Consider the following 57,671-nt stretch of genomic DNA (forward strand, 5'->3'; position numbering starts at 1 on the left):
TAATAAACCTAAGAATGCTTTACCATGTCTTGCTTCATCTTTACACATTTCATGTACTGTATCATGTATAGCATCAAGTCCTAATTCTTTAGCTCTCTTAGCTATTTTTAATTTTCCTTCTGTTGCTCCGTACTCTGCATCTACTCTTGCTTTTAAGTTAGCTTTTGTATCAGCTACAACAACTTCTCCTAATAATTCTGCAAATTTAGCAGCATGTTCTGCTTCTTCAAATGCTATTCTCTTATAAGCTTCTGCAACTTCTGGATATCCTTCTCTATCAGCTTGTCTACTCATTGCTAAATACATTCCTACTTCTGTACATTCTCCAACAAAGTTTGCTCTAAGTCCTTCTAATATTTCTTCGTCTATACCTTTAGCAACCCCTATTCTATGCTCGTCAGCCCAAACCATTTCACCTTTCATTTCTTCAAACTTATCAGCTCCAACTCCACATACTGGACATTTCTCTGGTGCAGTTTCTCCTTCATGTATATATCCACATACTGTACAAACAAATTTTTTCATAATTTTATTCCTCCAAATTTATATAAATTTTATTTACTTTCTTTTAACATACTATATATATACCTCATATACATTGTTTTAAACATTTATTTGCATATTTTTTTATTTTTTAATCTATATTTTATAAATCCATATACTATAGTTATTATTAATAATAAAATAACCATTATATATGAGTATTTAGTAACTAAAGACATTACAAATTTTAAGTTATCTCCTAAAACATAACCTATACTTATTAATGAAGTATTCCAAATCCCTATTCCTATAGCAGAACACATCATAAATGTAAATATATTCATTTTTATAGACCCTGCTATTATTGACACAAATGTCCTAGCATAAGGTATTACTCTAGTTAAAATTACTGATAATTTATCATGCTTTTTTAACCAAATATAAGATGAGTTTATAATTGATTTGGTCTTTGGATACTTTTCACCTATAGTATCTATTAAAGGCTTTCCAAATTTAAATCCTAGAAAATAATTTAGCAAGGAACCTATAACCCCACCTAAAGTAGATACTACTATTACATTTACAAATCCAAAGTTATATTTATATGCAAACATACCTGCAATTGGAAGTACTACTTCACTAGGAAGAGGTACATTAGCATACTCTAGTGCTACTATTATAAATATACTTATAAGTCCATAATTCATCATAAAATGTTCTATTATATTTTTTAATTCCAATAATTTCACCTCTTTATATTTATATAGTAACAGTGATTAATATATAAAAAGACTACCTGTATAAGGCAGCCTTTATATTCTATATATTACTTAGCATCAAAATGTCTTTCTAATAAACCTAAGAATGCTTTACCATGTCTTGCTTCATCTTTACACATTTCATGTACTGTATCATGTATAGCATCAAGTCCTAATTCTTTAGCTCTCTTAGCTATTTTTAATTTTCCTTCTGTTGCTCCATACTCTGCATCTACTCTTGCTTTTAAGTTAGCTTTTGTATCAGCTACAACAACTTCTCCTAATAATTCTGCAAATTTAGCAGCATGTTCTGCTTCTTCAAATGCTATTCTCTTATAAGCTTCTGCAACTTCTGGATATCCTTCTCTATCAGCTTGTCTGCTCATTGCTAAATACATTCCTACTTCTGTGCATTCTCCAACAAAGTTTGCTCTAAGTCCTTCTAATATTTCTTCATCTATACCTTTAGCAACCCCTATTCTATGCTCGTCAGCCCAAACCATTTCACCTTTCATTTCTTCAAACTTATCAGCTCCAACTCCACATACTGGACATTTCTCTGGTGCAGTTTCTCCTTCATGTATATATCCACATACTGTACAAACAAATTTTTTCATAATTTTATTCCTCCAAATTTATATAAATTTTATTTAGTTTCTTTTTAACATACTATATATATACCTTTTGTTTTTTTATTTAAACATGTTATTTAAAATTTTTATGTTTTTTATACAATCTGTATATTTTATCTAAATAGTTTTAGTTATTTTTTACATTACTAAGAAAACATTTTTTTGATATTATTAAAATATAAAATGAAATTAAAATATAGTTGTTAAAAGGGGGAAATGGTAATGGCTAAGGTAATTTTAAAAAATATATGTAAATCATATTCAAATGGATTTAATGCAGTAAAAAATGTAAATATAGATATACAAGATAAGGAATTTGTAGTACTAGTTGGACCATCTGGCTGTGGTAAGTCTACTACGCTAAGAATGATAGCAGGCCTTGAAGAAATAAGTGATGGTGAACTTTATATAGGAGAAAATTTAGTAAATGATGTAGATCCTAAAGACAGAGATATAGCTATGGTTTTTCAAAACTATGCACTTTATCCTCACTTGACAGTATACGAAAATATGGCATTTGCTCTTAAACTTAGAAAATTGCCTAAGGATGAAATAGATAAAAAGGTTAGGGATGCAGCTAAAATATTAGACTTAGATCAATTATTAGATAGAAAACCAAAAGCACTTTCAGGTGGTCAAAGGCAAAGAGTTGCACTAGGGCGTGCTATAGTTCGAAACCCAAAAGTATTCTTAATGGATGAACCTTTGTCAAACTTAGATGCAAAACTTAGAACATCAATGAGAACAGAAATAACTAAACTTCATAAGTCTTTAGGTACTACATTTATATATGTGACACATGACCAAGTTGAAGCTATGACTATGGCAGATAGAATAGTTGTTATGAAAGATGGTATAGTTCAACAAATAGATACTCCACAAGAAATATACGATAAACCAAACAATATGTTCGTTGCGGGATTTATAGGCGCTCCACAAATGAACTTTATAAATGTTATTCTAACTGAAGTAAATGGAGAAATACATGCAAAAGCTGATGGTTTTGATATAGCATTAAATAAAGGTGAATCATCTAGTTTAATAGAAAAAGGATATATAGGTAAGGAAGTTGTTCTAGGTATAAGACCTGAAGATATACATATGGAAGATATATTTGTCGAAAATAGCTTAGATAGTACTTTTGAAGCTACTATTGAACTTGGGGAACTTATGGGTGCTGAAATATATGCTTACTTAAAAACAGGTAATCAAAGTATAACTGCAAGATTTGATGGTAGGTATAGAGTTAAAATGGGAGATAAATTAAAACTTGCTATGGATAAACATAAAATACATATATTTGATAAAGAAACACAAGAAGCTATAAATAAATCTCTAGTTTATATATAAATATTTCTAAATTAATGATATATTTAAAGTAGGATGATTAATCATCTTACTTTTTTAATTGAAAACTTCAGGGGTGGTCTTCATGCAAAATTTGATACAATTTATAGAGGGAAAGACAAATAAAAAAATTAATTTTTTCGAGTATAATAATCAAAGTATTAGCAAAAACCAAAATGTAGTAACATTTAATGATAAAGCTTATGTTATAGAATTTATAGAAGATATAACTATAGATAATATAAAAGGTTATTTTTATATATTCTATCAACAAGACTGTGAGCTAGATAATTTAAAGGGAATATTATATAACTTATATGATAATATAAAATTATTTTTATATGAAAATTTATTAATATTAAATTCAGATTATAAATTAGATATTAATTTTCATACACCAGAAATAATAGAATCAGAGACTTATAGAAATACTTATATTATTAATTTAGGTGAAATATATGATATAAATATATTTAAGTCTAGAGTATCTATTTTTAATGAAATACCTAAAGACTTCCTTATAAATAACACTTTTTTTAAAAACTACATAACTTTAAATGATTTAATAATATATAAATCTATATATTTTATAAAACACGACAGACCTTTTTACGATTTGATAGATTTTGAGTCTATAAAAACAATGGATATAAACTTGTTAAATACAGGAATATGCTTTATAGAAAATGATCAAAATATTTCTAAAACTTCATCATCATTATTTTTACATAGAAATACACTTATATATAGATTAGATAAAATTAAAGAAATACTAAATCTTGATTTGAAAAACTTTAAAGATGCTTTAATTTTTTATTTAACTATAAAATCTTATATAAATTTTAAATAATAATTTTTGCTTTAACTATTAACAGCTTAATATATTTAAGCTGTTTTTATTTTGCCTAATCTACTTATCACTAAATTACGAATATTTTTATCATATTTTTTATAAAATAAGATTAGCTATAACTTTAAACAAGGAGGATATTATGGGATTTTTAACTATATTTTTTACAGCATTTGCACTTTCAATGGATGCATTTGCCGTATCTCTTACAAAAGGTATGACTCTAAAGAATATAAATTTTTGGCTAGCTTCTAAAGTAGCTTTTTTCTTTGGATTATTTCAAGGCGGTATGCCTTTAATTGGTTATTTATTAGGTGTAAATTTTGAAAGCTATATAAAAGCATTTGATCACTGGATTGCTCTAATTTTACTAAGCTTTCTCGGTTTAAAAATGATTTTAGATGCAAAAGACAGACCTGAAGATACTACTTCATATTACATAAATAATAAAGATCTCATTATATTGTCAATTGCAACTAGCATAGATGCACTTGCTGTTGGAGTTAGTTTTTCCTTTTTAAGTGTAAATATAATTCCTATATCACTTACTATATCTTTAGTTACATTTATAGTATGTTTTTTAGGTGTTTTATTAGGAAAAAAAATTGGTAATTTATTCAAATCATCTGCTCAAATAATAGGAGGAGTATTACTTATTTTAATAGGTTTGAACATATTCAATAATCATACAGGTATTATAAATTTACTATTTTAATATATATTACAATTTTTTAACTTTACTTTTTATTGTATAAATAATATAATATAAAATAGTTCTAAATCTAACCTTATTTAGTCAACATGGAGGTGTAAAGACGTGAAAAATATTTTTAAAATATATAAAAAAGACATAAAGGATATTTTTACAAACAAAGTATTGTTAGTAATAATACTAGGACTAACTGTCTTACCATCATTATATGCCTGGTTTAATATAAAGGCATCTTGGGATCCTTATGGTAGTACTAAAAATATATCAGTTGCTATAGTTAATAATGATAAAGGTACTGAAATAAGGGGTAAGGACATAAATGTTGGTGATGAATTAGTAAAAAAACTTAAAGAAAATGATAATTTAGGTTGGAAATTTGTAGATAAAGCTGACGCAATAAATGGAGTTAAAAAAGGTACATATTATGCCTCAGTTGAAATTCCAGAAAGCTTTTCTAAAGATTTAACTTCATTAACTTCTGATGAAGTAAAAAAAGGTAAGATAATATACACAGTTAATGAAAAAATAAACGCGATAGCCCCTAAAATTACAGATAAAGGTGCTTCAACTATACAAAATGAAGTTAATCAAACAGTGGTAAAAACTGTTAGTCAAATTATATTTGAAGTATCTAATAATTTAGGTATAGAACTTGAAAATCAGCTTCCAAAGCTATCTAATTTAGAAAGTGAACTTATAGATGTTCAAAGTAAATTTAAAGATATATATAAAACTGTAAATCTTGCTTCAGATGCTACAGATAAAGTACAAGATCTTGCTAAGGAATTAAAAAAAGATGTTCCTTTAATAACTTCTACTATATCTAATACTAAAAAGTTAGCATCAGATGTAAAAGTATTTTTACAAGATAGCAAAGGTAGCTTAGATAAAGTTGCTCCTGTAATAAAAGAAGATTTGCAAATAGTATCTAAAGTTTCATCAAGTGCTTCATCAAATATATCATCTATAATAGATGCGATAAATAACGGTGCTGATAATGTACCTCAACTTATAGATAGCTTATCATCAAAGCTTTCTACTTTATCAAGTACAAGTAATACAGTACTAGACTTTTTAAATAAACTAAATGCTATTAAACCAGGTGGGCCTCTAGAAAATGCTATATCATCTTTACAGTCTATAAATAATAGCTTAAATAATGCTACTAACGCTTTAAATGCTATAAAAGGACAGATTGCAAATGGAGAAAAACCATCTTTAGATAAGTTAAATAGTGTATTAAAGGTTGTAAATGATGTAAACCAAATTTCTACATCAATTTTAAATAATTTTGATTCAAAAATAGTAAATCCTATAAATAACATATTTGAGGGAAGTTTCAATACTGCTAATGAAGTTATTAGTGTGTTAGATAAAGCTCAAGCAAAACTACCTCAAGTTGAGGATATACTAAATACTACGATATCATTATCAGATAGTGCGAAAGATAATATATCATTTATAAGAAAAAAACTACCTATAGCTAAATCAACAATTGATGAATTAGTTAATGCTATGAAAAAAATAAACTCAAGTGACGATGTTAATGAGTTAATATCTTTACTTAAAAGCGATGCTATAAAGCGTGCTGAGTTCTTAAAGCAACCAGTAGAGCTAGTTACAGATAAATTATATCCAGTAGCTAACTACGGAGCTGGTATGACTCCATTTTATACAGTATTATCTTTATGGGTTGGTGTACTTTTACTAATGTCATTACTGTCTGCTAATGTACATGGAGATTACAAACCATTTGAGATATACTTTGGTAGAGGACTTACTTTCTTAACTATAGCTATAATACAAGCTTTTATCGTAAGTGCTGGTGATTTATATATTCTAAATGTTAAAGTTATTGATCCTTTATCATTTGTATTATTATCAATGTTTACAAGTATTGTATTTACAGCTATTGTATACTCATTGGTCTCTATATTTGGAAATGTAGGAAAAGCAATAGGTGTAATACTATTAGTTATACAAGTTGCTGCATCAGGAGGTACTTTCCCTATACAAGTTACTCCTCCATTTTTCCAATACGTAAACCCATTTTTACCATTTACTTATGCTATATCTGCTCTTAGAGAGACTGTAGGTGGTATTTACAAACCAGTATTGATAAAGGATATATATGTATTAATAGTATTCTTAATAATACCTATAATATTAACTATACTATTTAAAGGTATTATTAATAAATATACAAAACCTATAAGTGATAAATTTAATGAAAGTGACTTAACTGGACATTAAAATTTAATATAAAACATTAATATAGTAAAAAGTCTTCCTAAAATCTTTAGGAAGACTTTTTACTATATTAATGTTTTATGTCGTCGTAATGTATACCAACTCCAGGTCTATGCTTATTCTCTTCTCGTTCTTCATGTTCTCTTTCTTCTATTGCTTTATTTACATATCCTTCTAACTCTTCTTTACTTACATTTGTACAATTTTCTTCTATTATTCTATTTGAATTAAATTCATCTACTTTGCATTTTAAATCATCGTCAAAACTATCCATGTCTTCATCACAACAATAAGCTCTGCTATCATAATCATCATAATAATATGATTCATTTTCATAATCATTACAACAATTGAAATTTTTATTCATTCTTTTATTCTTAATAGCCTTATATGCAAAATAGCCCCCTAATCCAACTAAAACTCCTCCTGTATATACTAAGGCTTTTTTACTTTTTATGTTGACTCCATTTTTCATTTTACGTTTAACTAAGTACTTTACCATAGAACTTTTTCCTCCTTAAATGTCATATACTATATTAATAGTATTTGTATTATCTAATAAAAAATTCTTCTATTAAAAATAAAAAAATAACCCTTAAATTAGGGTCATTTTTTTTTATATACATATATATAAGTTATAATTAAAGTTAATACTTCAGCAAACACAGCACTTAACCATACTCCATTTACACCTAAGAATACAGGAAGTATAGTTATACCTATTATAATTAGTATAATCCCTCTTGAAAGTGATATTGAATTAGATAATATTCTATGTTCCATGGATTGATAATATGCTCCATTAACTATATTTATTCCCATAAATATAAACGCTAGGAAATAATATCTTATGGCATTCACAGTTATATCTACAATCTGACCTTTTTCACTTGTAAACATTCCTACTATAAATTGTGGAAATAATATACCTATAATATAGAAACTTAATCCAACAATTATAGAAGTCTTCATACCTTTTTTTCTTACTCTCTTTACTCTATCTATCTTATTTGCACCATAATTTACACTTATTATAGGTTGCATAGCTTGTGATATCCCCGTAAATATAGCTGCAGCTACTAAAGATACATTTGCTATTATACTATATGCACTAACGCCTATATTACCTACTATATTTAGTAATTTCAAGTTAAATATAAATATTACTATTCCAGATGATATTTCAACAATAAAGCTTGGTAACCCATTAAATAGTATTCTTGATATATCTTTTACATTGATTTTAAATTTTATAAATCTTAAGCTACATTTTTTAGATATAAAGTGAGTTAAAAGTATTAATAGGTTTATAAGTGATGCTATTGATGTAGCTAAACCAGCACCTTTTATACCCATATTAAAGATAAATATTAGTAAATAATCCAAAATAACATTAGATAAACCACTAGTTACAGTCGCTATCATAGCAAGTCTTGGATTATGATCATTTCTTATAAAAGATGATGTAGTATGAGCTAAGATATAACTAAATGAAAATATTAAAACACAACTTAAATACTCTTTTACCATATATATATTACTTATATTAGCCCCTAGTATATATCCTATTTTCTCAGTAAATATTTTTCCTAAAGTAGATAGTGTAATTCCTACTAAAATAGCTATTATAATAGATTTTGTAAATATCCTTTGTGATTCAACTATTTCTCCTTTTCCTCTACTTATACTTAAAGCTGTAGCACCTCCCATACCAAACAAAAGCCCTAATCCATTAAATAGATTAAATATAGGTATACATATATTTAAAGCAGCTAATCCATCACTGCCTATACCTTGTCCTATAAACATAGTATCTGCTAATATACAAAATGATACTGCTAGCATACCCAAGACACTATTAATTAAATACTTATAAAATAACTTATTTATATCTGAATTTAAAAATACACTTTGTTTATCTTTCATTAACTTCTCCTCATACATATATTTATGTATAGTATTTGCTATAATGAAAGTATATTATTCATATTAGCAAGTATTCTATAAGCTTGTATTTAATATATAGATGTGTTTTTAATAAATATTCCCTTAGTAAGTAAAAAAATAATGACATAAAAATATGTCATTATTTTTTGTGTTTTATACTATTTTAAATGGATTTAAATCTATATTACTTTTTAAAACTTCTATATCATTTATATCATCTAAAAATCGCTTCATAACATCCTTAAATATGTCTTCAGTTTCAAAGTGGCCACAATCTATTATACACATCCCCATGTCTATTGCATCTTGTGCATCATGATATTTAACATCTCCAGTTATTATAACTTCACAACCACTTCTTTGAGCTTTCTTAACCATATCAGCACCAGAACCTGTAACTAAAGCTATTTTACTTATAGTAGTATCTAAACTACCTACTACTCTAATATGTTTCATATTTAGCTTTTCTTTTATAGAATTACTTAAATCTTTTAAACTAATCTTTTCTTTTAACTTAGTAACTCTACCTAAACCAACTGAATTTCCTTTATTCTCTAGTTTATATAAATCATAAGCTACTTCTTCATAAGGATGAGCATTTATCATAGAGCTTAAGACTCCGCCTAATATTTTTTGAGGTACAATAGTTTCTATTTTTACCTCTTTAACACATTCTATCTCTCCTTTTGTTCCTATAAATGGATTTGTGCCCTCTAAAGGCATAAAGTTACCTTCTCCTCTTGATGTAAAGCTACAGTGACTATAATTTCCTATATGACCTGCTCCTGCTTTTCCTAAAGCATTTTTAACCTTATCTATATGAGTCTCAGGAACATAAACTGCTAGCTTATATAATACTTCGTTATTTGTAACTTCTAATACCTTACAATTTTCAAATCCCATTAATTCCATGAAGTAATCATTTAAACCATCAAATGCTATATCAAAGTTTGTATGCATAGAATAAAGTGCTATATCATTTTTTATTAATTTATGTATAAGTCTTCCTTTTAAATCCGATGTATTTATTTTATTCATCTTTTTAAATATAAATGGATGATGAGTTATTATTAAGTCTATATTATTTTCTATAGCTTCATCTATAACTCTTTCATTTGCTTCTAGAACTACTAATACTTTTTTAATATCACTGTTAAAATCACCCACTAAAAGGCCTACATTGTCCCAGTCATAAGCTAAGTTTAATGGGTATTTAGCTTCTATATTTTTTATAAGACTTTTAAGTAACATAATATCATTCCCCTTATAAAGTTTTTAATTTTTCTAATTTAGATATATTAAGTCTACTATCTTCTATTTTCTCATCTATCCCTTTTCCACTTTTTCCTTCTAATTTATTAAGTATTGAAGTGTATGTATGTATTCTTTTATCTATAAACTCATTTAGTAATTCATCTTTATTTTCTATAAGTTTATTTCCTACTTCATAAAATATTTCATCTTCTACATTAGTATTTTTCCCAGTATATTTAGCCACTATTATTTCATATATTCTGAAATCTTCTCTAACTAAAACCTCATCTAATATCTCATATCCATTATTTAATAGATATTTTCTAAGTTCTTTTTGTGCTTGCATTGGTTGAAGTATAAATTTTTCAGTACTTTGTGCTACTTCTATATTAGCTTCTAACAATTCACTTATAAGTATTCCACCCATACCTGCTATTATAACTTCATCAACTTCACCTTTCTTTAATACTTCTATACCTGATCCTAATCTCAAATCAACTTTATCAATTAAATTATTATGTCTAACTTCTTTTCTTGCATTTTCAAGCGGTCCTTTATTAACATCTGCAAGTATTGCAAAATCTATGTTTCCTTCATTTAATAAATGTACTGGTATATATCCATGATCTGTTCCTATATCAGCAATTTTTTTGCCTTTAGTAACTAAAGATGCTATTTTTAATAATCTATCTGTTAACTTCATTTATATAGTCCTTTCCTTATTTCTTAGATGCAAAAAAACGCCTTATATAAAGGCGAGTTTTTGGTATAATCTAGTCTAAGTAGTCTTTTAATTTTTTAGATCTACTTGGGTGTCTTAATTTTCTTAAAGCCTTAGCTTCTATTTGTCTTATTCTTTCTCTTGTTACATCAAACTCTTTACCAACTTCTTCAAGAGTTCTTGCTCTTCCATCTTCAAGACCAAATCTTAACTTTAATACTTTTTGTTCTCTTTCATTTAAAGATCCTAAAACTTCTTCTATTTGTTCTTTAAGTAGTGAATATGCTGCAGCTTCTGCTGGTGCTGGTGCTGCATCATCTTCTATGAAATCTCCTAAATGACTATCTTCTTCTTCTCCTATTGGAGTCTCAAGAGATACTGGATCTTGAGCTATTTTCATTATTTCTCTTACTTTTTCTTCTGTCATATCCATTTCTTTAGCTATTTCTTCAGGCTTTGGATCTCTACCTAATTCTTGAAGAAGCTGTCTAGATACTCTTATTAATTTATTTATAGTCTCTACCATATGTACTGGTATTCTTATAGTTCTTGCTTGGTCAGCTATAGCACGAGTTATAGCTTGTCTTATCCACCATGTTGCATAGGTACTAAATTTAAATCCTTTTTCATAGTCAAATTTTTCAACAGCTTTTATAAGACCTAGGTTACCTTCTTGTATTAAATCAAGGAAAAGCATACCTCTTCCTACATATCTTTTAGCTATACTTACAACTAGTCTTAAATTTGCCTCAACTAGTCTTTGTTTAGCCATTTCGTCCCCTTCATTCATTCTTCTAGCTAATTCTACTTCTTCATGCGGCTTAAGTAAAGGTATCTTACCAATTTCTTTTAGATACATTCTAACAGGATCGTCTATACTTATACCTTTAGGTAATGATAAATCTATAGCTTCTAATTCCATAGGTGCATCATCTTTTGATAATTCTTCATCTACACCATCTTCTAGCACATCTATATCTAAATCATCATCTGATGAGAAATTAATATCAGCATTTTGAGGTTTGCTTTCTATAACCTCTATACCTAAGTTTCCTAAAGTTTCATATAAATTTTCTATTTGATCTTTATCAAGTTCAGTTTCAGAGAAAGCTTCCATTATTTCCCCTAAAGTAAGAGATCCTTGCTTTTTACCTTTTTCAATTAATCCCTTAGCTGTTATTCTTTTTGATTCTTTTTTATTTGTTTTATTTTCCACACTCAGACCTCCCTTCATTAAAGCTTTTGTAGCATTCTTCTTATTTCCACGATTTTTAAAGCAATTTCCATAATCTTACCATCTACCTCTTTCGTGTCACTATTATTTTTATTTTTTTCAATTTCTTTTTGTTCTTTTAATAATCTATTCATTTTTTCATTAAGAGTATTTTTCTTTACATTCTTAATAATATCATCTACACCCTTGACATTATTCAAGCTCATATTATTCAATGATATATTTTCTATATCTTTAATGTATTCTTCGGATATGTTTAAACTTTTAATTTTGTCAATAGTTATTTTGTCCAATTCTTGATTTTTAATTATCCAATTTAAAATTTCTTTACTTTCATCTAATAAAAAATCATTGTCATTTACTTTTAGTACGATTATATCTCTTAGTTTTTTATCTTCTATCATTAATTTTATAAGATTTTTCTCAACAAACTTTTCTCCATTTGTTATAATCTTAGGTTTTTCTATTACAACTTCGTCTTTTTTTATATATTTACTTTTTTGGTATTTATTATTTCCATTTTTATTATAACTTTTTCCATATATTTCCCTTTTTATGGAATCTATACTTATTTGTATTAAATCACTTAAGTATTTAGTATAATAGTCAATTTCAACAGGACTTTTTACTTTTTTTATTATTTTAGATGCCTCTTTTGCAAATTTAACCTTATCTTCATCTTTATTTAGATTAAATTGTTTTTTTAGATTATTTATTCTAAATATTATTTGATTTATTGACTCATCTATTGCCTCTTGGTATCCTTTAACTCCATATTTTCTTATAAATTCATCTGGATCTTTGCAATCCTTTAAATTTAATACTTTAACATTTATATCTATATCACTTAATATTTCTATAGCCCTTAATGTAGCTTTTATACCTGCTTCGTCCGAATCATATGATATAATAACATTATCAGCATATCTTTTAATTAACATACCTTGTTCTTTAGTAAGTGCCGTACCTAACGTAGCTACTACATTTTTTATACCATATTGATAAAGAGATATTAAATCCATATATCCTTCAACTAATATCAAAGTCTTATTTTTTATTTCTTTCCTTGAGAAATTAAGGCCATATAAATTATACCTTTTATTAAACGTTATTGTATCTGGGGAATTTAAGTATTTAGGTAATGAATCATCAAGTACCCTACCTCCAAACCCTATAACATTTCCTCTATAATCAAATATGGGAAACATAACTCTATTTCTAAATTTATCATAAATTTTGTTACTTTCTTTTTTATGTGCTAATAGCCCACATTCTATAAGATCTTTGTTACTATAACCTTTTGATGTTAAATAGTCCATAAGTGAATTCCAAGATGCTAGTGAATACCCAAGTCCAAATTTTTTTATGATTTTGTCATCTAATCCTCTACTTCTTAGGTATGCATATCCACTATTTTTCTTAGTGTGTAGGTTAGAAAAATAAAATCTAGCCGCTTCTGTGTGTATATCTTGAAACTTTTTTATCTTTTCTAATTTTTTCTTAGATTCTTCATCCATATTAGTATTAATTTCAATTCCATACTTCTGAGCTAAAACTTTTACTGCATCAATAAAATCTAGATTTTCCATCTTCATAACGAAGTTAATTACATCTCCACCCTCTCCGCATCCAAAGCATTTATAAATTTGCTTAGATTCATTTACATAAAATGATGGTGTTTTCTCGCCATGAAAAGGACAAAGTCCCTTATAGTTTATCCCAGATGATTTAAGCTCTATATACTGGGATATTGTGCTTACTATGTCACATCTACTTTTAACTTCTTCTATTATATCTTTTATATCATTCATATTATCACCTTCTGGTGTAATTTTTTCTAACATTACTATTTTACATTATATTTTAAATTTGTCAAATCCTCATTATACACAATTCGACTTTTTTTGTTAATATCCTTCTTATTTTTTTATTTTTTTATTATTTAATTCTATCTATATATTTATTATACGTTATTTATCTACAATTTTAAAATATCACATATTTTTTGAATTAAATATGTCTTTTGCAGATTAAATCTATTCTTATATAATTTTTCCTATTTTAATATAAATACCCTTATTTTTTAATATTAATTAAATTAATTTTAGCAAAATAAAAAAGAGGTAATTACCTCTTTTTTTATAAATTAATTGAATTCATTAAATCTTCAAATTCATTAAAGTGAAGTGACTGCATACCATCTGATAATGCATTTATAGGATCTGGGTGAACTTCTACCATTATACCATCAGCACCTGCTGCAAGAGATGCTATAGACATTGGTTTTACTAAATATCTTACTCCAGTTGCATGAGATGGATCAACTACAATAGGAAGACCTGTCTCCTTTTGTATTATAGGTACAGCTGCTAAATCTAATGTATTTCTAGTATAATCATTATATGTTCTAATTCCTCTTTCACACATGATTATTTTTTGATTTCCACCTATGGCAATATATTCTGCTGCTCCTATCCACTCACTTATAGTAGATGATAAACCTCTTTTTAACATAACAGGCTTATCTTGTTTACCTACTTCAGTAAGTAAACTAAAATTTTGCATGTTTCTAGATCCAATTTGAATTATATCAGCTACTTCATATAGTTTATCTAATTCTCTTGCATCCATAAGTTCAGTTATAACAGGCATTCCTGTTTCTTTCTTAACTGCTTTTAATATTTCTAATCCTTCTTCTTTTAATCCTTGGAATGAATTAGGAGATGTTCTAGGCTTATATGCTCCTCCTCTTAAAATATTTGCTCCTTTTAATTTAACAAATTTAGCTGTTTCTAAGAGTTGTTCATAACTTTCAATAGCACAAGGTCCTGCCATTACAAGCTTATTTTCCTTTACTATTAGCTTAGAGTTTTTATCCGTATTTATCTCAATCCTTATGTTGTCATCAAACAAATTTTTCTTCATCGCCTACGTACTCCTTTACTTGTTCTCTCTCCTCACAAGTTAGCGAATTTAAGTATTCCTCTATAGTTTTATTTTTAATTTTTAATTTTTTATTTAAATCCATAAGAGGGATAAGCACAAATGCTCTCTCACTTATTCTTGGATGAGGTATGTATAAATTTTCATCCTTCAATATTATATCATTGAAAAATAATATATCAATATCTATAGTTCTTGGTCCCCATCTTATAATTCTTTCTCTATTTAACTTTTGTTCTACCTCATGACAAAACTCAAGCAAGTCATATTCATTTAAACTTGTTTCTATTTCTAAGCACATATTTAAAAAATCTGCTTGGTCAGTATATCCCCAAGCCTTTGTTTCATATATCTTAGATTTTTTTAAAACTTTTATTTTACTGTTATTTTGTATTAATTCACAAGCAGAGTCTAAGTAATTAAGTCTATCCCCCATATTTGTTCCAAGACCCAGATATACTTTATTCATCTTTATTTCTCCTTATTTCAACGCCGAAATAGTCATATATTCCATTTACTGGAGCCTCTGGCTTTTTAACTCTAACCATTATGCCTTTAACTAAATCAAACTTCTCAAGTACTTCTTTAGCTATATTTTCTGCTACTGCTTCGATTAAATTAAATCTCTTATTTTCTACAATTTCTTTTACTACAACATATACATCAGCATAACTTACTGATTCATTCATATTATCACTTATTCCTGCTTTTTTTGTGTCTACATTTAATTCTATATCAATAAAAAACTTTTGACCTAATACACTTTCTTCCTTTAAAACACCATGATATCCATAAAAACCTAGGTTATTCATTAATATTTTATCCAATTTAATACCTACTTTCTATATATAGCATCAGCCATTTTTGCTGCCATTAAATTTTCCTTAACATCATGCACTCTTACTATAGAGATACCATCTCTAATACCTAAAACTGTAGTTGCTATAGTTCCTTCTAATCTTTCTTTTGGCTCTACATTTAATACATGTCCTATTACTGACTTTCTAGATGTTCCTAAAAGGATAGGATACCCTAATGAATTTAATTCATCAAGTCTTCTTAATACTTCTAAATTTTGTTCAACATTCTTTCCAAATCCAATACCTGGATCTAGTACTATTTTTTCTTTTTTTATGCCTGCATTAAGTCCTATTTCTATACTTTCTAATAAGGATTTTTTCATTTCTTCTATAATATCACCATCATAATTAGTACCATCTTGGTTATGCATTATACAAACGTGTGCATCATATTTTGCAATAGTACTTGCCATATCTTTATCCTTTTTTAGTCCCCATATATCATTTATCATTTCAACACCTAATTTTAAAGCTTCATCGGCAACCTTAGCTTTATATGTGTCTACTGATATGGGAACATTTACTTCTTTTTTTAATTCCTTTATAACTGGAATGATTCTTTTTATTTCTTCGTCAGCTTCAACATATTTATGACCTGGTCTTGTTGATTCTCCACCTAAGTCTATTATATCTACACCTTCTCTTACCATTTCTTTAGCACGATTTATAGCTTTATCTATATTATTAAAGTCACCGCCATCAGAAAAACTATCTGGTGTAACATTTAATATTCCCATTATATAAGTTCTCTTTGAGTAATCAAACATTTTTAATCTCCTATTACTTCATAGTTATTAAGCTCATAGCTTCTGCTCTAGCCGCTATGTCTTTTTCAAATATACCTCTTACTGCTGATGTTATAGTTTTTGAACCTGGTTTTTTAACACCTCTCATAGTCATACACATATGTTCAGCTTCAACAACAACTATAACTCCATAAGGTTCTAATTCTTGCATTATTATATCCGCTATTCCCTTAGTTATTCTTTCTTGTAATTGTGGTCTTTTAGCGAATGTTTCAACTACCCTTGCCAATTTTGAAAGACCTGTTAATTTACCGTCTTTAGGTATATATGCTATATGAGCCTTTCCAAAGAAAGGAACTATATGGTGTTCACAGCATGAATAAAAAGGTATATCTCTAACTAACACTAATTCTTCATGACTTTCATCTTGGAAAATTACTTTTAAATGCTCACTTGGGTCTTGATGAAGACCTGCAAATATTTCTTCATACATTCTAGCTACTCTATCTGGAGTTCCTATTAGCCCTTCTCTATTTGGATCTTCTCCTATAGCTTCTAATATGTCTCTTACAGCTTTTCTTATTTTATCTTTATCTACCTTGCTCATTGGTTTAGCCCCCTTGATTAGTAAGTTATTTTTATGTTTTTGCTTACTTTTATATTATTAAATGCGTAATTATACACATTTAGTAAGTCTTCATATTTTTTTGTTTTTAGCGTTTGTTCAACTAAATTATATAGATTTATATCTTCTTTTTTTAGTGTACTAAGTAGTTTTTTATCTTTAGGTACCCACTTATTGTTTATAGTAAAATACCCAACTATTATATCTTTTAAATATAAATTCGTCAAAAACTCAAATTCAAAAAAATCTATTTTACTATTATTATTTATTCTATCTAGATTACCTTTTATTTGAGATTTTAAAAACTCTTTTTCGCTTTGTGAAAGTTTTTTAGGCCCTTCGCTTAGCTTTTTTTTACATATGCTTATTAAGTCTTTTGCTTCATCATTTAAATCGTATAATATTTTTGGATTTGACATTTCTTTTAAGAAAAAATACTCTCTTGAATCTATTAACTTATAAATACCTTCTTTTGAAAAAATATTTATATCAAATTCTAAGTTATCTATAGTTTTTATAATTCTAGTTTGAGTATTCCCCTTACTAACTATTACAAATATATCAAAATCATTTATAATCATACTACTATTTTCTATATCTATACTCTTAGAAGAACCTACTAAAAATACACTTTCTGTATTTTCATAACTTATAATTTTTTCTATTTCTTTAGTATATATGTCATAAACCCTATTTCCCATTTATTTCTCCTAATTTCTATTTATATATTTTATCTTTATATGCTTTTGTTATTTTATCAAATAATTCATTTCTATTATTGAATTTGATACCTTCTATCTCAATAACTTTCATGATTTCCATTATGCTATTTGTTATAAATACAAAGTCAAATTCTTTAATTTCATCTATGTTTATATTAGTTTCTACTAGTTGTATATTCAATTCGCCACAAATTTCTATAATCCTTCTTTTTACAGTTCCACTAAGTATAGGAAATTTATCACTTATAGTAAATATCTGTTTATCTTTAATGAAAAATATATTGCTCATAGAACATTCTAGTATGTTATCTTCTGCATCTAAAAATATACCATCATCATATCCATTTTCAGTAGCATAATTTTTAGTATATATATTTTCAAAGTAATTAGTAGTTTTATGTCTATGTATTATACTATCTCCTCTTCTTATAGGGGATATATTTAATCTAAATCCAACTTCATACATTTCTTTGTTATATAGTATATTTCTAACCGATATATTATATCCTTCATCGAATACTGTTAATCTTAAGGCTTTATTTTCAATATTATTCTCTTTAATATATTTTAATATTTCTTCTTTGTAAAATTCTTTATCATTATTAATTAAAATGTTTAACTCACTAAGTGAGTTAAACATTCTATCTATATGTATATCTATATCTATTGGGCTTTTATCTACTTTTATAGTTTCAAAAACCCCTATTCCAAATTTAGCTAAACTGCTAGAAAAATTCACATTATTCTTCATAATAGCCTCTTAATGCTTTCATTATAGATTTTGCTTTATCTAATGTTTCTTGGTATTCATCTTCTGGATTTGAATCCCAAGTCATACCTCCTCCAACTTGGAAGTATACTTTCTTATCTTGTTTTATAATAGTTCTTATTGCTATATTTAAATCCATATCACCATTAAAACCTATATAACCTATAGAACCTGTATATATATTTCTTTGAGTAGGTTCTAATTCATCTATAATTTCCATAGCTCGAATTTTAGGTGCTCCTGTTATAGATCCTCCAGGGAATGTTGCTTTTATAACATCCACACAACTTCTGTTATCATCTAGCTCTCCAACTACTGTTGAAACTAAATGATTTACATTTGCATATGGTTCTATTATAAATAATTCAGGTACCTTTACCGTTCCTATTTTAGATATTCTTCCTATATCATTTCTTTCTAAATCTACTATCATAAGCAGCTCTGCTCTATCTTTTTCACTATTTCTAAGTTCTTCTTGTAATCTTAAATCTTCCTCTTTTGTTGTTCCTCTTGGTCTAGTTCCCTTTATAGGTCTAGTTTCAACTTTTTTATCTATACATTTTATAAATCTTTCTGGAGAGTTAGATAATACATTAGTATCTTCAAAGTTTAAAAAAGCTCCAAATGGTGCTGGACTTATATTTCTTAAATCTCTGTAAAGTTCATAACTAGAAAGTGTAGTTTCTCCTTCAAACCTTTGAGTAAGATTTGCTTGGTATATATCACCTTGTTTTATGTAATCTTGTACTTTTCTAACTGAATTCATAAATTCTTCTTTAGTAAAGTTTGATTTAAGTTTTATAGGATTAACTTCTATTTTTTCATAACATATAGTGTCTATTCCCTTTTTAGTAGCTTCACCAATTCTTTTTTCTATATCAAGGGCTATTTTTCCCTCTTCCTTTTCATTTAAATTTGGTGTGGCTATATATGTCTTTTCTTCTAAGTGATCTATGACTATAACCCAATTGTATAAGCCAAAATATAAATCATAAACATTTGTATCATCTTTTGCAGTCCTAGGCAATTTTTCCATATAATTTCCTAAATCATAAGATAAATATCCAACTGCTCCGCCAATAAAAGGAAGGTGTGTATTATTTTCAACTTTATATTTATTTAATTCTTCTTGTAGATTATCTAGTGGGTTATTCTCTGTATTTTTGTATTTAATAATCTTAAATGGGTTACTACTTATAAATGAATATCTACCTAGTTTATTAGGGTCCATTGCACTATCTAATATAAAACTATTACTATCATCTTTAAATATAGTAAATATTTCAAATGAGTTTAATTTAGTATCTATTAATTTTATCATTATGCTTGTCCCCCTAATCTAGCTTCGTTTATAAAGTTCTTAAGTATGTCATGCCCTTGTTCTGATAAAATAGCTTCTGGGTGAAACTGTACCCCTTCTATTAGATATTTTTTATGTCTAATTCCCATTATCTCATTTTCATTTGTGATTGCAGTTACTTCTAGTTCTTCTGGAAGATTTTTTGTATCAACTACTAAAGAATGATATCTAGTTACATTTAAAGGATTATTAAGACCTTTAAATACTCCTTTATTTGCGTGGTTTATGCTATGTACTTTTCCATGTACTGGCTTTATAGCTTTTATAACATTAGCACCAAATGCATATCCTATAGTTTGATGACCTAAACAAATACCTAGTATTGGCTTTTTACCTTTAAAATAATTTACAACATCAATACATACTCCTGCTTCATTTGGTGAACATGGTCCTGGTGATAAAACTATAATCTCTGGATTTATTCTTTCTATTTCTTCTATCGTTACTTCATCATTTCTTTTAATTATGATTTCTTCACCTAGTTCACCTATATATTGTACTAAGTTATATACAAAAGAATCATAATTATCAATCATAAGAATCATATCTATTGCCCTCCCCTAAATACTACTTTTTATTATGTTTATTCTCTTTAAGTATCTCCTATATACAATATTAATTATATATTTTTATAGAAATCTATGTCAATATAGTCATCTTTGGTCTAATTTTTTATATTTATTTATATAAAAAAAGAGAAGCTATAAACTTCTCTTTACTACTTTATATCCACTATTATAATATTTTTCTTTTTTACCTTTTTGTTTTCTAGCCTCTATTAATTCTTTAATATGATTTATATAATCATCGTCATCTGAAATTCTAACAAGACTAGATAAATAATATACATCTGTGCTTTTAGGTATTTTTTTATTTATAACCAAATCTATTGCCGTTTTTGCTGCTTCAAAATGTTTCAAATGTGTGTGACCTTCTTGAAAATCCTTTTTAGTATTATATACAACATATCCTTCTTTTACTTGAAATATTATAAAACCTTTTTTTTCATATATTTTATTATACATATATTAAATCAATCCTTTTCAAGATAGTCTTTAATATATGTATATTATCTCTTTAGTCAATTGTTTCGTTTTTTTATTATTTTTACATTATTTTTAAATTATTTTTTAGATATATCTTAATAGTAAAGTGTATATATTATAAATTATTGCTATATATTATTATTTCATATATATTAGCTATTTTCTATCATTTCTGATACAGTTACAAATTTATATCCTTTTTCTATCATCTTAGGTATTAGTATATCTAGAGCTTCTACAGTGTTATTAGTTGCGTAATCATGTAGTAATACTATATCTCCATTTTTTACATTGTTTATTATTGTATCTGCTATTTTATATGCTTTAGGATTTTGCCAATCTCTTGCGTCAACAGTTGTCCAAAGTACTATTTTATATTTATATTTACTTGCTATTTGACCTAAAGTTTTTTGATTATAACTTCCGTATGGTGGCCTAAATAAAGTAGGCTTTACCCCTACAACCTCTTTAATTATTTTTTCACATTTTACTATTTCATCTTCTAATTGTTGTTGACTTAAATTACTTATATCTGGATGATTAAATGTATGATTTCCAATCTCATGTCCTTCTTCTTTAGCTCTAATAATAGGCTTTGGATACCAATTAACATGTTTTCCTGCTACAAAGAATGTTGCTTTAACATTATATTTTTTTAATACATCTAACACTTCATTGGTTTCTTTTGGATGTGGACCGTCATCAAAAGTAAGCGCTATTAATTTTTTATCTCTTGAACCATTTTTTATAAATACTTTATCATTACAACTTACTGGATTTTTTAAACTAGCAATTAGCATTATACTTATTGCTATTGTCATAACTTTTATTATGCTATGCTTCATATTATGTCTTCCTTTCAGATTATATTATCTATAAAAGTTTTGAGTGTAATAAATATTATAATCTCCTCCAAATTCAACTCCTACTCCTATACTATTATAATTACCTAAAATATTTTTTCTATGTCCTTTAGAATTCATTAATGCTTCATGAGCATGTATTGCACTAGTTTGACCTGCTGCAATATTTTCTCCTGCACTTATATATTTAATACCTTCTTCATTCATCCTATCAAAAGGTGTTTCATTTTCTTTATTAATATGATCAAAGTAGTTTTTATCTACCATATCTAAGCTATGTTTTTTTGAACTTGTAGTAGCCATTTCACTGTATTTTAACTTATTTAATCCATTTTTTGCTCTCACGCTATTAGTTAAATCTATAACTTGCATTTCAAAACTCTTTTTTAATTTTTCGCTTGGGCTTGCATATATAGATTTCGTATCACTTTCATTTTTAGAATCTATAACTTGATATGAACATATTTTATATTCATCATGTATATCATAAAAGAATGTTATATATTTATTATTTATCTCTATTATGTCATATTGACCTTCTGAATTAATAATATATTTAATATTTCCTTTTTTCTTATATTCTATAGGTGTATACAACTTCCTTACATCATCTCTTTTATCACCTATATTTATATTTTCTGTTTCACATGAATTTAATGAATTACTATATATTCCTTTGACAACTTCATCTTCAATACCTACCATAAAAAAATTATTATAATCATTATTATATATATACCAATTAAATCCATATTCACTTTCATCTATTCTATCTGGTTGACCAAATAGCGATAATAATTTTTCTTTACGCTCTCCAATTTTTATATTATAAATGTCTTTTGTATTACTAATATTTATAGACTTATTATTAACATTATTATTTGCATCTATCTCTTTTTTGCTATTATCTATATTTAAATTAAAAAGTAATAAGCTGGTTATTACTCCTCCTATTAATAATATACTTTTCAATGTATCACTCTCCCATACAGTTTATATTAGGATGATAGACATCTTTAAAATTATCATACATAATATATACTATATGTGATAATTTTAATAAAAAAATAACCTAGCGTTAAATAACGCAGGTTATTTTATATAAGAAAATATTTCATCCAGTGTTCTATTACATATTGATGGTTTATCAAATTTCCAAGTGCCTTCATATACCAATTCATCATCTATATAAAATATTCCAACACCATGCTTTTTCCCATGTGCAAATTCACCTTCATATCTTTTTCCATTTGGCCATATATAGGTTCCTTTACCATGAGCTAAATTATTTTTCCATTCTCCTTTATATATAAGTTCTTTTTCATGATCATAGCACTCGCCAATACCCTCCATTTTATTGTATTTAAACTCTCCAAAATATATACATCCATCACTCCATGTATATACTCCTACACCATGTCTTTTCCCACTACACCACTCACCTATATATTCATTACCATTACTATATACCATTTTTCCTATTCCGCTCATTAAATCTTCTTTAAACTCACCTATATACATATTTCCATTTGTAAATATGCATTCTCCATTTCCATCTTTCATATTATCTTTAAACTCACCACTATATTCTATTCCTTCTAAAAATGTGTATATTCCTTTTCCACTCATCTTGCCATCTATAACTGTTCCTATATATACATCTCCATTTGAAAAATTGTATACTTTACTAGCTGGTCTTCTTTGTTTTATATCACTTTCAATTGTATTCTCTTCTTCTATTGCTTTAACTTCTTCTTCAGTAGCAACTTCTTTTTTCTTTGTCTTTAACTTTTGTATAAATTTAACTTCTCTTTTTATATTATTTATAAACTTTACATACTGATTATATATATCAAAATATTCATTAGATAAACTCATATTATGTTTCTCCTATCAAATCTAAATTTATTATAGTCTAAACTTATTATATATTATAAATTATATACTTTTCTATATATTTTTAAATATAATAGATTTACATGAAATAAGATATGTTAATAAATTTATGTCATTAAAAAAGGATATATCTATTTGATATACCCTTTTTTATAACTAATTTGTGCCATTCTAATTCACCAAATCCAAATACGTTTATATATTTAACTGTAGAGTTAAGTATATTTAATCAATCTCATCTATATTTTAGTTATATTTATTTTTAATTTTATAAGTACTTTTCTTTAAATCCTCTACCCTTAACCTCACTTACATCATTTACAGATATAAATGATTTTTTATCGTATTTTAAAGCAATTTCCTTTATTTTAGGTATCTCATTTGATGATACTATACAATATATAAGTTTTTTCTTCTCATGAGTATATGCACCTTCAGCTTCTAAGAAAGTTACACCTCTATGAAGTTCACTCATTATCTCTTTTGCTATACTATTGCTTTCTCTAGATACAACCATAACTGACTTTTGATAATTCATAGCATCTTTCACAAAATTCATACAGTATGCACTTATAAACATACCTATTAATGTGTATAATGCTAAATCCATTCCAAATAATACTCCACCTATAGATACTATTAGTATATTTATAGATAGTGTTGTATCTTTCATGGGAATATTTTTCTTAAATTTCAATATTGCAGCTAATATATCTGTACCACCTTGTGATGATTTTGTTCTAAATACAATACCACTTCCAATTCCTGATAATATCCCTCCATAAACACTTTGAAGTAATACATCATTTATAGGTATATATTGAGCTATATCTTGAGTTATACCTAGTAAAAAAGAAAATATCATCATGTTTATTAAACTAGATATACAAAATTCTTTTTCTAAGTATATAAACCCTAATATAAATATAGGTATATTTATTAAAAATGTTAAAAGACCTATGTTTATTCCAGTTAAGTAATTTATAGCTGTAGAGGCACCTGGTACTCCCCCACTTAATAGATGCGCTGGTCTTAAAAAACCATTGACACCTATACATGCTACAAGCATTCCACCTATTACCACTAAATATCTTAAAAAAGCATTATCTTCTAAAGTGGTGTTAACTTTGCTCATTTTGTTCTCCCTTCAATTCGACCTAAACAAATCACCTAATAAATCAATAGGTAATTTAAATTATGCTTCTCTTTATTCATTGCACATGATATATTATATTATTTTTTTTTAATATGTCTAGTTAATTTTTTTTACCTATTTTACTTTTTTTTAACTTTTGAATAATTATAAAATTATTTAGCAATAAAAGATTTAAACGAATAATTTCTTGCATAATATATAAATACTGAACAATTTAATTCACAATAAAAGGCAAGAAACATATTTTGTTCCTTGCCTTTTATTGTGTAATATATACTTTTAATTTGAAAATATTTTATTTTAACCTTCATTTTTTGATATTTTAGTATATATATTTTCATTTATAAGAAAAAACTTTTTATATCATATTGATTATTATAGGTATTAATATGACTGTAATTATCCCAGATATACCTATAGATAATCCACTCATAGCACCTTCTATTTCTCCTAATTCTAAAGCCTTTGATGTTCCAAGTGCATGTGCTGATGTTCCAAGTGCTATTCCTTTTGCTACAGGATGTTTTATTCTTCCAAGCTTAAATACAAGCTCTGCCATTATAGCACCAAGTATACCTGTAAATATTATTGCCACTACAGTTATAGACTCTATACCATTTATAGTATTAGTAAGAGATAATCCCATAGGTGTCGTTATAGATTTAGGTATTAAAGAATTTATTATACTAATATCTGCATCTGTAAAACCAGCTATTATCTTTATAGAAATAAATGATACTACTACACCTGTAGTTATACCTACTAATATTTCTAGTATATGTTTTTTAAATAAGTCAAATTGCTTATATAATGGTACTGCTAATATAACCGTTACAGGACCTAAAAAGTAATTTATACTATCTGCACCTTTTTTATAACTTTCATATGGTATCTTAGTTATATTTAAAAATAATATAATTCCAACTATTGCAATTAAAAGTGGATTCATTAAAGCACTTTTAGTTTTCCTTTGTATATAAAGTCCTATGTTAAAAAATATTATAGTTATTACTATCCCAAATATAGGTGTGTTTAAAACATTATACATGACTAATTCTCCTTAACTTTATTTTTAATCATCTTTTCTACTACTATTCCAGTTATGTACATAACTAAAATAGTACTAAAAAATATAGTTATTAGTAATACAAATACATTTTTTTCAATAAGACCTAACGATCTTATAAGTGAAACCCCTGCCGGTATGAAAAATAAAGCCATATTATCTAGCAATAGATTACCTATATCTTCAAGCTTGTCCACTTTTATTATATTGGCTTTTAAAAGTATAAATAGTAATATCATACCAACTATACTACCCGGTACAATTACTATATTTTGTATGAATGAGCTTATGTACTCACCTAAAGCCCATACACCTAGTATTAATACTAATTGATTAAATAATTTCATTTTTGCCTCCTTTAATTCTGACTAAATCTTTAATGAAATTGTAAAGGGAGTTACAATACTCCCCCCGTATAATACTTTATCATATTTTTAGATATTTTCAAATTTATAGTAGTAATTTTCCATACTTATCTATATAATTGTTATTTTTTCCATTTATTATTTCAGAGTATCCATCTTTAAAATCAGATAGAGATTCATATATTGGAAGTATCTCTATCTCACCACTTTTATTTATAAATCCCCATTTCCCACATTTATTATTATTTATTCCTCTTATAAGTGAGTTAGTATCTATATTAAACCTACCTAACCCTTCTTTAAAGCTACAAGCATAGTCAAATATAGCATCTATAACTACATCACCATTTTTGTTTATATATCCCCATTTTTCATTTATACATACAGCTGCTAATCCTTCGCTAAATGGCTTTGCTTTATCAAACTTAAAATCAATCTTTAATTTCCCATATTTATCTATATATCCCCATTTATTATTATTTCTAACAGCTGCTAATCCTTCACTAAAGTCTGTTGCTATTTCATATGTAGGTTTTATTATAAACTCCCCTTTTCTATTTATATAGCCATACTTATTTTTATATTCTACTAATGAAGTATTATCTTTAAATTGATTTGCATAAGTATATTTTGGAGCTATAATCACTTCTCCATTAGAGTTTATATACCCCCACCTCTTATTTATTTTTATATTAGCTAAACCTTCACTAAAATCACCCGCACATTCATATTTAAAATCTATGGCTAAATCTAAATTTTTATCTAAATATCCATATTTATTGTAGGCTTTGGCTCTAGATAATCCTTCATTAAAATCAGATATACTATCTATGTGTAAATAGACTTTAGTATTTCCTAATTTATCTATATACCCAAATATCCACCTATTGATTCCTCTTATTTTTTTTATATATGTAATGACACTATATCCATCTTTTAGTCGCTCTGATACATACTTGAATTTAGGCCTTACAATAACATTGCCTTCTTTATCTACAAATCCATATTTTCCATCCCTAAGTATCGGGAGAAAAAGCTCTTTATTATCCATACTTATCCTCCTCGCTAAAACTTAATATCCCCTTCTATAAGTTTATTTAAAGGTAGTATTATATATGATTGTGATTTGTAAGATAATAAAAAATAAAACTACCTATTGGTAGTTTTATTTTTCTTTTAATATATCATTAACTTTTGAATTGTTATACATACTATCTGGTACTTCATTTTTTAGCCCATAGAATGTGTTTTTTGCATCTTTTAAGTCACCCATTTTATAATAAAGCATTCCTAATTGGTAAAATGCATCATCATAATATTGATCATTCTTTGTATAAGTATTTATATATTTTTTATAATATTTTACAGCTTCATCATCATTACCTATCTTTTCATTTAATAATGCTAACTGGTATACAGCTTCTGATATATATTTCTTACTTTTTCCTTGAGATACAATATATTCGAAGTTTTTTATAGCCTCTTTATAATTTTTATCCTTAGACTCATCAACTGCTTTATTATATAAAGTTTCCTCATCAGAAACTATAACTTGTGTATCTTCTTTTTTATTTTCGCTTTTTGCATTATCTAATTCTTTTTCTTTCTCTTTTATTTCTTGTTCTTTTTCATTTAGTTTTTTATCAGCTTTATCTAGTTCTTGCTCGTGATTACTTAATTTCTCATTTAATTTATCAATTTTATTTTTGCTATACATATGATATGCACCTAATGCCAAAAGTAAACATACTCCAAATATTAAAAATGGCTTACTATTCTTAGACTTTTTCTTAGGCTTAATATCTTCTTTTTTCTCTTCTTTATCTTCCTTCTTATTTTCAAACAAAGGATTATCTTTATCTACTTCTCTTAATCTACTTAGATAATGTTCTCTCTTTTTAACGTTACCTATCTTATCATATATTAAAGAAAGTATTATATATGGCTCTATTAAATCTGGGTCATCATCTATCATATTTTCAAGTATATGTATTGATTCTTGATTCATCTCCTCATTAATAAATCTTATAGAGTGATTATATCTACCTAAGAATACTTTAAATTCATCAGATGATAACATATCTACATACTTTCTAGATAGTTCATTGTTACCATAACACATAGCAGTGTAAAAACTTTCAAAAGCCTTAGCAAAATCACATTTTAATAGAGTAAGTAATCCTTTTAAATTAAGTATATCTACATCTTTTGGATTTATCTCTATAGCTTTTTCTATTAATTCATAAGCACTAGTTAAATATCCCTTTAAAGATAAATCAAGTGCATTATTATACCTTTTATATGATTCTAACTTTAATTCTTTTGAAGTATCTTCTGAATTACTCTTTAGTGTATTTTGTAAGTTTAATATTGTTTCTTCTTTATAGTTATTAGTTACATAACTTTGCTTTAATGCCTTTAATGTCTCATTCGTTTCTTCTTCATCTATATTAAAAAATGTCAAATCACTTTTGTTATCTTCAACTAAAGATATATCTAAAATTTTTCTAGGCACTTGCTTTATATCTTTTTTGATAATTTTACCTAAAATCATATTCTCCTCCTAATTTAAATATATATTCTAAGATAACACATTTAACACTACAAGTCAAAGATATACATATTTTCATATTTTTAGGCAAATTATTATAAAAAAAGATAACCTACGTTATAGGCTATCTTTTTTTAACTAATATTATAATCTTTCTTAAGATACACTTGGTGTGTCTGGATTAGGATTTTGTTCTGGTGGTGGTGTTAAAGCTTCTGGTTGTACAGGTTTTTGTTCTTGTTGATTTGGTTTTTCTGGTCTTACAGGTTTTTGTTCTGGTGTTTTAACCTCCATAGTTCCAACAGCGATAACACCTTGCTTTTTAGGATAATATGATGTATATACTTTTTCTTTTTTTAGCACTTCTCCATTACTATTCTTATATACTCTGTAAGTTGATACTGTATATGCATTTCTTGCTTTTTCTAATTGTTTTTCTTTCCCTTTTGGAAGAGTTGGATCATCGACTCTTTTTATAGGAGCTTGAGATACTCCATCTATGTTAGTTAATATATCTACATTTTGCTTATCTGATTTACTACCATAGATTTGGCATATAACTCTATTTCCTGATACATAATTTTTTAAATATATAGGCTGCTTTAAGTTATTTTTAAATACAAAGTCTATTCCTCCATCAGTTACAGTTGCATCTCTCCCTTTTGCTACATATGTAGATGGTATAGAATGATTTTTAAGTTCTACAATTTCTAATCCTGAATATAACACCGTATTATATAGTGTAGATGATACCTGACAAACTCCACCTCCTACACCTTCTTGTACTACTCCTTGTACTATAACTGGTGCATTTTTATAACCATTTGATACAGTTCTCATTAAAGTATTTTCATTGTATGAAAATGTCTCACCAGGCATTAGCAATTTATCACTAGTTCTACTTGCTGCTAATCTTATATTAGTTGTTCTACCAGCTACTGATGAATCAAATTTGGTAGAATAGCTAGCTAATAATGTATCTATATGTTGTATATCCTCTTTTTTTACATTCTGATTAGTAACTTTTACTGCTAAATCTTCTTTTTTATTGCCTTTTTTAAGTTGACTAATTATATTTTCTACACTCTTATTTACATCAACTTCTTGTCCTTTATGTCCTGATAATACCTCTACTTTCGAGTTATTTATATCTAATTTTGCATCTTCCATATCAATATTTATATCCTTAGATATATCTTTAACGCATTTTATTAATTTCTCTTTATTATAGTCTATTTTAAGCTCAATGTTATTTTTTGCTCCGAAATTTGCTTTTATAGTTTTTTTAATATTATCTATCATAGAATCTTCTCTATTTATAGATAGTGCCTCATTAATAGTCTCGTCTAAACTATATTTTAAATCTATATCTTTACTATTTATTTTCCATAACTTATCTGAATATGAAATGTATATTTGTTTTATGTCATATTTTTTATTTAGTACATCTTTAGCTTCTTCTCTTGTCATATTTCCTATTGATATGCTGTTAACATATGTGTTTTTAAGTATTTTATTTCCGTTTATTTGAAAACTTATAAAACCTATAAAAACAATTATCCCCAATAATATTACACCCGCTGCAGCGTATACATATTTTTTTACATCTTTCATGTCTTACTCTCCTCAATCTCCCATTTTTCTCACATATTATTACTTAGCTATAAGGTTTATATATCCTCTTTTATATTTCAATATTTTAAAAAAAGTGTGTTAAAAAACACACTTTTAATATTCTTTAATCTCTTTTTGAGAAATTATATAAACTTTTTCACTATACATATTTATCATAAAAGCTTCTTTAGGTCTAAAGAATCCTTTATTTACAATTTCATAGTAATATAAGCCTTCATTTCCCTTTAATATATTTTCTAATCCTTTTTCATCTTCTACATATCTGTCAGCTTTATTTTTAGATACTTCATATATTTCTTTGTACTTTTCGTCATTTTTTTCTAATTTATTTTGAAGTATAAATTTAGCTTTTTCTTCACTTATTGCAAATTGTACTTTTCCTGAATTATCATATCTAAAATACCCATTACAGTAAGTGTTTTTGTAATCTTTATTACTATCCTTATATGAATATATTTCCTTTGTTTTCGCATTTACTAGTATTTCATCGGTTAACATTCCATACTCTAACACTTCAACACAATAATATTTTTCACCATCTATCATTTGGTAGTAAGAATTTATAGATAGGCTATTTTTAGATATGTTTCCTTTTTTAGATATTAAATTAATAATATCATCTGCTGATAATGTGTATATTGATAATTTTTCCTTATACTTTTTCTCTAAATTTAGTATATTTTCATCATCTGGATAATATTTTTTTACATACTCTATGTATCTTAATGCACTTTCATAGTCTCCATCTTTGTTACTTTCATCAGCTTTTTCTATATAATCATCATACATAAGGTCTATACATTCATCTTTTTCTTTTTGTGCTTTTTTATAATATTTATCATCTTTGTCTAGTACTTTATCATAATCTTGTATTGCTTCATAATACATGTGGTTTTCTTTGTTTTCATTTGCTTTTTCATACACCAATCTAGATTCATGTATTTGTTCTATATTACTTTTATATCCATCTAATTCATTTGAAATTCCATTTAGAGTAGATGCCATACTTATATAAGATAAAGCTGTATCATAATCTGTATTTTCTTCCTTATACATATCAGATACTCTTTGAGATTGTTCTATTATACGACCTACATCTACCTCAATATTTTCTATTGCATTTATGGTATTTATCATACCTACATATTGTTCCTTTGTAATTTCTTTATTTACGTATTTATCTCCACTTTCAAGAAGTAATTTATTTATCTTTTTAGATAATGTTTTATCAATTCTTTTCATTTTAGAATCAGAAAATTTCTTTTCGTAGTTAGAGTAATTGTCAATAGCTATATTGTATCTACGATTTTCTATATTTTCCAATAATGTATCAACCTCTTTTTGTACGCTTAATTCATCACTACTTATGAAAAATACTATAACTAATACTATTACACCTAATACTGATAATGAAATTGTGATTATATTTTTTTTATATATATCTATAAAATCTACACATTTATAAAATAATTCTTTAAAATTCATTATCGTTTCCTTTCCTATTTAGTTTTTATGTAAATATCATTATTTATTATATCATATATGTATATCTTTAACCATATTTTATATTATTAGTAAATATATGTATTTTAATTGTTTATAAATAAAAATAAGTCAATATAATGTCTATAAAACTTTTTAAATACATAATATTGACTTATTTTTTTATTTATATTAAAAACACAATGCTTATATCATCCTGACTTTTTTGCTTGCTTAACTTACTTAGTCGCTGTTTGTAAGTTCTTTTTAGAACTTCCCTAGAAAATACACTCTTATTGTACATATATATTGTATCATTAAGGCTTTTGTACAATTCATTTTTATTGTCAAAAGACTGCTCATATCCATCTGTAAATATAATAATATTTTCTTTGTATTTATTTATTTCATCATCTATATAATACATAATATTTTTATATGAATCTATTCTTCCTAAAGAATCAACTGTATCACTTTTTCTAGTTTCTAATACTTCTTTAAACTCAGTATCATCTTTTATTATAATATTTCCATCTCCTATTTTTAAATATAGCCTAAATCTATTAGTTACCAACACTGCTATTAATGTTGTAGAATATTTTATATATTCTGTTTTAAAAACTAATGGATGAAATCTTTCAAAATCTAACTTAACTAAATCCATCCATTTTGATTGAATTTCCATTTGTATTTTTTTTTCTTCTAGCATATTAACTAAATCTTTTGTATCTAAATCTGCCAAATCTTTAAGCATGCCTACTGCAATATTACAAGCTATTTTAGCTCCTCTATCACTATATTTGAAAAAATCATTACTATGGCCATCAGACACAGCAAAAACTATTCCTTTATCAAAAAAATCGAAATCTAAATAATCTTGAGATTTCGATTTTTTTAATATATTTTTATAACCAGTTACCATTTCTGAAAATATATTGTATTCCATAAGCAACCTCTCCTATAATTGTTCTTAATTATCTTTTATTATAGGTTTTATATATTTATAACTAAAATTTTATTTTCTTAAGTAAAACTTTAACTTTATTTAAGTGACTTTATCTATTACCGAAAAGTTCTTTTTTGCTACCGTGTAAAGTGGTATCATTACTTTTTAACCTATTACTATAAGTTCAATAATTATGCATAATTTATAAATAGATATAATAATTAATAAGCAAAAAAGACACCATAGTTTATTTTATTGTGCCTTTTTAAATCATTTTAATATTAAGATATTTTTCTTTTTGCTTTAACAACTTCTTTTGTATTTCCTCTTTTAATATTTTTACTCTTGCTAACTTTAGTCTTTTGTATATGTTTTTTATTTTTAAATATTCTATTGTAGTCTACAACTACTAACATAACTGTTAAACATAAAGTTAATCCTGTAAATAACATAAAGTAATATTCTAACCCTATAAACACTCCCATAATAGCATTTAACAGTATAAGTCCAAATGTTATAACAAAAGATATAATAGATGATAGAACTAAAACCTTAAATATACTTTCTATCTTTCTTAGGATAGATTTCAACATTCTCACCCCGTATAATAACAAATCTTTACATTTATCTATCTTTAAATATATCAAATATGCACATAAATAGCAATTCTTATTAGTTATTTTTCTAAAAGTATTTACAATTATATTTTCTTCGTAACAATATCACCCCTTAATTAATAAAATATAATTAGGTTATATTTTATTAATTAAGGGGTGATATATATGCCATGCCTTCCAAGTTTAGGATCGAAAGCTCCTGATTTTAAGGCTAACACAACATTTGGACCTATAAAATTATCTGATTATAATGGTAAATGGGTAGTTTTATTTTCTCATCCTGGAGATTTTACTCCAGTATGCACTACAGAATTTCTATGCTTTGCTAAGTACCATAATGAATTTAAAAAAAGAAACACAGAATTAATAGGCCTAAGTGTTGACAGTAATGCGTCTCATCTAGCTTGGATGTATAATATATTTACTATGACAGGTATTGATATTCCTTTTCCAGTTATAGATGATAATGATAAATATGTAGCTAAGCTATACGGTATGATTTCAGAACAAATGAGTAATACTTCTACAGTACGATCTGTTTTTATAATAGATGATAAACAAATACTCAGAACTATACTTTACTATCCTCTCACAACTGGTAGAAATATTCCTGAGATTTTAAGAATTATAGAAGCACTTCAAACTAGTGATAAAGATAAAGTAGTAACTCCTGCTAACTGGTTTCCTGGTATGCCAGTCATAACACCATCTCCTAAAACTTATAAAGAGTTAAAAAATAAAATTAAAAACTGTGAGAAAGAATATGCGTATATGGACTGGTATCTTTGCTTTATGCCTGATAAGGATAGACCAACTATTAATGTAAAACATAATAAAGATGTATTTATAAAATCTAAAAATACTAAAAAGTGCCAAAGACCTGAAATAACAGACCCAGATAAACAGCCTGCTATAAGTTGTCCTGATGTTAGTCCAATAGTTATGGAGTATGTATTTGGTAATCCTGGAAACGTAGATCCTAATTTACTTGATGCTGTAATCTATGCATTCGTAGAAATTAATGAAAATGGAACATTACGAGTTCCTACTCCTAATTATTTAAATCAACTTATAAGTCTTAAAAATATTAAGCCTACTTTAAAAGTTATTGCTGCCATTGGTGGATGGGGAGTTGAAGGTTTTTCTGATGCTGCTTTAACTCCTGCATCTAGATATGCATTTGCTAGAGAAGCAAATAAGCTTATAAAGCAATATAATTTAGATGGTATTGATATTGACTGGGAATATCCAGGAAGTAGTGGTGCGGGTATAAAATCTAGACCTGAAGATAAAGAAAATTTTACACTTTTACTAACCGCTCTAAGGGATGTTATAGGAGATAATAAGTGGTTAAGTGTTGCTGGTACTGGAGATATTGGTTATATAAATAGAAGTGCTGAAATATCTAAAATAGCTCCTTTAATAAACTATTTTAATCTAATGAGTTATGATTTTACAGCTGGAGAAACAGGTGAAAATGCTAAGAAACATCATGCTAATTTATATCCTTCTAATTTATCTTTAAGAGGATATAGTGTAGATTCTATGGTACAAAATTTAATAAATGCCGGTATGCCTCGTGAAAAAATACTACTTGGAGTTCCTTTTTATGGTAGACTTGGAGCTGCAATTACAAGATCATATGATCAACTTAGAAGGGATTATATAAATAAAAATGGTCATACAGTAATGTTTGATAGAGATGCTAAAGTACCTTATCTAGTAAAAGATGGAGAGTTCTCAATGTCTTATGAGGATACCCTTTCTATTTATATAAAAGCTCTATATGTATTAGATAATTGTCTTGGTGGCATTTTTTCTTGGACATCGACATATGACCAGGCAAATATTTTGGCAAAAGCTATGTATGATGGTATAAATAGACCTTCTTTTGTTTTAGCTGAATTAGAGGATTTTGGATTAAGTTAAAAATAAAGTCTTGCAAAATACTTTGCAAGACTTTTATATTCCTATAGCTTTCTTAGCTAATTTATCAGCTTCATCGTTATATTTATTGCCACTATGTGCTTTTACTTTTACAAACTCAACATTTAACTTATCTTTTATATTATCATAAAATTTCTTATATTTAGTAGTTCCTTCTTTATTAGTTTTCCATAATCCTAAGCACCATTTTTCTATTCCTTCATAATCAAAATATAAAATCAAATTATTTATGTTATTATCTATACAATAATTCATCGCAATCTTTGCAGCTTCTATTTCACCTGCGACATTTCTCATTCCAACTAAATCTTTATCATTTCCTTTTTTGCTATAAGTTTTTATAACTTCTTCATTTTTTATTATAACTACCCCTGAACCATATTCTCTTATTGAATGTTCATAACTACCATCAACATAAGCTTTTACAAGTTCTTTTCCCTCTTGTATTTTTACACCATTTTCACCATATATATATGATTTTGCTTCCTCTATCGTAGTAAAACTTTTATACTCAGCGCCTGAAAAACCATTTATTTGTTCCTTACATTCATTCCATGTATTATATATACCATTGTTTCTTCCTTTTCTTACTGCATAAAACTTAACCTTAGCCAAATTTTTCACTTCCTTTCGTATAACTATTTATATAAAATTTATATTTTTCTAAATCATACATTTAATAACTATTCTATAGTAAAATAAGTAGTTTTTAAAGACTTATTATTTTACATATTATTGTGAAAATTTTCTTAAATTTTTTATTCCTAAATATTTCATGCTTTATTTTTTTTTAATTTATGGTATAATCTTTATTATCAAATAAATCGAATATAACTATTGGTAGAGGTCGCATTGTTAAATAGTAGTTTTGTGGAGGTAAGCACGAAGAAGCAAAATAAAAGGTAACTATGCCGAAATATATAAGGGAAGCTTTAAACTTATATATTGGGGTTATGCAAAATATGTATAACACTGTCACATTTATATGTGGAGTGCTATCTTTAGATTAAGCGTATTTTTAATTGTACGGTTGAATGCTTAAGTCTAGGATAATATCTTTACACCTAGACTTTTTTTATTATCTCTTTTCTCCTTAACGTTATATTCGGTATAAATTTTAGGAGGACTTTTATGACAAAAAAGGTTAAAAAACAAGCAACTTTATTTGATGCATTACTATGTGTCTCTGTTTTAGTTGCAGTTTTAGTGACATGTTTAGTATTTTTAAGAAAGTATGAAATATCTGCTCATATACCACTTATAATAGGAGCTACATTTGCAAGTGGTGTTGCAGTTTTTAGATTAGGTTTTAATTGGAAGGAATTAGAAGAAGGTATACTATCTACTATAAATACGACAATGCAATCAATACTTATACTTTTAGTAGTTGGTATGATAATAGGTACTTGGATAGCTGGTGGTATAGTTCCTGCTATGATATATTGGGGTCTTAAAATATTATCACCTGGAATATTCTTAGTGGCAACTACTTTAATCTGCGCTATAGTATCTATTTCTACTGGTTCATCTTGGACAACAGCTGGTACTGTAGGTATAGCTCTTTTAGGTATTGGTAGTGCCTTAGGTATACCTGGTAAAATAGTTGCAGGTGCTATAATATCTGGTGCTTATTTTGGGGATAAGATGTCTCCTTTATCTGATACAACAAACTTAGCTCCTGCTATGGCTGGTTCTACTTTATTTGATCATATAAAACATATGGTATATACAGCTGGTCCTGCTCTTTTAATATCACTTGTATTATACGGTATAATAGGAATGAAATATGCAGGTTCTGAAATGGATATATCTCAAATAAATCAAATTCAAAATGCTTTATTAAGTAATTACAATACATTATCTCCATTTTTACTTTTAGTTCCTTGTGCTGTTATAGCAATGGTTATATTTAAAGTCCCTACAATACCAGCACTTATAGGTGGTGTTATATTAGGTGGCGTTTGTGCAGTAGTATTTCAAGGTGCATCTATAGCTGATATACTTGTAGTTGCTAAGTCTGGTTATGTTTCATCTACTGGAATGAAGTTTGTTGATGATCTTCTTACTAGAGGTGGACTTGACAGTATGTTAGGGACAGTATCATTAATACTTTGTGCTTTAACTGTAGGTGGGGTATTAGAAAAAACTGGTATGTTACAAGTTATAGCACAGTCTATACTAAAATTTGCAAAGGGTACTTTTGGACTTATAGCTGCTACAATATTTACTTGTATCGGTACTAACTTAGCAGTTGCAGACCAATATTTAGCCATAGTTATACCAGGAAGTATGTATAAGGATGCATTTATAAGACAAGGTTTATCTCCTAAGAATCTTTCTCGTGCTTTAGAAGATAGTGCCACTATAACGTCTCCACTTATTCCTTGGAATACTTGTGGAGCATATATGTCAGCAACACTTGGAATTGGATCTTTCGTATTTTTACCATATGCATTCTTTAACTTAATTTGTCCTTTAATATCATTATTCTATGGATTAACAGGATTAACAATAGAAAAACTTTCTGATGAAGATTTAATAGAAGAATTTGAAAACGGAATAGCTTAAAATAAAAAAGAGTCTTTAAAGACTCTTTTTTATTTTCTTATTATTATAAATGTCATATATAATATATACATTATAACTAATAATATACCTTCTTTTTTATTTATACGTTGCTTAGTTCCTGCAAATATATATGTTAATATTGTTATTATTATCATAATCATCATATCAACAAACACTATGCTATGAACTTGTATATTGCTTATAAATGAGGATATACCTAAAACAAATAATATATTAAACAGATTCGAACCAACTACATTACCTATAGCTATATCACTTTCACCTTTTCTAGCCGCAACTATACTTGTTACGAACTCTGGAAGAGATGTTCCTATAGATACTATAGTTAAGCCTACTAGATTTTCACTCATACCCCAAGCTAAAGCAATATTGCTTGCACTATCTACAACAAACTGACCACCTACTATTATTCCAATTATACCAAGGATACTCATTAGTATACTTTTACTCATAGGTATGCTCTCATCAGCTTGATCTATTTCCATTTCCTCTTTAGATGTTATGGCCATCTCTACTAAATAATACATAAATATACCAAATAAAGTTAGTAGCATCAGCCCATCTGCTCTTGTTAAAGCATTTTGAGTATACCCTTGAAACTTTATATCGTGAGATAATATAGATAGTACTATAGTTGCAAGTACTGCAAATGGGAATTCTTTAATTATAGTGCTCTTTTGTACCTTTATAGGATTTATTATTGCTACGACTCCCAAAACACATAAAAAGTTAAATATATTAGACCCTACTACATTGGCTATAGCCATATCATTACTTCCTTTTAAGGCTGCTGTTATACTTACTGCAGCTTCTGGTGCACTAGTACCAAAAGCAACTATTGTAAGCCCAATTATAAGTGTTGGGACCTTTAATGTTTTTGCTATAGATGATGAGCCAACTACAAATACATCTGCTCCTTTTATAAGAATTAAAAAACCTATTATAAGTAATATATAACTCATATTTACATCCTTTCTTTTAACTACTTTATAAGATTTATTTTTTCTTAAATATCTAATCTTATTCAATAATTAAAATATAGGTAAAGTCTTTTTATAATCTCATACCTTAGATTTTAATTTGATTTTTTCTTTTGGTATAGTGTATCTATGATTAAAGTACTTTATATTTAATTTATCATGATTATTTGAAGTAACTCTGCACTTTATATACCTTTGATTCATTTGCTCAACTACAAACTGTTCTATATCTTTTATGTCATCTATATCTGTAATTGTTAGTAAGTTCCTAACTTCTACTAATACCTCTCTCATAACCTGCTTTCTACATATATTTATATGATTATTAGTATAGTTTTGTATATTATTTTTGCTAACTATATTTATTTTACAACCATGAAGATCTCTCTCTAATTTTTTTAAAGTATGCCCATTAGTTCCTATGTCAAAGATTATAAAACATCCGTAATCATATTTGCTTCTTAAGATCCTTCCCATAGCTTGTTTTACCTTAATAGCCATCTGAGGGTAGTTTATAGATTGATAGGTCAAGCTATATTTTTTCATAATAGTTGAGTATAAAGGATCTTTCGGATTTAGATTAGGAATTTTATCTAAAGTCACACACACAAGTCCATCCCCTGGAACATCTACGCCTTCAAAGCATCCTTTCGATCCTAATACCACACAATTTTGATTCATATTCTTTAAATTTCTAATTCCTTTTTTGTTTTTGTATATATCTATGTTTTTTCCATTTAATATATGAATTAGATCTTCGTATGTTTTATCTAATCTATCTGTACTATTAAATAATGATAATAAGTGTCCATGTGTTACCTCACATATTTTGTATATAGTATTTGATATGTCTGTTGTAAAGTTTTTATTATTATAATTTGATAAATCGCTTAACCCTAATGTTAATACTTTGTTTTTATAATTATATAAAGGCTCTATCACTTTTTCGATATTTTCAACCTTATTTATACCGAGAGTATTTTTAAAATAATTCATATTGTTTTCTACACTCAAAGTAGCAGATATAAATATACCACTTTCCACTTGACTTAATATATTTTCTTCAAACAATTTAGCTAGTTTTAAAGGAACAACTTTAGCCTCGAAGTTAGTATAATTTTTATCTATTTCAATAATTCTTGCAAAATCGTCTTCTTCAGTAAATTCCATAAATAGCTCAAATGTAGTCCTTATATCTTCTAACTCTTTTATTCTTGCTTTACCAAATTTATATATATCAGATTCCTTATCTATACTATCATCATCTATATTTCTATCAATTATAACTAATATAGCTATTAAATTTCTTAGTATTTTATCAAAACTATCTCTAATCTTATTACTATAACTTAAATATGTTAATTCTATATATCCATCTTCTTTTTTTATCTTTCCTAGCACTTCATTTTGTTGTAGATTAAATTCCCACCTTAAGTTATATTTACTTAAATAATTATAATCTGATTCCATGCCAAATCTTAGAACAGAGTTAAGTTCCTCTAAAATTAAATTTATATTCCTACTTATTTTTTCTTTTATATCCCTTCCAAAGTGAACATGATGATAAAACTTATCAAAATACTTTATCTTTCTAGATGTTTTATATTTTTCATATATAAAAGGACTATTTCCTATATATTCATATGGATATATTTCTTTTAAGAAATATTTTAGTGCTTTGTATTCTATAGTACTTGAGAAAAAATCATATCCCTTTTCAGCTAAATTATGACCCTCATCCACTATAATATTTTCTAGTGGTTTCTCTTCTTTATAAGGCCACTTTGCCAATAAAGAGTGATTTATAACAGTTATATCTTCTTCTTTTAATTCTTCTACCCTATTTTTGTATAGACATTCTTTATTACACTTTTTAGGTCTACATAAATTGGGATCACAACTAACATGTTTTATATGATCCCCTATTACATTAAATTCATTTAATATAGAAGGGCTTATCTCCTCTATATCACCGTGTTTTCCTTCCTTAACTATTTGTTCTAGTAGTAATATCCCTAGTATTTCTTTTTTAGTTGGTTTTTTAGAGGTATATTCATGTTTATACTGTTCTAATTTTTCTACACATATATAGTTGTTTTTTCCTTTTATGTATCCATACTTTATCTTTCCCATAAGACCTAATGAGTTTAATACATTAGGTATATCTTTATTGATCAATTGTATTTGAAGCTCTTTAGTGTCTGTAGATATTATCATTCTCTTTTTGTTTAACCTTGCTTCTAATATAGCTGGAAGTAAATATCCTACACTTTTACCTATTCCTGTTGGTGCCTCTATACATGCTATTTTATAAGTAGTAGCACTACTTATAGTTTCTCTTATAGTTTTAGTTAATTCATACTGCCCTGGCCTGTATTCATATATAAATCCTTCTTTTTTAGCCCATATACTTTCATCTTTTAATAATTCTTCATAATTTCTTTCATTTTCATTTAGTTTTCTTATTACTAGTTTTTCTTTTTTATCATCTTTTAATTTTTCTTCTGCTTTTTTTTCTAAACTTTCTAATTTTTTAATATCATCTACACTATCTATTAACTCACTCCACTCCCAATTAGGTAGTGAAAATTTATTTAAGTAAGAATTTATCTTAAATGTTAAAGGCTCTAATGTTAATTTATCTTCTTTTTTTATACTTATTATTATATTGTTTACAATGTTTACAATACTTATTAAATCACTTATATACTTATCATTTGTTAATATATCATTTAAATCCTTAATATTATAATCACTATAATAAGGCTTAGTTACATGCACTAACTCTTTTACATCTAATATCTTCTCCTTTATATATCTCTCTATAAACTTTTTATTAGATGATAAATCAAACATTGCTATATAACTATCTCCTATAAAATCATTTAAACTATCTACATTATAATTTTTATCATCATTATTTATTATTTCCTCAAAAATGTATACTTGATTATTAAAAAACTTTACTCCTATTAACTTAATTTTATTTGAATTTTTGCTAACTTCTATATTTAAGTAAGTTATATTATCTAAAACACTATATAACTTACTAGTTAATTGATGTATAAATTTCTCCATTTCATTTACCTTCCATCAAATATGTCTGTGCTTAAACATATTTATTTCATTGTCTTGTATACATAATTATATGATAAGTTTATCCAAAAAGTAAAAATATAATTTCCATTTACTTTTATTAGTATATTTTTAACTTAATTATTAAAACTATATATAAATTTACTACACTACTAGAGGTGACTTTATGAATAAAAAAAATACAACAAACTATCTACTAATAGGATTTTTCTTACTTATATTTACATTAATATTTACTACAAATTTTAATATAGTAAATAAATCTAAAACTCAAATATTAAATCCTATAAATACAGAATATAACTGGTACTTCAATCCAAGAAACGATGGAAAACAACCAGAACCTATTAAAGAAGCTAATTTCTTTAAAAAGTATAATTCATATTATGTCGGTGATAAGGATAAAAAAATAATATACTTAACATTTGATGCAGGATATGAAAATGGAACAACTGAAAGTATACTAAATACATTGAAAAAACATAATGTAAAAGCCCACTTTTTCGTTGTAGAAAGTTATATAAGAAATAACCCAGAGCTTATAAAAAGGATGGAAAAAGAAGGTCATTTAGTTTGCAATCATTCTAAAAATCATCCTTCAATGGCTAAAATAACAGATTTTGAAAAATTCAAAGATGAAATAACAAGTGTAGAGGATGCTTATAAAGATGTCACTGGTAAAGATATGCCTAAGTTTTTCAGACCACCTATGGGAAAATTTAGTGAGCAATCATTAAAATACACACAAGACTTAGGATATAGTTCTATATTTTGGAGCTTTGCTTATGTAGATTGGTATAATGATAATCAACCTACGCCTGAATATGCAAAGGAAAAAATCTACTCAAGAACTCATCCTGGTGCTATAGTTTTACTTCATCCAAACTCTACTACTAATACTCAAATATTAGATGAAGTTATAACTCATTGGAAGGAAGAGGGATATAAGTTAGAAACACTTGATTATCTAGTTAAAAATAAATAGTTTATAAGGATACAGATATCTCTGTATCCTTTACTTTAAGCATCTATTAGTATATTTTTTCCCCTAAAATTTGCTACCCAATAAGGTTTATAAATACTCTTAACTTCTTTTATATTAATATCTTGAAGGTTAACTTTTTCTATTTCAAGTTTACTTTTTTTATTTTTTAAAAATCCCATTATCTCACATTTAACATTTTCAACCATATACTCTTCCGATATTTTTGATCTTTTTATATAACTCTTATCTACATACTTACTTATTGTACTTGGTATAATATTAACAGACTCTGAGTATCCATTATAGGTATTAACTAACATAGTTATTTTATATGTACTTATTTTGTTTCTAAATATGCCAATACTTCTTTCTTTACTTATTATTTCATAGCTAAGAACTTTAATTTCAACATATTCTAAATGTATATCTTTTATTAATATATTAAATTGTAAAACTCTGCTCATTAAAGGCATCTTTTTTAATATATATTTGAGTATATCTTTTTTATTTGTATTAACTTCCATTGCCTCTATTCTCATACTATCCTCCTATAGTATTTGATATTAATAAATTATATTAATACTACCTATATTTTCATGTATGTATATATAAAAAATACATATGATAAATAACACAATATAAGGTAAAGGAATTGATTATTTATGAGATTAAACCTTCTATTAACAATTTTAATTTTATTTATATCTTTTACATTTTCTATTTTAGGCTTTAATAGAAATATATTACATGTTAATTATTTAAATAATGATTCTGTACATGTTGGTTCTTTTGATAATACTCCTCCTACTATAAAATCTATATCTCCTGGTAAATGTTCTGAATATATAGTGTCAAAACCTACTATAAAAATTAAATACTTTGATGAAAGTAAAATAGATAAATCTTCAATTAGATTACTCGTCAATTATGAAGATGTAACTAATAAAGCCACTATTTCAGATTCTAGTATAACTTATATACCAGATAAAAAATTTAAAAGAGGAAACCAAGTAGTAAGTCTTGAAATAAAAGATTTATCTCCAAATAAAAATAAGTCTAATATTGAGTGGTATTTTACAGTTGGAACACCTGTTTATAAGCATTATAGAGGTCTTTTACATTCTCATACTAGTGCAAGCGATGGTCATGGTAGTTATAGTGATGCTTATTATCTAGCTCGTGATAAAGCTAATTTAGATTTTTTCTTCATAACGGAGCATTCTAATATGCTAGATAATAACTCAAAGTGCGATATAAATAATGCTTCTAAAAGTAATAAATGGTCTGAGCTTGTAAAAGTTAGTGATAAATTTACATGTGAAAAAAATTTTTTAGGTCTATATGGATTTGAAATGACCTATCCTTATAATGTAGATAATCCTATAGGACATATTAACATATTTAATTCTAAGGGATTTATAACTGAAAAACATGGTGATATGATGAATTTAGATAATTTTTATAATTATATATATAACCAAGAAAATTTAATAGGTCAATTTAATCATCCTGGTGAAAAATTTGGAGATTTCAATAATTTAGAGTATTCACCTAAAGGAGATGCTATTATCTCATTACTAGAAGTAAGAAATGGATATAATTCTGATGATAGTAAAAATATTAAGTCTTATGATATGTATCAGTTAGCATTAGATAAAGGATGGCATGTCGCGCCTACATGCAATCAAGATAATCATAGAGTTAATTTTGGTATAGCAAATGAATTTAGAACAGTAGTATTATGTAGCGAACTTACTAAAGATGCTTTATACGACGCTTTAAAAAATATGAGGGTATATGCATCTGAAGATAAAAATTTAAAAGTAGATTACACCATAAATAATCTTCCTATGGGAAGTAAAATAACTAAATGTTCAAGACTAAACTTCTATATAAGTGCTGTTGATAATGACAAAAATGATAAGATAAAAGAGATACAAGTTATAAGTAATAAAGGTAAAGTAGTAAAGAGTAAAAATTTCGATTCTAATATAGCTAGATTAGAATTTTCAATGAAGTCTAATAAAAATAGTTTTTATTATGTAAAAATTATTCAAGACAATGAAAAAACATCTGTAACATCACCTATTTGGATTAAGTAAATAACATATATAAAATTTATCCAAAGATGTAAATAAGTCATTAAAATATATCCTTTTTATTTGTAAATACTATAATTGAATAAATTTTTATGGAGGTATTTATGAATAATCAATCTTTCAATACAAACTATAAAATAGCAAATGTATCTAAGGATGAAGAAAAAGCAATAAAAAAAATAGAGGAAGAATTAAGAAATATAACTAAAAAAGATTTTGTTATTATAGCTTGGGAAAAAGAACAATAGATATATAATACCTTATTATTTTAAATAATAAATCTATCTAAAAATTAATAAAGCTATAAATATATAATTTTATATACTTATAGCTTTATTATTCTTAATTAAGTTTTTATTTTTAAATTTATATTTAGATTAACTTAATATAAAAAAAGTACCAATAACAAGAAGTATTGCTCCTATGTATTTATAAAGATGTATACTTTCTTTTAAAAGAGTAGAGTCTATAAAAAAACCTATTAGCATCTGGGATACTACTATAAGTGTTAATGTATTAGATACACCTAAACTTGGAACTGATTTTACTGTAAAATATATAATTAACCCACCAAGTATACCACCTATTAATAGTTTAGGATTTATACTATTTATATTAGCTAAATCCTTAAAATCTCCAGCTAATAATATACTTATTAAAAAAAATAATGCTCCTACTACTAAACTTATAAATGTAGCTATTAATGCAGTTGTATTTTTTCCAAGTTCTCCATTTACAAATGCTTCTATTGCTGTAGAAACTCCTGCTAATATAGCAAATAAAACTGCCCCTAAATTCCCCACTATATCCCTCCTTTAAATGTTCTCTATTTAATCTATGATATAGCTTGTCTATTGATGCTTACTTACAATTTATTTTTCACTATTTAATAAATATCTATTTTTTGTTATAATTACTTTAAATTTATATAAAATAATGTTAGAGGTGACAATCTATGTTTCAAATGTTTAATATAAACTTTAGTAACATGTATAAAAAAGAAAACTCGGCTAAGTTTATGATTATAGGAGTATTACTTATAGGCTTTGGTGTTTTATCTTTTATAAATAAAGGAATCGGAATTAAACTACTTTCTTTTGCTTTTTCTTTATTACTTTTATTTTTTGCATACTTAAATTTAAAGAATATAAATGAACTTAGAAGATATGCTCCTAAAGAGGAAATTAAACCTTTTATTGGTATACAATGTATACTTTTGATTTCTGCCATATTATTGATAGTATTCCCTACTAAAATTCAAATTTTTATCTCCTCAATATTTGGAATATATATAATATATTCTCAAATAATAAACTTAATTAGAAATAAAAATAACCCTTACTATAGATTCGGTACTTTTAATTTAATTAAAGTCATATTTGGATTTATATTAATATTTTCACCATTTTTCTTATCTAGATTTATAGTTTCTATATTATCATTAATATTGATACTTATAGGTTTTAGTATATTATCAGTAGGTAATAAATTAAAAAATATTGACATATTATAAAAATTTAATGTGATTATATTATAAATAAAGTTGATTAAATTTTATAATTAAAAAGAGGAGACATTCTCCTCTTTTTATCTATATACACTAGTATCTATATGTTTTTCATATACTTTTTTCCCTTTCTCATTATATCCATACAAATACGTATTAGCTACTTTTCCACTAGAATATCCTACAGCTTCATACTCTATTCCATCTAAAGCTTTTTCATTTGACCAAAATTCTATAGTTAATAAGTTATTACTTGTTTTAGTATTTATAACTATTGGATATTCTAAAGTATTTTTAAACTTATAATCTATACTCCCTGTAGCTAATGTAGCATCTAATCCTCTTGGCACATAGCTAACTGGCTTTGAATGGTTTCTTCTCTCTGTAGGTAGTATTCCAGACTTTAATTGAGTATTATATAACGTTGATGAAACTTGACATACACCACCACCAATTCCATCTTTTAAATCTCCATTTATTATTACAGGTGCATTTTTATATCCATTTTCTCTATCTATTGGTCCCAAAGCTTTTTCATATGAAAATTCTTCTCCTGGCATAAGTAATAAATCATCTATTTTTTTTGCTGCAACTTCTATATTATCTCCTCTTCCTCCACCTGATGCATATGAAGTTGAGTATGATGATATCTTATGATTAATATTCTTTAAACTATTTATTTTTATTGTAGGCAGTTCATTTATTTCTTTACAGTTTATAACCATGTCCTCTCTGTATATATTTTCATTATTAATGTTATATAAAATATTTTTTACAAGTCTATTTAAATCTAATCTTTTACCAGTTTTACCTTCTTTCAATTTTACAACTTCATTGTCTATAATTACTTTAGGTTCTAGTGGCTTTTTAGAATTTTCTTTATCTATAATATATCCACATCTTACTATCTTATCTTCATTTATATCTATGTTAAACTTATAATTTTTTTCTTTGTTTTTTATTATAGTCATAAATTTTTCTAATATATTTTTATTTTTATTTTCATTAACTATATCTTCATATAATTTATCTGTATTATAATTTGATACAATGTCATTCATACTAAGTACATATGTATTTTTTTTTATTTTTATTTTCACCTCTTTTTCATTTATTTCTTTTTTTAATACCTCTAACTTTTCTCTTAGTTCATTATAATTCATTCCAGATATGTCTTCTTGGTATATACTAACTCCTGGGTAAACTCTTTTGTCATACTTAGCTACAACTATATTTATGCACACACATAATGATATAACAAAAAAAACTATGATTATTATACATTGTTTTTTAGTTATACCATTTATTTTGCTTTTTATAGTATTTAAGCATTCTTTTATTATCTCTTTATATGATTTTTCTTCTTTATTACTACTCATTTTTGCCCCCCTAATACTTTGTTAATAAATATTATTAAACAGATGTTATTTGTATTCTAAATTTTATGTAACAGTATTGTAATTCTTATTTTTAGACTAGTTATTCTAGTTTGTACATATACTTTTTTTATGGTAATATAGATAGATATAAATTATATTGATTAGAAAAGGTGATAAATTTGACGAAGTTTAAATATGCTTTTGATAACAAAAGATACCATACATGGAATTATTATCTTAGAAATACATTTGGCGAGAAAGTTTTCAAAGTTTCTATAAATGCAGGTTTTACTTGTCCTAATATAGATGGTAAGGTTTCTTATGGTGGATGTACTTATTGTAGTAAAGAAGGTTCTGGAGATTTCGCTGGAAATCCAAAGGATAATCTTATAAAACAGTTTAATGATATAAAAGAAATGATGCATAAAAAATGGCCATCAGCTAAATATATAGGATACTTCCAAGCATATACTAATACTTATGCTCCTTTAGAGGTTTTAAAAGAAAAATATGAAACAATATTAGAACTTGATGATGTCATAGGTCTTTCTATATCTACGAGACCTGATTGTCTTCCTGATGATGTTGTTGATTATTTAGATGAGTTAAATCAAAAGACTAATCTTTGGGTTGAGTTAGGGCTTCAAACTATTCATGATAAAACATCTAAACTTATAAATAGAGGTCATGATTATGAAGAATTTTTAAAAGGTGTTGAAAAGTTAAAAGCTAGAAATATAAAAGTTGTCGTTCATATAATAAATGGACTTCCTGGAGAAGATTATGATATGATGATGGAAACTGCTAAAGCAGTTGCAAATATGGGTGTTGATGGTATAAAAATACACCTTCTTCATGTAATAAAAGATACTCCTATGGAAAAAATGCTTCAAAATGGCATGCTTAATCTAATGGATAAAGATGAATATATAAAACTTGTATGTGATCAACTAGAAATACTTCCTGATACTATGATAGTTCATAGATTAACAGGTGACGGTAAAAGAGATGAACTTGTCGGGCCTTTATGGAGTTTAAAAAAATGGGAAGTGCTAAATGATATAGATGCAGAACTAAAAAGACGTGACTCTTATCAAGGTATTAAATTTAATAATAAATAAAATTGTAGATATTTATTTACTAAAAAAAGGATATGTAAACTTGCTTTAGCAAGTTTACATATCCTTTTTTAAATATTTTTGTTAAGCATTTTTATTATAAAAATTAACTAACATTTCCTCTCTTATTTCTTTCGCTTTTTCTTCATACCCTAATGCTTTAAGTAGTTCTAAAGAAAACTCAATAGCTGTTGCTGGTCCTCTACTAGTTATTATATTTTCATCTCTTACTACTATTTCTTCTACATAAGATACACTAGATTTATCCTTTATAAATCCTGGATAAGATGTACACTTTCTGTTTTTTAATACTTCAAATTCTTCTAATGTTTCTGGTGCTGCACATATTGCTGCTACTATTTTACCTGATTTATGTAACTTTTGTACAAAATCTTTAACTCTTTCGTCTTTTAAATTTGTAGCACCTGGTAAACCACCTGGAAGCACTATGGCATCATACTCATTAACATTTATATCATCTATACTACAATCTGATTTTAAAACTATATCATGAGTTCCTCTTACGTATTCTTTTTTTATTGAGCACATATCACATACAACATTTGCTCTTCTTAATACATCTACCACTGATATTGCCTCTATTTCTTCAAATCCATCTGCTAACATAACTAATACCTTTTTCATTATTTAATCCTCCTTCTTATTTGCAATTTATGTCATTTATTATTTTTATAGCTTCAGCTACACTATCTACAATATAGTTTGCATGTTCTTTTACGCTATCTCTAGAATTTTTCATTGCAAAGCTATATTTTACTCCACTTAACATATTTATGTCATTAGGAGAATCACCTATAGTAGCTATTTCATCTTCTTTTATCCCTAAAGATTTACATATATACTCTATACCCTTTCTCTTAGATACGTTTTTAGGAGTAATATTTAACGTATTTTCTGATGAAAAATATATATCTAGTACTTCATTAAACTCTGCTTTTAAGTCTATTTCTATTTTGCTTAGCTCTTCTATATTTTCTGATACTACACCTATATTTCCTATTAGATTATCAAAACTTTTTCTATGGATAAATTCTTTATCAAGGATATAATTATTAGTATACTTACTAAATACATTACATTCTTCGCATAGTATTACAGTTTGATTATACTTAAAATATAATTTTGCATCATTTGACTCAAATCTAGCTATAACTTTTCTAACTATCTCATCATCTATAGTACCCTTAAATACTAATTCTTTATCTTTATTATAAATATAAGATCCATTTTCGCATATATAGTAACCTTTTATTTCAATCTGATTATCTATAATATTTAATGCATGTGGAAATATTCTACCTGTTGCTATGTTAAATACTACATCTTCCTTCTGAACTTTATTTATCTCATAAATATCTCTATCATCTATATGTCCATTATATAAAGTTCCATCTAAATCACAAAATATATACTTTATCATATGTCCTCCTAAGATAGCTCTAATAATTTTAGTCTTAATTCATTGAGTATAGTTTTAGTAGCCCTTAACCTTATCATTTGTCTATCACCATTAAAAATTTGACCTATAGCATATGTTTTACCATTTATATATATACCCATATATACAAGTCCTACCGGTTTTTTTTCACTTCCTCCATCAGGACCTGCAATACCTGTTGTTGATATTCCGATATTAGTATTAAATTTACTTGCTATGCCATAAGCCATCTCTTTTGCTGTCTCTTCACTTACTGCTCCATATTTATCTAAAGTTTCTTTTTTAACACCTAACCTTTCTCTCTTAGCTTCATTTGAGTATGTAACACATCCTTCAACGAAAACTTTAGATATTCCTGGGTAATTTATAAGAGTTGAACTTACCATACCACCAGTACAAGATTCTGCTACTGATATGGTCATATTTTTATCTATTAACATATTAGCTATAACATCTTCTAAATTTATGTCTCCTACTGCATATATGCAATTTCCAAGCCTTTCTTTGATTTTATCTACAAAAGGTTCTATTAAACTACTTGCTTCATTTTTAGTTTTAGCTTTTGCTGTTATTCTAAGACTAACTTCTCCTTCTTTTACATATGGCGCTATTGTTGGATTATTTTGTTCTTTTATGATATCTATTAAATTTTTTTCTACCAAAGACTCTCCCATACCAAGTATTTTTATATTCTTTGACATTAATACACTTTTAGTTTTATCTTGTAGATATGGCTTAACAAATTCCTCAAACATAGGCTTCATTTCCTTAGGCGGTCCTGGAAGTATTATTATAATTTTATTATTATTTTTTAGTATTGCACCTGGTGCTGTACCATTTTTATTCTCTAGTACCATAGCATTTTCTGGGAAATAAGCTTGTTTTTTATTACTATCACTTATCTCTATATTCATCTTTTTAAAATATTTTTCTATATTTTGAAGTGATGGCTTATGAAGTACTGGTGTTTGATTAAAAAATTTACAAGCCACCTCTTTAGTTATATCATCGCTAGTTGGACCAAGTCCTCCTGTAGTTATAACAATATCACTTCTACCTAAACTTTCCTCAAATGATTTTAAAAGTCTTTCTTCATTGTCTCCTACACTACTTTGGTAGTATACATCTACTCCTATACTTGCTAATTCTTTTGCTAAATATTGAGAATTAGTATTTATTATATCCCCAAGAAGTATTTCTGTTCCTACTGTTATTATTTCAGCTTTCATCTTCATCACCCTGACCAGTTTTGTTTTATTAATACTATAATAATCCATTTTTTTTAAGTATTTCTAAAGAATTTATTAGTTCATTTGTATCAACTATTTCTAAAGATATACTTGAATTTTTTAAATTTTTGTTTATGTATTTTATAAGTTCTATTATATTTATATTACCACTTTCTATACTACTGTGGCTATCTTTTGACCCATAATTATTGTGTATATGAAAGTGCTTAATTCTATCTCCCAATCCTTCTAACCATTCATTAACACTTATATTAGAAAATACATTTACATGACCTATATCTAAGCATACTGAAAAATTTTTATGATTTACATTATCAACTAACTCTTTTATAAAAAGATAATCTTCTTCCATAGTGTTTTCGATATGTATGTCTATATTGTCATCTTTATCTGCTAAAAAATCATTCCAAAAGGTTATTGCATTATTAAGCCATTCTTCCTTAGTGTATGTATTTGGTGTATATCCATTATGATATACTATTTTTTTAGCACCTAGCTCTTTAGCTATACTATACCCTTCATTTAATCTTTTTTTAGTTACTTTTACTATATCTCTATCTCTGCTTCCTACAGATAAATCTGCATAAGGTCCATGTATTGATATATTAGTTTTTCCATATATATCTTTTATTTCATCTTTATATGTTTGTAAATACATGTCTTTATCATCAAGTATATAAGGACTTGCAAATTGAACAACTTCTAATCCCACATTGTATTTTTTAATAATTTTAAGTATCTTTTGTGTTTCGTCTAATTGTGATATATATATATCCATCGCTTATCCCCCATTTTCTATTTAAAATACCTTAGTATATTTAACACTTATAAGATATAATATAATTATGTTTTTCTCAAATTATATTATATGCATTTTAAGTTTCACTTCTTTATATAGATTATACTCTATTATTTTTACATGTAAAATTAATTTAGTTAATAACTATTTACCTCATCATGTAATTTATATAGATTATTTTTGGTTTTAATGTCTATATTTAATAGTTTATTAAACATGCATAAATATAATCTCTTATATAGATTTATTTAAATAAAAAATCTATTATCAAAATTAATATGAATTTAGGTGATTTTATGAATTTAATGACTTTAGAAAATATATGTAAAAGTTATTCGGAAAAAACATTGCTAGAAAATATATCCTTTGGTATTAATGAAGGAGAAAAAATAGGTATTATAGGTGTTAATGGTACTGGTAAATCTACATTACTCAAAATAATAGCAGGAGTTGAAGTTCCAGATAGTGGTACTGTTACTAAAGCTAATAGAGTTAGAGTTGAATATCTACCTCAAAATCCTGACTACAATGAAGAGTTCACTGTATTGCAGCAAGTATTTAAAGGTACATCTAGCGAAATGAAACTTTTATTAGAATATCAAGAAACTCTTGATAAACTTAATAAAGCTTACAATGAAGATATAAACAATAAGCTAATATCTCTACAAGAAAAAATAGATACGCTTGGTCTTTGGGATTTAGAAAGTGAAGCTAAGATGATTTTAACAAAACTTGGCATAACTAATTTTAGTCAAAAGGTAAAAGAGCTATCTGGTGGTCAAAGAAAAAGAATATCACTAGCTTCAGCACTTATAACTCCTTGTGATTTATTAATACTTGATGAACCTACTAACCACTTAGATAATGAAACTATCGATTATTTAGAAGAATATCTAAATTCTAGACGTGGGTCACTAGTAATGATAACTCACGATAGATATTTCTTAGATAGAGTTTCTAATAGAATAATTGAATTAGATAAAGGTAGATTATTTAGTTATGATGGTAACTACTCTTTATTCTTAGAAAAAAAGATGGAAAGACTTGCACTTGAAGCTAGTATGGAAGAAAAGCGTCAAAATTTAATGAGAAAGGAACTTGCATGGGTTAGACGTGGTGCTAAAGCTCGTACTACTAAGCAAAAAGCTAGACTTCAACGTTTTGACGACTTAGTTAATCAAGACATTATAAAACCAGATGAGCAAATGGATATATCTGTTGGTTCTACTAGACTTGGTAATAAAATAATAGAAATACACAATATATCTAAGTCTTTTGATGGTAAATGCCTTATAAATAACTTAGACTATACTCTAGCTCGTACTGATAGAATAGGTATTGTTGGTAAAAATGGTATGGGTAAATCAACATTAATTAATATATTAAATGGTAAATTAAGACCCGATAGCGGTCATATAGAAGTTGGTGAAACTGTTAAAATTGGATGTTTCTCACAAGATGACTCTCACATGCATCCTGATATGAGAGCTATAGATTATGTTAAAGAAGGAAGTGATTATATAGAAACTTCTGATGGAAGTAAAATATCAGCCTCTCAAATGTGTGAAAGATTTTTATTTAACTCAACACTTCAGTATAGTTTAATAAATAAATTATCTGGTGGAGAAAGACGTAGACTTCATCTACTTAGAACCCTAATGACTGCACCTAACGTACTATTATTAGACGAACCTACGAACGATTTAGATATAGAAACACTAAATAGACTAGAAGATTATTTAGATGAATTTAGAGGTGTTGTTATAACAGTATCTCATGATAGATACTTCTTAGATAGAATATGTAATAAAATATTTGCATATGAAGGTATGGGAAATATTCATATATATACTGGTAACTATAGTGATTATCAGGTTTATAAGGAAGTACAAGGTATAGAATTTGAAGATGAAAAAATTATAAAAGAAAACTCTACTCCTAAGAAAGAAAAACCTAAATCAGCCAAAAAACTTAAGTTCTCATATAACGAACAAAGAGAGTTCGAAACTATAGATTCTGATATAGAAAAATTAGAACAAAAAATCGAACAATTAGAAAGTGATTCTACTAAATATGCCACTGATTTTGTTAAACTTCAAGAAGTTCTTGATGAAAAAGCTAATCTTGAAAAAGAACTAGAATTTAAATATGAGAGATGGGAATATTTAAATAATCTAGCCGAAGAAATAGAAAATAGCAAAAACTAATTATTAATAAAAATTTTCTAAATATTTTAATTTTACGAAATAAAATTGTTGACATTTAAAATTATTTATTTTAAGATTATAGAAAATAAATAATATAAATTCAATGAAAAAGAGAGTACATTAAATGAATTTTATAGAGAGCCGAGGATGGTGGAAGCTTGGCATTGAAGTTTAATCGAAGAGAGCTTTGGAGAAGATTATCTGAAACTAAGTATGGTAATCGGGATATCTCACCTTACGAGACTTAAGTGAGTAATATATGCGCATATATTATTAATAAGAGTGGTAACGCGGAATTTTCGTCTCTTGGTCTTTTGACCAAGGGACTTTTTTAATATTTAAATTTAATTTAGGAGGTTTGATTTATGCAAGGAAATTTAGTAGGTTCTACATCGAAAAGTAGTTTTTTTAAATTTTTAATACCGTCATTATTTGGTTTATTATTATTTGTTATTCCACTACCTTATGGTAGTATGATTCCTTTAGAAGGATTATCTTCTATAAATATTGGGATAGGATTTATTGCTGAGCTTATAAAAATAGTTTTTGCTGATTATATGTTAAACATAGCCTTAGTTGTTATTATTACTTCTGCTATTTTATCTATATTGAGTAAATTTATAAATATAAAAAATGAGTTTTTAAATAGTGTTTTAAATGTCTCTCCATTTTGGCTATTATGTAGAATACTTGGTGCTATATTTATAACTATGACTTTATTTAATGTAGGTCCTAAAGTTATAATATCTGATGTTACTGGTCAAACAATAATAGGACTTTTACCAAGTCTTCTTGCAATATTTTTAGTATCAGGTTTCTTCTTACCTTTAGTGGTTGACTTTGGTCTTATGGATTTACTTGGAACTTTAATATCTAAATTTATGTATAAATTATTTAAAGTTCCTGGTCGTGCTGCTGTAGATGCTGTTTCTTCTTGGCTAGGAGATGGTACTTTAGGAGTTATGATTACTAGCACTCAGTATAAACAAGGTTATTACACTACTAAAGAAGCTGTTATAATATCTGTTTGTTTCTCTTTAGTGTCACTGCCATTTTCTACAGTTATAGCAGATCAACTTGGGCTTATGTCAATGTTTGTACCATTTTATGGAACAGTTTGTATTGCATCACTAGCTTGTGCACTTATAATGCCTCGTATATATCCATTAAATAAGTTTAGTGATTCTACTTATAACGGAGTGGCTCATTTAAAGGAAGAATTAGTTCCTAGTGGTAAAAATATTTTTGAATTTGCTTTTGAAAAAGCTTTATATAGAGCAGAAAATGCACCTTCTTTTAATACTATTATAATACAAGGAATAAAAACTGTTGTAGATATGTACTTAGGATTACTGCCTTTAGTTATGGCTTGGGGAACATTAGCACTTATAACTGCAGAGTTTACACCAGTATTTAATATAATATCTTTACCTATAGTTTATGTCTTAAACTTATTACAAATACCTGATGCTCATATAGCAGCTCCTGCTGTATTAGTCGGATTTACAGATATGTTTTTACCATCTATTATGGTATCTGGAGATGGAGTTAGCCAAATAACTCAATTTATAATAGGTGCTTTATCTATAAGTCAATTAATATTTTTAACTGAAACTGGAGCTGTAATATTAAAATCAGATATACCATTAAACCTAAAAGATTTATTTATTATCTTCTTAATACGTACAGCTATAGCACTACCAATTATAACTTTAATAGCTAATCTATTATTCTAAATTAGTATCAATTTATATATAAAGTGCATAATATATATTAAGAGGAATGTATTTGACCTTTTAGCAGATAACTAATTCCTCTAAAGAGCTATCTTCAACTTTGAAGATAGCTCTTTTATGTCTTGACACCTGTATTATATATATGTAAAATAACTATAATTAGTTTATATATAAGGGGTGTATTATGGAAAATCTATTAAATGAATTAAAATCTATTAAAAACAATATTGATAACATTAAATCTAAAAATATTAATGATTTAAATCTAAATGAAACTGAGTTATTTATAGTTGACATGAATAATGGATTTGCAAAAGGTGGTTCCCTTTATTCACCTAGGATAAATGCTTTGATAAATCCTATTTATAATTTTACAAAATATTTATCTAATAAAGTGTCTAATATAACTGCCTTTACAGATTGTCATACTACTGATTCTATAGAACTTTTAAGTTATCCTCCTCACTGTATGGTAGATAGTTTTGAAAGTGATATAATAGATGAACTTAAGTCTATAGAAAACATCAAAGTTATTCCGAAAAACTCTACTAATGCCTTTTTCACATTAAAAGATATAAATTTTTCAAATACTAAAAATATAATAGTTGTAGGGGATTGTACAGATATATGTGTATATCAATTTGCAATAACGTTAAAGTCATACTTTAATCAAAATAATATAAG

55 protein-coding genes, 1 riboswitch and 1 other annotated feature (1 of these 57 running past the window's edge) are annotated in these 57,671 nt (G+C 26.4%); of the genes, 14 read left to right on the forward strand and 41 right to left on the reverse strand.

All coding sequences use genetic code 11. The features are described from left to right. The 3 genes from I2H23_RS05360 to I2H23_RS05370 all read right to left on the reverse strand — a co-directional run. On the reverse strand, nucleotides 1-525 hold a 525-nt coding region (locus tag I2H23_RS05360; RefSeq protein ID WP_195237442.1), incomplete at its 3' end, for an NADH peroxidase. 86 nt (nucleotides 526-611) lie between these two features. Further along, on the reverse strand, nucleotides 612-1,223 hold the full coding sequence (locus tag I2H23_RS05365) for a DedA family protein (RefSeq protein WP_092924964.1): 612 nt from the start codon (nucleotides 1,221-1,223) through the stop codon (nucleotides 612-614). Nucleotides 1,224-1,309: 86 nt separating this feature from the next. Then, entirely contained in the window at nucleotides 1,310-1,858 is a 549-nt protein-coding gene (locus I2H23_RS05370) for an NADH peroxidase (protein WP_092924962.1), read from the reverse strand. A gap of 237 nt (nucleotides 1,859-2,095) precedes the next feature. Here I2H23_RS05370 and I2H23_RS05375 point away from each other — a divergent pair, with 237 nt between their 5' ends. The 4 genes from I2H23_RS05375 (at nucleotide 2,096) to I2H23_RS15585 (ending at nucleotide 7,035) form a co-directional block, all read left to right on the forward strand. Then, entirely contained in the window at nucleotides 2,096-3,223 is a 1,128-nt protein-coding gene (locus I2H23_RS05375; protein WP_195237439.1) for an ABC transporter ATP-binding protein, read from the forward strand. Between the two features lie 82 nt (nucleotides 3,224-3,305). After that, the gene (locus I2H23_RS05380) at nucleotides 3,306-4,070 is read left to right on the forward strand and encodes a PucR family transcriptional regulator (protein WP_166505720.1); all 765 of its coding nucleotides are present in this window, start codon (nucleotides 3,306-3,308) and stop codon (nucleotides 4,068-4,070) included. Between the two features lie 142 nt (nucleotides 4,071-4,212). Further along, entirely contained in the window at nucleotides 4,213-4,785 is a 573-nt protein-coding gene (locus tag I2H23_RS05385; RefSeq protein WP_195581241.1) for a manganese efflux pump MntP, read from the forward strand. 102 nt (nucleotides 4,786-4,887) lie between these two features. After that, nucleotides 4,888-7,035 carry a YhgE/Pip domain-containing protein gene (locus I2H23_RS15585; protein WP_195581242.1) on the forward strand — a complete coding sequence of 716 codons (2,148 nt, stop codon included), beginning with the start codon at nucleotides 4,888-4,890 and terminating at the stop codon, nucleotides 7,033-7,035. A 67-nt stretch (nucleotides 7,036-7,102) separates the two neighbouring features. Here the strand turns inward: I2H23_RS15585 and I2H23_RS05395 are convergent, their stop codons facing one another. The 28 genes from I2H23_RS05395 to I2H23_RS05530 form a co-directional block, all read right to left on the reverse strand. Continuing rightward, entirely contained in the window at nucleotides 7,103-7,534 is a 432-nt protein-coding gene (locus I2H23_RS05395; RefSeq protein ID WP_195581243.1) for a hypothetical protein, read from the reverse strand. A gap of 104 nt (nucleotides 7,535-7,638) precedes the next feature. After that, entirely contained in the window at nucleotides 7,639-8,958 is a 1,320-nt protein-coding gene (locus I2H23_RS05400; protein WP_195581245.1) for an MATE family efflux transporter, read from the reverse strand. 174 nt (nucleotides 8,959-9,132) lie between these two features. Further along, nucleotides 9,133-10,230, reverse strand: a complete 1,098-nt coding sequence (locus I2H23_RS05405) for a Nif3-like dinuclear metal center hexameric protein (RefSeq protein ID WP_195581247.1) — start codon at nucleotides 10,228-10,230, stop codon at nucleotides 9,133-9,135. 13 nt (nucleotides 10,231-10,243) lie between these two features. Further along, the gene (locus tag I2H23_RS05410; RefSeq protein WP_092924946.1) at nucleotides 10,244-10,936 is read right to left on the reverse strand and encodes a tRNA (adenine(22)-N(1))-methyltransferase; all 693 of its coding nucleotides are present in this window, start codon (nucleotides 10,934-10,936) and stop codon (nucleotides 10,244-10,246) included. 70 nt (nucleotides 10,937-11,006) lie between these two features. Beyond that, entirely contained in the window at nucleotides 11,007-12,170 is a 1,164-nt protein-coding gene (rpoD, locus tag I2H23_RS05415) for an RNA polymerase sigma factor RpoD (protein ID WP_242871306.1), read from the reverse strand. A 17-nt stretch (nucleotides 12,171-12,187) separates the two neighbouring features. Further along, complete coding sequence (dnaG, locus tag I2H23_RS05420; protein ID WP_092927431.1) at nucleotides 12,188-13,999, reverse strand: DNA primase; 1,812 nt, start codon at nucleotides 13,997-13,999, stop codon at nucleotides 12,188-12,190. A gap of 328 nt (nucleotides 14,000-14,327) precedes the next feature. Beyond that, nucleotides 14,328-15,113 (reverse strand): 3-deoxy-7-phosphoheptulonate synthase, encoded by a 786-nt coding sequence (gene aroF, locus I2H23_RS05425; RefSeq protein ID WP_092924944.1) that lies wholly within the window; start codon nucleotides 15,111-15,113, stop codon nucleotides 14,328-14,330. Then, on the reverse strand, nucleotides 15,094-15,600 hold the full coding sequence (folK, locus tag I2H23_RS05430) for a 2-amino-4-hydroxy-6-hydroxymethyldihydropteridine diphosphokinase (RefSeq protein WP_092924942.1): 507 nt from the start codon (nucleotides 15,598-15,600) through the stop codon (nucleotides 15,094-15,096). The genes aroF and folK overlap by 20 nt, the downstream gene beginning before the upstream one ends. Further along, complete coding sequence (folB, locus tag I2H23_RS05435) at nucleotides 15,593-15,958, reverse strand: dihydroneopterin aldolase (RefSeq protein WP_092924940.1); 366 nt, start codon at nucleotides 15,956-15,958, stop codon at nucleotides 15,593-15,595. The genes folK and folB overlap by 8 nt, the downstream gene beginning before the upstream one ends. An 8-nt stretch (nucleotides 15,959-15,966) precedes the next feature. Beyond that, nucleotides 15,967-16,758 (reverse strand): dihydropteroate synthase, encoded by a 792-nt coding sequence (gene folP, locus I2H23_RS05440; RefSeq protein ID WP_092924938.1) that lies wholly within the window; start codon nucleotides 16,756-16,758, stop codon nucleotides 15,967-15,969. Between the two features lie 13 nt (nucleotides 16,759-16,771). Beyond that, nucleotides 16,772-17,344 carry a GTP cyclohydrolase I FolE gene (gene folE, locus I2H23_RS05445; protein WP_092924936.1) on the reverse strand — a complete coding sequence of 191 codons (573 nt, stop codon included), beginning with the start codon at nucleotides 17,342-17,344 and terminating at the stop codon, nucleotides 16,772-16,774. 17 nt (nucleotides 17,345-17,361) lie between these two features. Further along, nucleotides 17,362-18,063 carry a hypothetical protein gene (locus tag I2H23_RS05450; RefSeq protein ID WP_092924934.1) on the reverse strand — a complete coding sequence of 234 codons (702 nt, stop codon included), beginning with the start codon at nucleotides 18,061-18,063 and terminating at the stop codon, nucleotides 17,362-17,364. A gap of 16 nt (nucleotides 18,064-18,079) precedes the next feature. Beyond that, the gene (locus I2H23_RS05455) at nucleotides 18,080-18,835 is read right to left on the reverse strand and encodes an aminotransferase class IV (RefSeq protein ID WP_195581249.1); all 756 of its coding nucleotides are present in this window, start codon (nucleotides 18,833-18,835) and stop codon (nucleotides 18,080-18,082) included. Beyond that, a complete protein-coding gene (gene pabB, locus I2H23_RS05460; protein ID WP_092924930.1) occupies nucleotides 18,825-20,174 on the reverse strand; it encodes an aminodeoxychorismate synthase component I in 1,350 nt (449 codons plus the stop codon). Before pabB ends, I2H23_RS05455 begins: the two co-directional genes overlap by 11 nt. Continuing rightward, complete coding sequence (locus tag I2H23_RS05465; protein WP_092924928.1) at nucleotides 20,174-20,758, reverse strand: anthranilate synthase component II; 585 nt, start codon at nucleotides 20,756-20,758, stop codon at nucleotides 20,174-20,176. The genes pabB and I2H23_RS05465 overlap by 1 nt, the downstream gene beginning before the upstream one ends. A 156-nt stretch (nucleotides 20,759-20,914) precedes the next feature. Beyond that, on the reverse strand, nucleotides 20,915-21,238 hold the full coding sequence (locus I2H23_RS05470) for a hypothetical protein (RefSeq protein ID WP_092924926.1): 324 nt from the start codon (nucleotides 21,236-21,238) through the stop codon (nucleotides 20,915-20,917). Nucleotides 21,239-21,411: 173 nt separating this feature from the next. Then, nucleotides 21,412-22,104, reverse strand: a complete 693-nt coding sequence (locus tag I2H23_RS05475; RefSeq protein ID WP_092924924.1) for a polysaccharide deacetylase family protein — start codon at nucleotides 22,102-22,104, stop codon at nucleotides 21,412-21,414. A 24-nt stretch (nucleotides 22,105-22,128) separates the two neighbouring features. Continuing rightward, a complete protein-coding gene (locus I2H23_RS05480; RefSeq protein WP_092924922.1) occupies nucleotides 22,129-23,094 on the reverse strand; it encodes a CAP-associated domain-containing protein in 966 nt (321 codons plus the stop codon). Nucleotides 23,095-23,214: 120 nt separating this feature from the next. Next, nucleotides 23,215-24,000 carry an MORN repeat-containing protein gene (locus I2H23_RS05485; RefSeq protein WP_092924920.1) on the reverse strand — a complete coding sequence of 262 codons (786 nt, stop codon included), beginning with the start codon at nucleotides 23,998-24,000 and terminating at the stop codon, nucleotides 23,215-23,217. A 286-nt stretch (nucleotides 24,001-24,286) separates the two neighbouring features. Further along, entirely contained in the window at nucleotides 24,287-25,153 is an 867-nt protein-coding gene (locus I2H23_RS05490; protein WP_092924918.1) for a YitT family protein, read from the reverse strand. A gap of 379 nt (nucleotides 25,154-25,532) precedes the next feature. Next, nucleotides 25,533-26,222 (reverse strand): LrgB family protein, encoded by a 690-nt coding sequence (locus I2H23_RS05495; protein WP_092924916.1) that lies wholly within the window; start codon nucleotides 26,220-26,222, stop codon nucleotides 25,533-25,535. Nucleotides 26,223-26,224: 2 nt separating this feature from the next. Then, the gene (locus I2H23_RS05500; RefSeq protein ID WP_092924914.1) at nucleotides 26,225-26,587 is read right to left on the reverse strand and encodes a CidA/LrgA family protein; all 363 of its coding nucleotides are present in this window, start codon (nucleotides 26,585-26,587) and stop codon (nucleotides 26,225-26,227) included. Nucleotides 26,588-26,690: 103 nt separating this feature from the next. Then, complete coding sequence (locus I2H23_RS05505) at nucleotides 26,691-27,656, reverse strand: WG repeat-containing protein (protein WP_195581251.1); 966 nt, start codon at nucleotides 27,654-27,656, stop codon at nucleotides 26,691-26,693. Nucleotides 27,657-27,770: 114 nt separating this feature from the next. Continuing rightward, entirely contained in the window at nucleotides 27,771-29,159 is a 1,389-nt protein-coding gene (locus I2H23_RS05510) for a tetratricopeptide repeat protein (RefSeq protein ID WP_195581252.1), read from the reverse strand. A 153-nt stretch (nucleotides 29,160-29,312) separates the two neighbouring features. Beyond that, complete coding sequence (locus tag I2H23_RS05515) at nucleotides 29,313-30,770, reverse strand: VanW family protein (RefSeq protein ID WP_166505732.1); 1,458 nt, start codon at nucleotides 30,768-30,770, stop codon at nucleotides 29,313-29,315. A 114-nt stretch (nucleotides 30,771-30,884) separates the two neighbouring features. Beyond that, nucleotides 30,885-32,276 carry a UbiD family decarboxylase gene (locus I2H23_RS05520; RefSeq protein ID WP_166505733.1) on the reverse strand — a complete coding sequence of 464 codons (1,392 nt, stop codon included), beginning with the start codon at nucleotides 32,274-32,276 and terminating at the stop codon, nucleotides 30,885-30,887. Nucleotides 32,277-32,460: 184 nt separating this feature from the next. Further along, the gene (locus I2H23_RS05525) at nucleotides 32,461-33,219 is read right to left on the reverse strand and encodes a protein phosphatase 2C domain-containing protein (RefSeq protein ID WP_092924907.1); all 759 of its coding nucleotides are present in this window, start codon (nucleotides 33,217-33,219) and stop codon (nucleotides 32,461-32,463) included. Nucleotides 33,220-33,500: 281 nt separating this feature from the next. Further along, entirely contained in the window at nucleotides 33,501-33,812 is a 312-nt protein-coding gene (locus I2H23_RS05530) for a hypothetical protein (RefSeq protein ID WP_141664380.1), read from the reverse strand. A 189-nt stretch (nucleotides 33,813-34,001) separates the two neighbouring features. On the opposite strand from I2H23_RS05530, the gene I2H23_RS05535 reads away from it, so the two are divergent. Continuing rightward, nucleotides 34,002-35,765, forward strand: coding sequence for a peroxiredoxin (locus I2H23_RS05535; protein WP_092924903.1), 1,764 nt, complete (start codon nucleotides 34,002-34,004; stop codon nucleotides 35,763-35,765). A 33-nt stretch (nucleotides 35,766-35,798) separates the two neighbouring features. Here the strand turns inward: I2H23_RS05535 and I2H23_RS05540 are convergent, their stop codons facing one another. Beyond that, nucleotides 35,799-36,398 (reverse strand): ribonuclease H1 domain-containing protein, encoded by a 600-nt coding sequence (locus tag I2H23_RS05540; RefSeq protein WP_195581254.1) that lies wholly within the window; start codon nucleotides 36,396-36,398, stop codon nucleotides 35,799-35,801. A gap of 218 nt (nucleotides 36,399-36,616) precedes the next feature. Continuing rightward, nucleotides 36,617-36,789: riboswitch (Lysine riboswitch) on the forward strand. Between the two features lie 125 nt (nucleotides 36,790-36,914). Between I2H23_RS05540 and nhaC the strand changes: the two genes are divergently transcribed. Next, nucleotides 36,915-38,351: a Na+/H+ antiporter NhaC gene (gene nhaC, locus I2H23_RS05545; protein ID WP_092924898.1), complete on the forward strand. Its 1,437-nt coding sequence runs from the start codon at nucleotides 36,915-36,917 to the stop codon at nucleotides 38,349-38,351. A gap of 29 nt (nucleotides 38,352-38,380) precedes the next feature. Here the strand turns inward: nhaC and I2H23_RS05550 are convergent, their stop codons facing one another. Both I2H23_RS05550 and I2H23_RS05555 read right to left on the reverse strand, forming a co-directional pair. Next, complete coding sequence (locus I2H23_RS05550) at nucleotides 38,381-39,334, reverse strand: calcium/sodium antiporter (protein ID WP_092924896.1); 954 nt, start codon at nucleotides 39,332-39,334, stop codon at nucleotides 38,381-38,383. Between the two features lie 99 nt (nucleotides 39,335-39,433). After that, nucleotides 39,434-42,430 carry an ATP-dependent DNA helicase gene (locus I2H23_RS05555; RefSeq protein ID WP_195581255.1) on the reverse strand — a complete coding sequence of 999 codons (2,997 nt, stop codon included), beginning with the start codon at nucleotides 42,428-42,430 and terminating at the stop codon, nucleotides 39,434-39,436. Nucleotides 42,431-42,614: 184 nt separating this feature from the next. Here I2H23_RS05555 and pdaA point away from each other — a divergent pair, with 184 nt between their 5' ends. After that, on the forward strand, nucleotides 42,615-43,433 hold the full coding sequence (gene pdaA, locus I2H23_RS05560; RefSeq protein WP_092924892.1) for a delta-lactam-biosynthetic de-N-acetylase: 819 nt from the start codon (nucleotides 42,615-42,617) through the stop codon (nucleotides 43,431-43,433). Between the two features lie 35 nt (nucleotides 43,434-43,468). On the opposite strand, the gene I2H23_RS05565 is transcribed toward pdaA, so the two are convergent. After that, the gene (locus tag I2H23_RS05565) at nucleotides 43,469-43,972 is read right to left on the reverse strand and encodes a hypothetical protein (protein ID WP_092924890.1); all 504 of its coding nucleotides are present in this window, start codon (nucleotides 43,970-43,972) and stop codon (nucleotides 43,469-43,471) included. 123 nt (nucleotides 43,973-44,095) lie between these two features. Here I2H23_RS05565 and I2H23_RS05570 point away from each other — a divergent pair, with 123 nt between their 5' ends. Then, complete coding sequence (locus I2H23_RS05570) at nucleotides 44,096-45,535, forward strand: CehA/McbA family metallohydrolase (RefSeq protein ID WP_092924888.1); 1,440 nt, start codon at nucleotides 44,096-44,098, stop codon at nucleotides 45,533-45,535. 101 nt (nucleotides 45,536-45,636) lie between these two features. Next, complete coding sequence (locus I2H23_RS05575) at nucleotides 45,637-45,780, forward strand: hypothetical protein (protein ID WP_176698660.1); 144 nt, start codon at nucleotides 45,637-45,639, stop codon at nucleotides 45,778-45,780. 129 nt (nucleotides 45,781-45,909) lie between these two features. On the opposite strand, the gene I2H23_RS05580 is transcribed toward I2H23_RS05575, so the two are convergent. Continuing rightward, nucleotides 45,910-46,335 (reverse strand): DMT family transporter, encoded by a 426-nt coding sequence (locus tag I2H23_RS05580; RefSeq protein ID WP_092924886.1) that lies wholly within the window; start codon nucleotides 46,333-46,335, stop codon nucleotides 45,910-45,912. Nucleotides 46,336-46,487: 152 nt separating this feature from the next. On the opposite strand from I2H23_RS05580, the gene I2H23_RS05585 reads away from it, so the two are divergent. Further along, nucleotides 46,488-47,045, forward strand: coding sequence for a DUF308 domain-containing protein (locus I2H23_RS05585; protein WP_092924884.1), 558 nt, complete (start codon nucleotides 46,488-46,490; stop codon nucleotides 47,043-47,045). 74 nt (nucleotides 47,046-47,119) lie between these two features. Here I2H23_RS05585 and I2H23_RS05590 read toward each other — a convergent pair whose 3' ends face one another. After that, on the reverse strand, nucleotides 47,120-48,418 hold the full coding sequence (locus I2H23_RS05590; protein WP_092924882.1) for a VanW family protein: 1,299 nt from the start codon (nucleotides 48,416-48,418) through the stop codon (nucleotides 47,120-47,122). A gap of 179 nt (nucleotides 48,419-48,597) precedes the next feature. Here I2H23_RS05590 and I2H23_RS05595 point away from each other — a divergent pair, with 179 nt between their 5' ends. After that, a complete protein-coding gene (locus I2H23_RS05595) occupies nucleotides 48,598-49,539 on the forward strand; it encodes a TIGR01212 family radical SAM protein (protein WP_092924880.1) in 942 nt (313 codons plus the stop codon). 81 nt (nucleotides 49,540-49,620) lie between these two features. Here the strand turns inward: I2H23_RS05595 and I2H23_RS05600 are convergent, their stop codons facing one another. Genes I2H23_RS05600 through I2H23_RS05615 form a run of 4 tightly spaced genes read right to left on the reverse strand, consistent with a single transcriptional unit; the run spans nucleotide 49,621 to nucleotide 53,023 of the window. Continuing rightward, nucleotides 49,621-50,181: a DJ-1 family glyoxalase III gene (locus tag I2H23_RS05600; protein ID WP_092924879.1), complete on the reverse strand. Its 561-nt coding sequence runs from the start codon at nucleotides 50,179-50,181 to the stop codon at nucleotides 49,621-49,623. Nucleotides 50,182-50,197: 16 nt separating this feature from the next. Next, the gene (locus I2H23_RS05605) at nucleotides 50,198-50,977 is read right to left on the reverse strand and encodes an HAD family hydrolase (RefSeq protein ID WP_195581257.1); all 780 of its coding nucleotides are present in this window, start codon (nucleotides 50,975-50,977) and stop codon (nucleotides 50,198-50,200) included. Between the two features lie 8 nt (nucleotides 50,978-50,985). After that, on the reverse strand, nucleotides 50,986-52,224 hold the full coding sequence (locus I2H23_RS05610) for a competence/damage-inducible protein A (protein ID WP_166505747.1): 1,239 nt from the start codon (nucleotides 52,222-52,224) through the stop codon (nucleotides 50,986-50,988). A 34-nt stretch (nucleotides 52,225-52,258) separates the two neighbouring features. Further along, nucleotides 52,259-53,023 (reverse strand): sugar phosphate isomerase/epimerase family protein, encoded by a 765-nt coding sequence (locus tag I2H23_RS05615; RefSeq protein WP_195237401.1) that lies wholly within the window; start codon nucleotides 53,021-53,023, stop codon nucleotides 52,259-52,261. A 317-nt stretch (nucleotides 53,024-53,340) separates the two neighbouring features. On the opposite strand from I2H23_RS05615, the gene I2H23_RS05620 reads away from it, so the two are divergent. The 3 genes from I2H23_RS05620 to I2H23_RS05630 all read left to right on the forward strand — a co-directional run. Next, nucleotides 53,341-55,251: an ABC-F family ATP-binding cassette domain-containing protein gene (locus I2H23_RS05620; protein ID WP_195237400.1), complete on the forward strand. Its 1,911-nt coding sequence runs from the start codon at nucleotides 53,341-53,343 to the stop codon at nucleotides 55,249-55,251. A 94-nt stretch (nucleotides 55,252-55,345) separates the two neighbouring features. Continuing rightward, nucleotides 55,346-55,561 (forward strand) — a binding site (T-box leader). A 55-nt stretch (nucleotides 55,562-55,616) separates the two neighbouring features. Continuing rightward, entirely contained in the window at nucleotides 55,617-56,987 is a 1,371-nt protein-coding gene (locus tag I2H23_RS05625) for a YjiH family protein (protein ID WP_243248232.1), read from the forward strand. A gap of 184 nt (nucleotides 56,988-57,171) precedes the next feature. Next, a protein-coding gene (locus I2H23_RS05630; RefSeq protein WP_195237399.1) for an isochorismatase family cysteine hydrolase crosses the window boundary here: on the forward strand, nucleotides 57,172-57,671 show its 5' portion. Its footprint extends 136 nt past the window's final position; 500 of the gene's 636 nt are visible here — the first part of the coding sequence; its start codon is at nucleotides 57,172-57,174; its stop codon lies beyond the right edge, outside the window.

It is taken from the genome of Romboutsia sp. BSD2780061687b_171204_C1, from assembly GCF_015560225.1.
GTDB classification, from domain to species: domain Bacteria; phylum Bacillota; class Clostridia; order Peptostreptococcales; family Peptostreptococcaceae; genus Romboutsia_C; species Romboutsia_C hominis.

Bases quoted from the DNA above. Each gene is read 5' to 3' on its own strand.
- I2H23_RS05370 (WP_092924962.1), bottom strand. From the start codon at position 1,858: ATGAAAAAATTTGTTTGTACAGTATGTGGATATATACATGAAGGAGAA.
- I2H23_RS05375 (WP_195237439.1), top strand. From the start codon at position 2,096: ATGGCTAAGGTAATTTTAAAAAATATATGTAAATCATATTCAAATGGA.
- I2H23_RS05380 (WP_166505720.1), top strand. From the start codon at position 3,306: ATGCAAAATTTGATACAATTTATAGAGGGAAAGACAAATAAAAAAATT.
- I2H23_RS05385 (WP_195581241.1), top strand. From the start codon at position 4,213: ATGGGATTTTTAACTATATTTTTTACAGCATTTGCACTTTCAATGGAT.
- I2H23_RS05395 (WP_195581243.1), bottom strand. From the start codon at position 7,534: ATGGTAAAGTACTTAGTTAAACGTAAAATGAAAAATGGAGTCAACATA.
- I2H23_RS05400 (WP_195581245.1), bottom strand. From the start codon at position 8,958: ATGAAAGATAAACAAAGTGTATTTTTAAATTCAGATATAAATAAGTTA.
- I2H23_RS05405 (WP_195581247.1), bottom strand. From the start codon at position 10,230: ATGTTACTTAAAAGTCTTATAAAAAATATAGAAGCTAAATACCCATTA.
- I2H23_RS05410 (WP_092924946.1), bottom strand. From the start codon at position 10,936: ATGAAGTTAACAGATAGATTATTAAAAATAGCATCTTTAGTTACTAAA.
- dnaG (WP_092927431.1), bottom strand. From the start codon at position 13,999: ATGAATGATATAAAAGATATAATAGAAGAAGTTAAAAGTAGATGTGAC.
- aroF (WP_092924944.1), bottom strand. From the start codon at position 15,113: ATGAAGAAAAATTTGTTTGATGACAACATAAGGATTGAGATAAATACG.
- folK (WP_092924942.1), bottom strand. From the start codon at position 15,600: ATGAATAAAGTATATCTGGGTCTTGGAACAAATATGGGGGATAGACTT.
- folP (WP_092924938.1), bottom strand. From the start codon at position 16,758: ATGTTTGATTACTCAAAGAGAACTTATATAATGGGAATATTAAATGTT.
- folE (WP_092924936.1), bottom strand. From the start codon at position 17,344: ATGAGCAAGGTAGATAAAGATAAAATAAGAAAAGCTGTAAGAGACATA.
- I2H23_RS05450 (WP_092924934.1), bottom strand. From the start codon at position 18,063: ATGGGAAATAGGGTTTATGACATATATACTAAAGAAATAGAAAAAATT.
- I2H23_RS05455 (WP_195581249.1), bottom strand. From the start codon at position 18,835: ATGAAGAATAATGTGAATTTTTCTAGCAGTTTAGCTAAATTTGGAATA.
- pabB (WP_092924930.1), bottom strand. From the start codon at position 20,174: ATGATAAAATTAATAGATACTAAATTAAACTCATTTGAAATATTTACT.
- I2H23_RS05465 (WP_092924928.1), bottom strand. From the start codon at position 20,758: ATGATTCTTATGATTGATAATTATGATTCTTTTGTATATAACTTAGTA.
- I2H23_RS05470 (WP_092924926.1), bottom strand. From the start codon at position 21,238: ATGTATAATAAAATATATGAAAAAAAAGGTTTTATAATATTTCAAGTA.
- I2H23_RS05475 (WP_092924924.1), bottom strand. From the start codon at position 22,104: ATGAAGCATAGCATAATAAAAGTTATGACAATAGCAATAAGTATAATG.
- I2H23_RS05485 (WP_092924920.1), bottom strand. From the start codon at position 24,000: ATGAGTTTATCTAATGAATATTTTGATATATATAATCAGTATGTAAAG.
- I2H23_RS05490 (WP_092924918.1), bottom strand. From the start codon at position 25,153: ATGAGCAAAGTTAACACCACTTTAGAAGATAATGCTTTTTTAAGATAT.
- I2H23_RS05495 (WP_092924916.1), bottom strand. From the start codon at position 26,222: ATGTATAATGTTTTAAACACACCTATATTTGGGATAGTAATAACTATA.
- I2H23_RS05500 (WP_092924914.1), bottom strand. From the start codon at position 26,587: ATGAAATTATTTAATCAATTAGTATTAATACTAGGTGTATGGGCTTTA.
- I2H23_RS05505 (WP_195581251.1), bottom strand. From the start codon at position 27,656: ATGGATAATAAAGAGCTTTTTCTCCCGATACTTAGGGATGGAAAATAT.
- I2H23_RS05510 (WP_195581252.1), bottom strand. From the start codon at position 29,159: ATGATTTTAGGTAAAATTATCAAAAAAGATATAAAGCAAGTGCCTAGA.
- I2H23_RS05515 (WP_166505732.1), bottom strand. From the start codon at position 30,770: ATGAAAGATGTAAAAAAATATGTATACGCTGCAGCGGGTGTAATATTA.
- I2H23_RS05520 (WP_166505733.1), bottom strand. From the start codon at position 32,276: ATGAATTTTAAAGAATTATTTTATAAATGTGTAGATTTTATAGATATA.
- I2H23_RS05525 (WP_092924907.1), bottom strand. From the start codon at position 33,219: ATGGAATACAATATATTTTCAGAAATGGTAACTGGTTATAAAAATATA.
- I2H23_RS05530 (WP_141664380.1), bottom strand. From the start codon at position 33,812: ATGTTGAAATCTATCCTAAGAAAGATAGAAAGTATATTTAAGGTTTTA.
- I2H23_RS05535 (WP_092924903.1), top strand. From the start codon at position 34,002: ATGCCATGCCTTCCAAGTTTAGGATCGAAAGCTCCTGATTTTAAGGCT.
- nhaC (WP_092924898.1), top strand. From the start codon at position 36,915: ATGACAAAAAAGGTTAAAAAACAAGCAACTTTATTTGATGCATTACTA.
- I2H23_RS05550 (WP_092924896.1), bottom strand. From the start codon at position 39,334: ATGAGTTATATATTACTTATAATAGGTTTTTTAATTCTTATAAAAGGA.
- I2H23_RS05555 (WP_195581255.1), bottom strand. From the start codon at position 42,430: ATGGAGAAATTTATACATCAATTAACTAGTAAGTTATATAGTGTTTTA.
- pdaA (WP_092924892.1), top strand. From the start codon at position 42,615: ATGAATAAAAAAAATACAACAAACTATCTACTAATAGGATTTTTCTTA.
- I2H23_RS05565 (WP_092924890.1), bottom strand. From the start codon at position 43,972: ATGAGAATAGAGGCAATGGAAGTTAATACAAATAAAAAAGATATACTC.
- I2H23_RS05570 (WP_092924888.1), top strand. From the start codon at position 44,096: ATGAGATTAAACCTTCTATTAACAATTTTAATTTTATTTATATCTTTT.
- I2H23_RS05575 (WP_176698660.1), top strand. From the start codon at position 45,637: ATGAATAATCAATCTTTCAATACAAACTATAAAATAGCAAATGTATCT.
- I2H23_RS05585 (WP_092924884.1), top strand. From the start codon at position 46,488: ATGTTTCAAATGTTTAATATAAACTTTAGTAACATGTATAAAAAAGAA.
- I2H23_RS05590 (WP_092924882.1), bottom strand. From the start codon at position 48,418: ATGAGTAGTAATAAAGAAGAAAAATCATATAAAGAGATAATAAAAGAA.
- I2H23_RS05600 (WP_092924879.1), bottom strand. From the start codon at position 50,181: ATGAAAAAGGTATTAGTTATGTTAGCAGATGGATTTGAAGAAATAGAG.
- I2H23_RS05605 (WP_195581257.1), bottom strand. From the start codon at position 50,977: ATGATAAAGTATATATTTTGTGATTTAGATGGAACTTTATATAATGGA.
- I2H23_RS05610 (WP_166505747.1), bottom strand. From the start codon at position 52,224: ATGAAAGCTGAAATAATAACAGTAGGAACAGAAATACTTCTTGGGGAT.
- I2H23_RS05615 (WP_195237401.1), bottom strand. From the start codon at position 53,023: ATGGATATATATATATCACAATTAGACGAAACACAAAAGATACTTAAA.
- I2H23_RS05620 (WP_195237400.1), top strand. From the start codon at position 53,341: ATGAATTTAATGACTTTAGAAAATATATGTAAAAGTTATTCGGAAAAA.
- I2H23_RS05625 (WP_243248232.1), top strand. From the start codon at position 55,617: ATGCAAGGAAATTTAGTAGGTTCTACATCGAAAAGTAGTTTTTTTAAA.